The organism is Serratia sp. P2ACOL2 (genome assembly GCF_003691565.1).
Taxonomy (GTDB): Bacteria; Pseudomonadota; Gammaproteobacteria; order Enterobacterales; family Enterobacteriaceae; genus Serratia; species Serratia liquefaciens.
This window is the reverse complement of record NZ_CP033162.1, coordinates 4302061-4359731: the sequence shown is the minus strand read 5'-3', so window position 1 is coordinate 4359731 and position 57671 is coordinate 4302061. Positions and strand designations below refer to the sequence as shown.

General features: G+C 54.4%; 53 protein-coding genes and 1 tRNA gene (2 of these 54 only partly in view). 30 read left to right on the top strand and 24 right to left on the bottom strand.

All coding sequences use genetic code 11. From position 1 onward, the window contains the following. On the top strand, positions 1 to 35 hold the final stretch of the coding sequence (creD, locus tag EBA31_RS21055) for a cell envelope integrity protein CreD (protein WP_122080129.1). The gene continues 1330 nt to the left of window position 1, outside the view; only the last 35 of its 1365 coding nucleotides appear in the window; its start codon lies beyond the left edge, outside the window; the stop codon is at positions 33 to 35. Between the two features lie 36 nt (positions 36 to 71). On the opposite strand, the gene fldB is transcribed toward creD, so the two are convergent. Continuing rightward, on the bottom strand, positions 72 to 590 hold the full coding sequence (gene fldB / locus EBA31_RS21050) for a flavodoxin FldB (protein WP_020828471.1): 519 nt from the start codon (positions 588 to 590) through the stop codon (positions 72 to 74). 107 nt (positions 591 to 697) lie between these two features. Here fldB and xerD point away from each other — a divergent pair, with 107 nt between their 5' ends. From xerD to EBA31_RS21020, 6 genes are all read left to right on the top strand, one after another. Then, complete coding sequence (gene xerD, locus EBA31_RS21045) at positions 698 to 1597, top strand: site-specific tyrosine recombinase XerD (RefSeq protein ID WP_020828470.1); 900 nt, start codon at positions 698 to 700, stop codon at positions 1595 to 1597. Between the two features lie 27 nt (positions 1598 to 1624). After that, complete coding sequence (dsbC, locus tag EBA31_RS21040; protein WP_115058103.1) at positions 1625 to 2341, top strand: bifunctional protein-disulfide isomerase/oxidoreductase DsbC; 717 nt, start codon at positions 1625 to 1627, stop codon at positions 2339 to 2341. Between the two features lie 6 nt (positions 2342 to 2347). Next, positions 2348 to 4081 (top strand): single-stranded-DNA-specific exonuclease RecJ, encoded by a 1734-nt coding sequence (gene recJ, locus EBA31_RS21035; RefSeq protein WP_115058104.1) that lies wholly within the window; start codon positions 2348 to 2350, stop codon positions 4079 to 4081. A gap of 166 nt (positions 4082 to 4247) precedes the next feature. Beyond that, positions 4248 to 5346 (top strand): peptide chain release factor 2 gene (gene prfB, locus EBA31_RS21030; protein ID WP_104410945.1). Its coding sequence is split into 2 segments (ribosomal slippage): positions 4248 to 4322 and positions 4324 to 5346, totalling 1098 coding nucleotides; the frame shifts between segments, so codons are not numbered across the junction. Between the two features lie 9 nt (positions 5347 to 5355). Beyond that, positions 5356 to 6873, top strand: a complete 1518-nt coding sequence (gene lysS / locus EBA31_RS21025) for a lysine--tRNA ligase (RefSeq protein WP_122080128.1) — start codon at positions 5356 to 5358, stop codon at positions 6871 to 6873. A gap of 169 nt (positions 6874 to 7042) precedes the next feature. Next, positions 7043 to 7116 (top strand) — tRNA-Gly (locus tag EBA31_RS21020). A 25-nt stretch (positions 7117 to 7141) separates the two neighbouring features. Here the strand turns inward: EBA31_RS21020 and EBA31_RS21015 are convergent. The 5 genes from EBA31_RS21015 to EBA31_RS20995 form a co-directional block, all read right to left on the bottom strand. After that, entirely contained in the window at positions 7142 to 7621 is a 480-nt protein-coding gene (locus EBA31_RS21015) for a hypothetical protein (protein ID WP_122080127.1), read from the bottom strand. A gap of 189 nt (positions 7622 to 7810) precedes the next feature. Continuing rightward, positions 7811 to 8440 (bottom strand): LuxR C-terminal-related transcriptional regulator, encoded by a 630-nt coding sequence (locus EBA31_RS21010; RefSeq protein WP_122080126.1) that lies wholly within the window; start codon positions 8438 to 8440, stop codon positions 7811 to 7813. Between the two features lie 489 nt (positions 8441 to 8929). After that, positions 8930 to 9868 carry a 2-hydroxyacid dehydrogenase gene (locus tag EBA31_RS21005; protein ID WP_122080125.1) on the bottom strand — a complete coding sequence of 313 codons (939 nt, stop codon included), beginning with the start codon at positions 9866 to 9868 and terminating at the stop codon, positions 8930 to 8932. 9 nt (positions 9869 to 9877) lie between these two features. Beyond that, on the bottom strand, positions 9878 to 11191 hold the full coding sequence (locus EBA31_RS21000; protein ID WP_122080124.1) for an MFS transporter: 1314 nt from the start codon (positions 11189 to 11191) through the stop codon (positions 9878 to 9880). Between the two features lie 476 nt (positions 11192 to 11667). Next, positions 11668 to 15915 (bottom strand): transporter substrate-binding domain-containing protein, encoded by a 4248-nt coding sequence (locus tag EBA31_RS20995; RefSeq protein ID WP_162302912.1) that lies wholly within the window; start codon positions 15913 to 15915, stop codon positions 11668 to 11670. Positions 15916 to 16719: 804 nt separating this feature from the next. Here EBA31_RS20995 and EBA31_RS20990 point away from each other — a divergent pair. The 3 genes from EBA31_RS20990 to EBA31_RS20980 all read left to right on the top strand — a co-directional run bounded on the left by EBA31_RS20990 (position 16720) and on the right by EBA31_RS20980 (position 18261). After that, a complete protein-coding gene (locus EBA31_RS20990; protein WP_122080122.1) occupies positions 16720 to 17310 on the top strand; it encodes a response regulator in 591 nt (196 codons plus the stop codon). Positions 17311 to 17391: 81 nt separating this feature from the next. Continuing rightward, positions 17392 to 17751: an Hpt domain-containing protein gene (locus tag EBA31_RS20985; RefSeq protein ID WP_162302911.1), complete on the top strand. Its 360-nt coding sequence runs from the start codon at positions 17392 to 17394 to the stop codon at positions 17749 to 17751. Between the two features lie 204 nt (positions 17752 to 17955). Then, positions 17956 to 18261 (top strand): type II toxin-antitoxin system RelB/DinJ family antitoxin, encoded by a 306-nt coding sequence (locus tag EBA31_RS20980; RefSeq protein ID WP_122080120.1) that lies wholly within the window; start codon positions 17956 to 17958, stop codon positions 18259 to 18261. A 109-nt stretch (positions 18262 to 18370) separates the two neighbouring features. Here EBA31_RS20980 and EBA31_RS27215 read toward each other — a convergent pair whose 3' ends face one another. The 5 genes from EBA31_RS27215 to EBA31_RS20960 form a co-directional block, all read right to left on the bottom strand. Then, positions 18371 to 18499, bottom strand: coding sequence for a hypothetical protein (locus EBA31_RS27215; protein WP_255417479.1), 129 nt, complete (start codon positions 18497 to 18499; stop codon positions 18371 to 18373). Positions 18500 to 19459: 960 nt separating this feature from the next. Next, positions 19460 to 19765 carry a chaperone modulator CbpM gene (cbpM, locus tag EBA31_RS20975; protein WP_020828439.1) on the bottom strand — a complete coding sequence of 102 codons (306 nt, stop codon included), beginning with the start codon at positions 19763 to 19765 and terminating at the stop codon, positions 19460 to 19462. Then, the gene (gene cbpA / locus EBA31_RS20970; RefSeq protein ID WP_020828438.1) at positions 19758 to 20690 is read right to left on the bottom strand and encodes a curved DNA-binding protein; all 933 of its coding nucleotides are present in this window, start codon (positions 20688 to 20690) and stop codon (positions 19758 to 19760) included. The genes cbpM and cbpA overlap by 8 nt, the downstream gene beginning before the upstream one ends. 155 nt (positions 20691 to 20845) lie before the next feature. Further along, positions 20846 to 21415 (bottom strand): HdeD family acid-resistance protein, encoded by a 570-nt coding sequence (locus tag EBA31_RS20965; protein WP_122080119.1) that lies wholly within the window; start codon positions 21413 to 21415, stop codon positions 20846 to 20848. 116 nt (positions 21416 to 21531) lie between these two features. Continuing rightward, positions 21532 to 22404, bottom strand: coding sequence for a LysR substrate-binding domain-containing protein (locus EBA31_RS20960; protein ID WP_162302910.1), 873 nt, complete (start codon positions 22402 to 22404; stop codon positions 21532 to 21534). Positions 22405 to 22672: 268 nt separating this feature from the next. On the opposite strand from EBA31_RS20960, the gene EBA31_RS20955 reads away from it, so the two are divergent. Both EBA31_RS20955 and EBA31_RS20950 read left to right on the top strand, forming a co-directional pair. Next, a complete protein-coding gene (locus EBA31_RS20955; RefSeq protein ID WP_122080117.1) occupies positions 22673 to 23350 on the top strand; it encodes a hydrolase in 678 nt (225 codons plus the stop codon). 254 nt (positions 23351 to 23604) lie between these two features. Continuing rightward, positions 23605 to 25371, top strand: a complete 1767-nt coding sequence (locus tag EBA31_RS20950; RefSeq protein WP_122080116.1) for an ABC transporter ATP-binding protein/permease — start codon at positions 23605 to 23607, stop codon at positions 25369 to 25371. 42 nt (positions 25372 to 25413) lie between these two features. Here EBA31_RS20950 and EBA31_RS20945 read toward each other — a convergent pair whose 3' ends face one another. Next, positions 25414 to 25803, bottom strand: a complete 390-nt coding sequence (locus EBA31_RS20945) for a tautomerase family protein (RefSeq protein WP_048760754.1) — start codon at positions 25801 to 25803, stop codon at positions 25414 to 25416. Between the two features lie 148 nt (positions 25804 to 25951). On the opposite strand from EBA31_RS20945, the gene EBA31_RS20940 reads away from it, so the two are divergent. Then, a complete protein-coding gene (locus EBA31_RS20940) occupies positions 25952 to 26896 on the top strand; it encodes a LysR family transcriptional regulator (RefSeq protein ID WP_122080115.1) in 945 nt (314 codons plus the stop codon). 36 nt (positions 26897 to 26932) lie between these two features. On the opposite strand, the gene lldD is transcribed toward EBA31_RS20940, so the two are convergent. The 3 genes from lldD to EBA31_RS20925 form a co-directional block, all read right to left on the bottom strand. Beyond that, entirely contained in the window at positions 26933 to 28075 is a 1143-nt protein-coding gene (gene lldD, locus EBA31_RS20935; protein WP_020828431.1) for an FMN-dependent L-lactate dehydrogenase LldD, read from the bottom strand. 33 nt (positions 28076 to 28108) lie between these two features. Next, the gene (locus EBA31_RS20930; protein WP_122080114.1) at positions 28109 to 29692 is read right to left on the bottom strand and encodes an L-lactate permease; all 1584 of its coding nucleotides are present in this window, start codon (positions 29690 to 29692) and stop codon (positions 28109 to 28111) included. A gap of 336 nt (positions 29693 to 30028) precedes the next feature. Continuing rightward, the gene (locus tag EBA31_RS20925; protein ID WP_122080113.1) at positions 30029 to 30949 is read right to left on the bottom strand and encodes a LysR family transcriptional regulator; all 921 of its coding nucleotides are present in this window, start codon (positions 30947 to 30949) and stop codon (positions 30029 to 30031) included. A gap of 153 nt (positions 30950 to 31102) precedes the next feature. Here EBA31_RS20925 and EBA31_RS20920 point away from each other — a divergent pair, with 153 nt between their 5' ends. The 3 genes from EBA31_RS20920 to EBA31_RS26970 all read left to right on the top strand — a co-directional run bounded on the left by EBA31_RS20920 (position 31103) and on the right by EBA31_RS26970 (position 33445). After that, positions 31103 to 32755: a multidrug ABC transporter permease/ATP-binding protein gene (locus EBA31_RS20920; protein WP_122080112.1), complete on the top strand. Its 1653-nt coding sequence runs from the start codon at positions 31103 to 31105 to the stop codon at positions 32753 to 32755. Positions 32756 to 33140: 385 nt separating this feature from the next. After that, complete coding sequence (locus tag EBA31_RS20915) at positions 33141 to 33260, top strand: YmiA family putative membrane protein (RefSeq protein ID WP_369982347.1); 120 nt, start codon at positions 33141 to 33143, stop codon at positions 33258 to 33260. 11 nt (positions 33261 to 33271) lie between these two features. Then, positions 33272 to 33445 (top strand): hypothetical protein, encoded by a 174-nt coding sequence (locus EBA31_RS26970; RefSeq protein WP_187961860.1) that lies wholly within the window; start codon positions 33272 to 33274, stop codon positions 33443 to 33445. Here the strand turns inward: EBA31_RS26970 and EBA31_RS20910 are convergent. Further along, entirely contained in the window at positions 33435 to 34655 is a 1221-nt protein-coding gene (locus EBA31_RS20910) for an MFS transporter (protein WP_122080110.1), read from the bottom strand. The genes EBA31_RS26970 and EBA31_RS20910 overlap by 11 nt on opposite strands. Before the next feature lie 514 nt (positions 34656 to 35169). Here EBA31_RS20910 and agaR point away from each other — a divergent pair. The 6 genes from agaR to agaF are packed head-to-tail and all read left to right on the top strand — an operon-like array spanning position 35170 to position 39850. Then, positions 35170 to 35943 (top strand): transcriptional repressor AgaR, encoded by a 774-nt coding sequence (agaR, locus tag EBA31_RS20905; protein ID WP_012146552.1) that lies wholly within the window; start codon positions 35170 to 35172, stop codon positions 35941 to 35943. 23 nt (positions 35944 to 35966) lie between these two features. Continuing rightward, positions 35967 to 37250 carry a D-tagatose-bisphosphate aldolase, class II, non-catalytic subunit gene (locus EBA31_RS20900; RefSeq protein WP_122080109.1) on the top strand — a complete coding sequence of 428 codons (1284 nt, stop codon included), beginning with the start codon at positions 35967 to 35969 and terminating at the stop codon, positions 37248 to 37250. A 1-nt stretch (position 37251) separates the two neighbouring features. Then, positions 37252 to 37728, top strand: coding sequence for a PTS N-acetylgalactosamine transporter subunit IIB (gene agaV, locus EBA31_RS20895; protein ID WP_116691835.1), 477 nt, complete (start codon positions 37252 to 37254; stop codon positions 37726 to 37728). 14 nt (positions 37729 to 37742) lie between these two features. Next, complete coding sequence (gene agaW / locus EBA31_RS20890) at positions 37743 to 38522, top strand: PTS N-acetylgalactosamine transporter subunit IIC (protein ID WP_020828422.1); 780 nt, start codon at positions 37743 to 37745, stop codon at positions 38520 to 38522. After that, a complete protein-coding gene (locus EBA31_RS20885) occupies positions 38512 to 39405 on the top strand; it encodes a PTS system mannose/fructose/sorbose family transporter subunit IID (RefSeq protein ID WP_046372743.1) in 894 nt (297 codons plus the stop codon). The genes agaW and EBA31_RS20885 overlap by 11 nt, the downstream gene beginning before the upstream one ends. Before the next feature lie 10 nt (positions 39406 to 39415). Then, entirely contained in the window at positions 39416 to 39850 is a 435-nt protein-coding gene (agaF, locus tag EBA31_RS20880; RefSeq protein WP_020828420.1) for a PTS galactosamine/N-acetylgalactosamine transporter subunit IIA, read from the top strand. 39 nt (positions 39851 to 39889) lie between these two features. On the opposite strand, the gene EBA31_RS20875 is transcribed toward agaF, so the two are convergent. Then, positions 39890 to 41626 (bottom strand): ABC transporter ATP-binding protein/permease, encoded by a 1737-nt coding sequence (locus EBA31_RS20875; protein WP_122080108.1) that lies wholly within the window; start codon positions 41624 to 41626, stop codon positions 39890 to 39892. A gap of 191 nt (positions 41627 to 41817) precedes the next feature. Between EBA31_RS20875 and EBA31_RS20870 the strand changes: the two genes are divergently transcribed. Then, positions 41818 to 42525, top strand: coding sequence for a tetratricopeptide repeat protein (locus EBA31_RS20870; protein WP_122080107.1), 708 nt, complete (start codon positions 41818 to 41820; stop codon positions 42523 to 42525). Positions 42526 to 42574: 49 nt separating this feature from the next. On the opposite strand, the gene EBA31_RS20865 is transcribed toward EBA31_RS20870, so the two are convergent. After that, positions 42575 to 43225 (bottom strand): DsbA family protein, encoded by a 651-nt coding sequence (locus tag EBA31_RS20865; protein WP_116691837.1) that lies wholly within the window; start codon positions 43223 to 43225, stop codon positions 42575 to 42577. A 77-nt stretch (positions 43226 to 43302) separates the two neighbouring features. After that, the gene (locus EBA31_RS20860; protein ID WP_122080106.1) at positions 43303 to 44187 is read right to left on the bottom strand and encodes an MBL fold metallo-hydrolase; all 885 of its coding nucleotides are present in this window, start codon (positions 44185 to 44187) and stop codon (positions 43303 to 43305) included. Positions 44188 to 44295: 108 nt separating this feature from the next. Here EBA31_RS20860 and EBA31_RS20855 point away from each other — a divergent pair, with 108 nt between their 5' ends. Next, a complete protein-coding gene (locus EBA31_RS20855) occupies positions 44296 to 45204 on the top strand; it encodes a LysR family transcriptional regulator (protein ID WP_020828415.1) in 909 nt (302 codons plus the stop codon). Positions 45205 to 45521: 317 nt separating this feature from the next. Next, on the top strand, positions 45522 to 46676 hold the full coding sequence (locus EBA31_RS20850; RefSeq protein ID WP_122080105.1) for an MFS transporter: 1155 nt from the start codon (positions 45522 to 45524) through the stop codon (positions 46674 to 46676). On the opposite strand, the gene EBA31_RS20845 is transcribed toward EBA31_RS20850, so the two are convergent. Then, positions 46666 to 47589 (bottom strand): LysR family transcriptional regulator, encoded by a 924-nt coding sequence (locus tag EBA31_RS20845; protein ID WP_046372747.1) that lies wholly within the window; start codon positions 47587 to 47589, stop codon positions 46666 to 46668. The two genes, EBA31_RS20850 and EBA31_RS20845, sit on opposite strands and share 11 nt — an antisense overlap. Positions 47590 to 47715: 126 nt before the next feature. Between EBA31_RS20845 and lysA the strand changes: the two genes are divergently transcribed. After that, positions 47716 to 48978, top strand: coding sequence for a diaminopimelate decarboxylase (gene lysA, locus EBA31_RS20840; RefSeq protein ID WP_122080104.1), 1263 nt, complete (start codon positions 47716 to 47718; stop codon positions 48976 to 48978). A gap of 30 nt (positions 48979 to 49008) precedes the next feature. Here the strand turns inward: lysA and EBA31_RS20835 are convergent, their stop codons facing one another. From EBA31_RS20835 to EBA31_RS20825, 3 genes are all read right to left on the bottom strand, one after another. Next, the gene (locus EBA31_RS20835; RefSeq protein ID WP_020828411.1) at positions 49009 to 49311 is read right to left on the bottom strand and encodes a helix-turn-helix domain-containing protein; all 303 of its coding nucleotides are present in this window, start codon (positions 49309 to 49311) and stop codon (positions 49009 to 49011) included. Between the two features lie 5 nt (positions 49312 to 49316). Then, on the bottom strand, positions 49317 to 49661 hold the full coding sequence (locus tag EBA31_RS20830) for a type II toxin-antitoxin system RelE/ParE family toxin (RefSeq protein WP_122080103.1): 345 nt from the start codon (positions 49659 to 49661) through the stop codon (positions 49317 to 49319). A gap of 139 nt (positions 49662 to 49800) precedes the next feature. Further along, the gene (locus EBA31_RS20825; RefSeq protein ID WP_116691841.1) at positions 49801 to 50811 is read right to left on the bottom strand and encodes a LacI family DNA-binding transcriptional regulator; all 1011 of its coding nucleotides are present in this window, start codon (positions 50809 to 50811) and stop codon (positions 49801 to 49803) included. A 151-nt stretch (positions 50812 to 50962) separates the two neighbouring features. Between EBA31_RS20825 and EBA31_RS20820 the strand changes: the two genes are divergently transcribed. Next, complete coding sequence (locus EBA31_RS20820) at positions 50963 to 51418, top strand: GNAT family N-acetyltransferase (protein ID WP_122080102.1); 456 nt, start codon at positions 50963 to 50965, stop codon at positions 51416 to 51418. Here EBA31_RS20820 and galR read toward each other — a convergent pair. After that, positions 51415 to 52434: an HTH-type transcriptional regulator GalR gene (galR, locus tag EBA31_RS20815; RefSeq protein ID WP_020828407.1), complete on the bottom strand. Its 1020-nt coding sequence runs from the start codon at positions 52432 to 52434 to the stop codon at positions 51415 to 51417. The two genes, EBA31_RS20820 and galR, sit on opposite strands and share 4 nt — an antisense overlap. A gap of 219 nt (positions 52435 to 52653) precedes the next feature. Between galR and EBA31_RS20810 the strand changes: the two genes are divergently transcribed. The 3 genes from EBA31_RS20810 to lplT form a co-directional block, all read left to right on the top strand. Further along, entirely contained in the window at positions 52654 to 54912 is a 2259-nt protein-coding gene (locus tag EBA31_RS20810; RefSeq protein WP_122080101.1) for a molybdopterin guanine dinucleotide-containing S/N-oxide reductase, read from the top strand. 567 nt (positions 54913 to 55479) lie between these two features. Continuing rightward, positions 55480 to 57633 (top strand): bifunctional acyl-ACP--phospholipid O-acyltransferase/long-chain-fatty-acid--ACP ligase, encoded by a 2154-nt coding sequence (aas, locus tag EBA31_RS20805; protein ID WP_122080100.1) that lies wholly within the window; start codon positions 55480 to 55482, stop codon positions 57631 to 57633. Next, on the top strand, positions 57633 to 57671 hold the beginning of the coding sequence (gene lplT, locus EBA31_RS20800) for a lysophospholipid transporter LplT (RefSeq protein ID WP_122080099.1). Its footprint extends 1158 nt past the window's final position; only the first 39 of its 1197 coding nucleotides appear in the window; it begins with the start codon at positions 57633 to 57635; its stop codon lies beyond the right edge, outside the window. Before aas ends, lplT begins: the two co-directional genes overlap by 1 nt.

Sequence of the window (57671 nt, the reverse complement as noted above, 5' to 3'; positions counted from 1 at the left end):
GAGAAGAGGAAAACCGCTTCCGGTTGTGGAAATAGGCAAGCAATTGGGCGCGGCAACCGCGCCCAAAGGCATTACAGCAGGGGTTCCATTTCCAATAGGATCTGTTCGCACCACTGCTGCATGCGGTCTTCACTCATGTCGTATTGGTTCACATCATCCAGCGCCAGGCCGACAAAGTGTTTGCCGTCGGCGCTCAGTGGTTTAGGGCTGGTGAACTCGAAGCCGTCGATGGGCCAGAAGCCGATAAACTGTACGCCGAGCGGGGCGATATGATCGTGCAGCATGCCGAGTGCATCGAGGAACCATTCGCCGTAACCGAGTTGATCGCCCATGCCATACATGGCAACGATTTTCCCTTTCAAATCCAGCGTGGTCAACTGCGGCCAAATTGCTTCCCAGTCTTCCTGCAGCTCACCGAAGTCCCAGGTGGGGATGCCGAGGATCAGGATGGAGTACTCTTCCATCAGCTTGGGAGAGACGTCTTTCAGGTTGTGCAGGTCGACCAGGTCTTCACCCAGAATCTCACGGATTTTTTCTGCCGCCATCTCGGTGTAGCAGGTGCTGGAGCCGTAAAACAGACCAATCTTCATGTGTAAACCGTTTATATTGCCGTAGGTAGAATTGCGTCGAGTATACCCGATTTGTACCGGTTTAAGGCATAATGCCTGTGGCATAAACGTAACAAAGAGAGGACCGCGTGCAACAGCAAGATCATGCGTTGATTGAGCAATTCCTGGATGCGCTGTGGCTCGAACGCAATCTGGCAGAGAATACGCTGGCCTCTTACCGGCTGGATCTGCAGGCGCTGGTCGCCTGGCTGAACCAACAAAACATTTCGCTGGTAAAGGCGCAGGCGCTGGATCTGCAGGCGTTTCTCGCCGAACGGGTGGAGGGCGGCTACAAAGCTACCAGCTCCGCGCGTTTGCTGAGCGCGATGCGCCGCCTGTTCCAATATTTGTACCGTGAAAATATGCGCACCGACGATCCCACCGCGCTGCTTGCCTCACCTAAGCTGCCGCAGCGGTTGCCGAAAGATCTCAGCGAAGCGCAGGTCGATGCGTTGCTGCAGGCTCCCTGTGTCGATCAGCCCCTGGAACTGCGTGATAAGGCGATGCTGGAAGTGTTGTACGCCACCGGGTTGCGGGTCTCCGAACTGGTCGGGTTGACCATCAGCGACGTCAGTCTGCGCCAGGGCGTGGTGCGGGTGATAGGCAAAGGCAACAAGGAACGGCTGGTGCCGCTGGGTGAAGAGGCGGTGTACTGGATCGAAAATTATCTGGAACACGGCCGCCCGTGGATGGTCAACGGCCAGGCGCTGGACGTGTTGTTCCCCAGCAATCGTTGCCAGCAAATGACCCGACAGACGTTCTGGCATCGTATCAAACACTATGCGATCCTAGCGGGTATAGACAGCGAGAGGCTGTCGCCGCACGTGTTGCGCCACGCTTTTGCCACCCATTTGCTGAACCATGGGGCGGATCTTCGTGTCGTACAGATGTTGCTGGGACATAGCGATCTCTCGACCACGCAAATTTATACGCATGTAGCGACCGAAAGGCTTAAACAGCTACATCAACAGCACCACCCGCGTGCCTGACACGCCGGGTTCAAAAGGATTGGAAGAATGAAGAAAGGTTTAATGCTGCTCTCTCTGCTGGTGGCTTCTGTAACCGGCGCGGCCCATGCCGACGATGCGGCAATTCAAAAAGCGCTTGGCAGCCTGGGCATTCAGCAGGCGGACGTGCAGCCTTCACCGGTGAGCGGCCTGAAAACCGTGCTGACCGATAACGGCGTTCTGTACGTGAGCGAAGACGGCAAACACATTCTGCAAGGCCCGCTGTACGACGTCAGTGGCAAAGAGCCGGTCAACGTCACCAATCAACTGCTGACCGGCAAATTGGAAGCGCTGAAAGATCAGATGATCGTTTATAAAGCGCCGAAGCAAAAGCACGTGATCACCGTGTTTACCGATATCACCTGCGGCTATTGCCACAAGCTGCACGAGCAGATGAAAGAGTATAACGATCTGGGCATTACCGTCCGCTATCTGGCGTTCCCGCGTCAGGGGTTGAATTCCCAGGCCGAAAAAGACATGCAGTCCATCTGGTGTACCGCTGATAAAGCCAAAGCTTTCGACCAGGCAATGAAAGGCGACGCAGTGTCCCCGGCAACCTGTAAAACCGACATCAGCAAACACTACGCGCTCGGTGTGCAGTTCGGCATTCAGGGTACCCCGGCGATCATTTTGGAAAACGGCATGATGATCCCGGGTTATCAGGGACCGAAAGAGATGGCCGCCATGCTGGACGCACATCAGACCGCAACTAAAACCGGTGGTTAATCGCCGGTGAGCATCAAAACACAACTTCGCCGTCGTGAAACGGCGGACGGCAGCCATCTGCCTGCCAGCCTGCATCCGCTACTGCGCCGTTTATACGCGCTGCGCGGTGTGAAGGCGGAGCAGGAGCTGGAGCGCAGCGTCAAAGGCATGCTGCCCTGGCAGCAACTGGACGGTATTGATACCGCCGTGGGGATCCTGCAACAGGCATTGGCCGATCATCGTCGCATCATGGTAGTGGGGGATTTCGACGCCGATGGCGCCACCAGTACCGCCCTGACGGTGCTGGCGCTGCGCAGTATGGGTGGCAGTGCCGTCGACTATCTGGTGCCCAATCGCTTTGAGGACGGCTACGGCCTGAGCCCCGAAGTGGTGGAGCAAGCGGCGACGCGCGGTGCCGAGCTGATCCTGACCGTGGATAACGGCATCTCTTCTCACGCGGGCGTCGATGTGGCGCACGCTAAAGGCATACAGGTGCTGGTGACCGACCACCACCTGCCGGGAGAAACCCTGCCAGCAGCGGAGGCGATCGTCAACCCGAACCTGCGCGGCTGCGAGTTTCCGTCCAAATCCCTGGCCGGCGTCGGGGTGGCTTTCTACCTGATGCTGGCGCTGCGTGCCCGGCTGCGGGACAGCGGCTGGTTTGAACAACGGGCGCTGGCGATGCCAAATCTTGCCGAACTGTTGGATCTGGTGGCGCTAGGTACGGTTGCCGACGTGGTGCCGCTCGACGCCAACAACCGCATTTTGGTGTATCAGGGCCTGAACCGTATTCGCGCCGGCAAGTGCAGACCGGGCATTCGTGCGCTGCTGGAAGTGGCTAACCGCGACGCGCGTCAGCTGGCGGCCAACGATCTTGGTTTTGCATTGGGCCCGCGCCTCAATGCTGCCGGGCGACTGGACGATATGTCGATTGGCGTGGCGCTGCTGCTGAGCGACGATATTGCGCAGGCACGTATGCTGGCTAACGATCTGGATGCGCTTAACCTGACGCGGCGCGAGATTGAGCAAGGCATGCAGGTTGAAGCCTTGCAGCTGTGCGACCAACTGGAACGCAGCAGCACCGCCTTGCCGTACGGGCTGGCAATGTACCATCCGGAATGGCATCAGGGCGTGGTGGGGATTTTGGCTTCACGCATCAAGGAACGTTTCCATCGCCCGGTGATCGCGTTCGCGCCGGCGGGCGAGGGCATTTTGAAAGGCTCCGGCCGTTCGATAGCCGGTCTGCACATGCGCGATGCGCTGGAACGGCTGGATACGCTCAATCCTGGGCTAATGATGAAGTTCGGTGGCCACGCCATGGCGGCCGGACTGTCGTTGGAAGAGGCCAAATTCGACGAGTTCCGCCAGCGCTTTGGCGATCTGGTCGGAGAATGGCTCGATCCGGCGATGCTGGAAGGGGTTATCTGGTCTGACGGTGAGCTGGCCTTGCAAGAGCTTTCGCTGGAAACCGCCGAGCTGTTGCGTGAGGGCGGCCCCTGGGGGCAGGCTTTCCCCGAGCCGACCTTTGACGGCAAGTTTCGCATTTTGCAACAGCGGCTGGTGGGTGAAAAACACCTGAAGCTGATGGTCGAGCCGCTCGGTGGCGGACCGCTGCTTGACGGTATCGCCTTCAACGTGGATACCACGCTGTGGCCAGACAGCAGCGTGCGTGAGGTCGAACTGGCTTACAAACTCGACGTCAATGAGTTTCGCGGCAACCGCAACGTGCAGCTGTTGATTCAGCATCTCTGGCCGCGTTGATTCGCACTTCCCTTTAGCCGGGGTTAGCCTGCCTTGCCCCGGCCACATTTCTTGCCCACAAAAACTGAGCAACTCGCTATAAACTGACGCCTGGATCCGATAGAATTACCGGTTCTAATGGCATTTCGCCATCGACGACATCTAACGAAAAAGAACGCTAAAAACCATGTTTGAAATTAATCCGGTAAAAAACCGTATTCAGGACCTGTCCGAGCGGACTGCCGTTCTTAGGGGGTATCTTTGACTATGATGCCAAGAAAGAACGCCTAGAAGAAGTCAACGCGGAGCTGGAACAGCCTGACGTCTGGAACGAACCCGAGCGCGCACAGGCGCTGGGTAAAGAGCGCGCGGCGCTCGAAGCCATCGTTGAAACCATCGACCAACTGGAGCAAGGTGGCGAAGATGTCACCGGCCTGCTGGAATTAGCGGTGGAAGCCGACGATGAAGAAACCTTTAACGAAGCCGTCATTGAGCTTGATCAACTGTCTGCCAAGCTGGAGCAACTAGAATTTCGTCGTATGTTCTCTGGTGAATACGACAGTGCTGATTGCTACCTGGACATCCAGGCAGGCTCCGGCGGTACCGAAGCGCAAGACTGGGCCAGCATGTTGCTGCGCATGTACCTGCGTTGGGCCGAAGCCAAAGGCTTTAAAACGGAAGTGATTGAAGAGTCCGACGGCGACGTCGCGGGGCTGAAATCCGCCACCATCAAGATTATCGGCGACTATGCGTTTGGCTGGTTGCGTACTGAAACCGGCGTACATCGCCTGGTGCGCAAGAGCCCGTTCGACTCCGGTGGCCGTCGTCATACCTCCTTCAGTTCGGTGTTTATCTACCCGGAAGTGGAAGACGACATTGATATTGAAATCAATCCGGCGGATCTGCGTATCGACGTATATCGCGCTTCCGGTGCGGGTGGTCAGCACGTAAACAAAACTGAGTCGGCGGTGCGTATTACCCACTTACCGACCAACATCGTAGTGCAGTGCCAGAACGACCGTTCTCAGCATAAGAACAAGGATCAAGCGTTCAAACAGCTGCGTGCCAAGCTGTATGAGTTTGAGATGCAAAAGAAAAATGCTGATAAACAGATGATGGAAGACAACAAGTCGGATATCGGTTGGGGCAGCCAAATCCGTTCATACGTGCTGGATGATTCCCGCATCAAGGATTTGCGCACTAACGTTGAAACGCGCAACACGCAGGCCGTATTAGATGGCGACCTGGATAAATTCATTGAGGCAAGTTTGAAAGCCGGGTTATAAGGAACAGAAATGTCTGAGCAACAACCACAAGGCGCCGATCAGGCGTTGGATCTCAATAACGAGTTGCAGTCACGCCGTGAGAAACTGGCTGCGCTGCGCGAGAACGGCATTGCGTTCCCGAATGATTTTCGTCGTGACAACACGTCAGACAAGCTGCATGCAGCGTACGGCGAAAAAGACAACGAAGAGCTGGAAGCGCTGGGCGTAGAAGTCACAGTAGCCGGCCGCATGATGACACGCCGTATCATGGGTAAAGCGTCATTTGTCACGCTGCAGGACGTTGGCGGTCGTATCCAGCTGTACGTTGCGCGCGACGATCTGGTGGAAGGCGTTTACAACGAACAATTCAAGAAGTGGGACCTGGGCGATATCGTTGGCGCACGCGGCAAGCTGTTCAAGACCAAGACCGGCGAGCTGTCCATCCACTGTACCGAACTGCGTCTGCTGACCAAGGCCCTGCGCCCGCTGCCGGACAAGTTCCATGGTCTGGCGGATCAGGAAACCCGTTACCGTCAGCGTTATCTGGATCTGATCGCCAACGACGAATCGCGCAAGACCTTCCAGGTACGTTCTCAGATCATGGCGGCAATGCGTAACTTCATGGTGGAACGCGGCTTCATGGAAGTCGAAACCCCTATGATGCAGGTGATCCCTGGCGGTGCTTCCGCACGTCCGTTTGTGACACACCACAATGCGCTGGACATCGATATGTATCTGCGTATCGCGCCAGAGCTGTACCTGAAGCGTCTGGTCGTCGGCGGTTTCGAGCGTGTGTTCGAGATCAACCGTAACTTCCGTAACGAAGGCGTTTCTCCGCGTCATAACCCAGAGTTCACCATGATGGAACTCTACATGGCTTACGCGGATTACAAAGATCTGATCGAACTGACCGAATCCCTGTTCCGTACCCTGACCCAGAAAGTGCTGGGTAACACTCAGGTACAGTACGGTGATGAAGTGTTCGACTTCGGTAAGCCGTTTGAAAAGCTGACCATGACCGAAGCGATCAAAAAATACCGTCCGGAAACCGATCTGGCCGATCTGGCTGACATGGGCAAAGCGGTGGCTATCGCCGAATCCATTGGCATCAAGGTTGAGAAGAGCTGGGGCCTGGGTCGCGTAGTGACCGAGATCTTCGAAGAAGTGGCGGAAAGCCATCTGATTCAACCGACCTTCATTACTGAATACCCGGCGGAAGTATCCCCGCTGGCACGTCGTAATGATAACAACCCGGAAATCACCGACCGCTTCGAGTTCTTTATCGGCGGCCGTGAAATCGGTAACGGCTTCTCCGAGCTGAATGACGCAGAAGACCAGGCGCAGCGCTTCGCTGACCAGGCTAATGCGAAAGACGCCGGCGATGATGAAGCCATGTTCTACGACGAAGACTACGTCACTGCGCTGGAGCACGGTTTACCGCCAACTGCAGGACTGGGTATCGGTATCGACCGTATGGTTATGCTGTTCACCAACAGTCACACTATCCGTGACGTGATCCTGTTCCCGGCCATGCGCCCGCAGAAATAACGTTTCACAGAGTAAATATCAACCGGTGCAGGTAACTGCGCCGGTTTTTTTTGCCCGTTGGGTAGGATAAGAAGCCCATGGCTGCTAACTGCTTAAAACATCAGCAGTTACATGCTATCTCCGCTTGCCCGGCAGGGATAACCGGTTATAATGACTGCCGCACACCGACGCGGGTGTAGTTCAATGGTAGAACGGCAGCTTCCCAAGCTGCATACGAGGGTTCGATTCCCTTCACCCGCTCCAAGCACACTTCTGCAGACATCTCCATTTACTCCAAATTCGAACCCGCTAGTTTTTTGCGTGACAGTATTCTTTTCCGGATAAATTTTTTCACTTCCTGCTGGATGATTTGAAAATTGAATTTGGCCAAAGTGTTTTCGGCCGGTAAGCCAGAATCACTTTTTTGCAAATCTGCCAGATTCATCCTTGGGGTTTTGCTCTCTTGCGTAAGTGATTTTATGCGTAGCTTAGACACCGATCTGACTCCGGTATCCCCCCGGCTGATTTTGACCTCGGCTTGCGGCGTCAGGGCTGAATTGTCGGTTAACTGCCCTTGATGCTTTCCGCTGGCCGGTTGATTTATATCCCCGATCTGATGGCTATTAGGCGACAGGTTATCATCTTGCGTAGAGTGCAAAATCGCAGGAATATTGGAAACGTTAATGATTCTCAAAAGTGATGGCAGTAGCGCCAGCAGCAATAGTAGCATGCTGAGTAAACCAAGCAGGGTTGCACGGTTTAGTCTCACTTTGCGGTTTCCTTCCGTTGTGCAGTCGCTGAGTTGTCGATTACCCGTAATTTATTGTTGACCGGACAATCGAAAACACCGATAAGGCATGCTGTAAATCGAATAGAGAAAATGTATTTATCCCCATGTTTAGCCTGCCTTTGGAGAAATAGATGCTTGAAAGTAATGATGGATCTCCCTGTGAGAAGGTTACATCAGAATATGTTTACCAACGTCCTTCAAACCACCACACAACAACCAAAAATGCAGTTCAGCATTACGTTTGAAATTCAGTTTTCGCATCGCGTTACGTTTATGTTGGCTGATGGTCTTTTCACTGAGATTCAATTTTCGTGAAATAGAAATGTTGGGTAGGCCCAAGGAAAGATAATGAATGACTTCGTACTCTCTGGTAGAGAACTTGGCGAGTCTGGAGGCGTTATTAAAACTGCAGCGATTTCTTTTATTTTGAATTATTTTAGAGAAAATAACACGTTCAATAGCTTCAAATAGAGCCTCTACACTTTTGTTACGCGAGATATAAGTGAATTTCATCCGGCTGGCGCTGTTGGCTACCGGCGTTGAACCTCGTTCCTCCTCAATCAAGAAAACCAATGGACAACAAGCCTTCGCTTGCGAATACAGATAATGAGGCAAGGTGCTTTCGCTTGGATTCGCTGCCAGAAAGATGATGTCGGCGGTCCTGTATTCGAAGGTATTTTCGGTAAATCGCACATTCACATTTTTTGAGTGGAAGTAGATCTCCAGTGCTTGCTGGAGGCCATCTATAAAAAATCGATTTTTGTCTGATAATAATACGGTTATTGATTCTTTGAGCATAAGTGGGTCCTTCCCTTAAAATCGTATTTAGATGCCATATTCACGCTGGCCTATCATCGCCCAAAGCGATTGAAGACGGATATGGGTGATAAGCCTGATCCATGCTTTTATTGGATTATTATATCGTGAATTATTTTAGAAATGGATGTAATTTCTTATTGGGCCAATAAAACGGAATTTTATACTTCTCACATCATGTTTGTTGGTGCTCGCGCTCGGAAAATGACTTATTGTATTACAAAGACGGATTTTTATTGTGTTAATTTAAAATTAAAAAATCGTTAGTTATTTTTTTGTAATCACAAAGGTAATTATTATTTCTTATGGTAATATTTAAGCGTTTTAAGTAAGGCCATGTAACTTTGTGCTATCAATGGTATGCATGTATTTAGTTCAGTTTGTGCAATCCGGAAAGGTTTTAATGCTGAGTGACAAGGGAACAATTTCTTTCATACATTAGAATTGAATCCGTGTTACTTCCCGGAAAAATTAAGGTTTATCTGCAGGAGTAAGCAAAGGCTTGCCGGCAAAGTAGGCACTAATGTTCTCGTAAACCAGATCCGACATTGCCTTGCGGGTGCTCTGCGTGGCACTGCCCATGTGAGGAGTGATCACCACATTATCGCGTTGCAGCAGCGCTGCAGGCACGTTCGGCTCATCGCAAAACACGTCCAGCCCCGCACCGGCAATCAACTTATGTTCAATGGCGTGCACCAAAGCAACCTCATCCACGACCGAGCCTCGAGCGATATTGATTAAAATACCTGTGGGGCCCAGAGCCTGTAATACTTCGGCATTGACCAGGGCGCGGCTGCTTTCTCCGCCAGGGGCGCACACCACCAGGAAATCACAGTGCGCTGCCAGTGCTTGCGGCGTTGCGCAGTACTCACCCTCAAAGCCCGCGTGCCGAGTACGGCTGTGATAACACACTGACATATTAAACGCCGAAGCGCGCCGGGCGATAGCCCGGCCAATACGACCCAGACCGAGAATGCCGAGCCGGCTGCCGCTGACCTTGCGTGTCCAGCGGAAGCTCTGGTCGGCCCAGTCACCGCGTTCGATAAAGCGCTGTGCGCCGACAATCTGGCGGGCGCAGGCCAGTATCAGCCCAAATGCCAAATCGGCAACGTCGTCGGTGAGCACGCCCGGCGTATTGCTGATCTGAATGTTACGTTTGTGGGCCGCGTGGGCATCCACTCGCTCATACCCTACGCCAAAAACGGCAATCAGCTGCAGGTTGGGAAAGCATGCCATGGCAGCGTCGCTCAAAGATGTTTCACCGTTGATTAATAAAACGCGAACCTGAGGTAACAGTTCAACCTGTTGCTCCGGGGTAAGTTGGGCGTAATTGACTAAGGTGAAATGCTGTTGCAGGCGCTGAGTCAATTGCATGGGCACTGGTGCCATCTGCAAAATAACGTTTGTCATACTTGCTCCTTAATGTTCTGGCATGTCCTGATGTACCGGCAGTTTGGCGATGTGCTTCCGGCGCCCAACTTGCAAACCGATAATTCCCCCTAATACCAACGCAATAGCTACCATAATTAAGGCGGCATCATAGCTGTTGGTCATATCTTTAATTCGGCCAATAACCGGTGGTAACGCCAGCCCAACGAAATTGGCCACGGCATTGATCAACGCAATGGCGGCCGCTGCCGCTACGCCGGACACCGTTTCCGTTGTTACTGCCCAGAAGATAGGGATGATCGCCCAGTTCAGCGCAATGGTGAACACCAGCAGAACATAGGCTAACGCCAGGTTGGTGCTGAATATGGCCATTAGTAGCAGCAGTCCGGAAAAGATTAGCGGTAGCCCCAGGGGCAATGCGCGGGCGCGGTGGGTGTCGGAATAGTGACCATTAAAATACATAAACAGGCAGGCGAACAAAAAGGGGACGGCGGAAAGTAGGGTAATGATGAAGTTGCTTTGCTCGCTGACCACGCCTTTGATAATCAATGGCAGAAACAGGCCAATGCCGATGGTACCGAAGGCTTGCAATAACCACATTAGGCTCAGCAGCCATACTTTGCGGTTTTTGAACGCGGCCTGCCAATGGTGCTCTTGCTGGGTAGGTGTCTGCCTGGCTTCTTGCGTGAGTATGCCTGTCAACCAGGCGCGCTGCTGGGGTTGCAGCCATTTGGCGTCTTCCGGTTTGTTATCCAGGTAGAAGTAAACCGCGATGCCCAACAACACTGCCGGGGCACCTTCCAGCAGGAATAACCAGCGCCAACCGGCGATACTCAGCACATCATTCATCTGTAAAATAGCGCCGGAGATCGGTAAACCAATGAGCGAAGCCAGCGCTGCGCCGATATAAAACATCGACATGGCGCGGGCACGATCGCTACGAGGATACCAGCAGGAAAGGTAATAGATGATCCCGGGCGTAAAACCGGCCTCCGCCACCCCAAGCAGAAAGCGCATAATGTAGAGTTGCAGAGGCGTTTGCACCAGGCTCATTCCCATGGCAATGATGCCCCAGGTGACCATTATGCGGGCGATCCAGATTTTCGCCCCTACGTGAGTAAGAATAATATTGCTGGGAATTTCAAAGAGAATGTAGGAGACGAAGAATATGCCGGCCGCAATGCCATACATTTCTGCAGTTAATGCCAAGTCGGCATTCATTTGTAATGCGGCCACGGAAATATTTGCACGATCTATATATGCAATTAAATACAGCAGCATGATGAATGGAATTAGTCTTAAATTTATTTTCTTTACAGTTGAGTGATGTAGGTTATTATCCATTTTACCTGGCCTGTATAAAAATTAATGAGGGCGATTTTTTGAATTAATTTTGTGGTTTCTTTGTAACTGTGTTTTTTTGGCTTATTTTCTATGATCTGATTTATCACAGTTGCATCACTGGTGCTATGATTATTTTCTTAAACAAGATTGTCGAGCTTTTAAGTTATTCTTGTTGTTTGTTTTTTTATTTAACTGGTTGAGTTTATCTTGTTGATTGCTGAAGTGATCTGGTAGGTGTTTTAATAAGTGAGTTATTTAATAATTGGTTGGGTGGAATATAACGTTTAGTGTTATTTTAAATATTAATTAATCTACACTGCAAATGATTGTGCTATCATTGTTGCTTGGTTGTCAATATATCTGTCAATTAAATATCTCAATCAATCAATCAATCAATCAATCAATCAATCAATCAATCAATTAAGTATTGATGGAGACTTCCTCCCAAAATAGCATCGGCAAGCTATTTTTTGCAGTTATAGCATGTGCAACTGCAGGATCAACTGCGCAATAGCCTGTTTAAAATCCTGCAGATCGCCGGTGAGATTGATTTTTCCCTGATTTAACCGTGTCTCCAATCTTGTCGCCTGCGTGGCCATGATATGGCAATTAAGCGCCCCCAGATCCAATGCCAAATGGCGTACGATCAGAGCTTGCTGCGTGGAAGATCGGCTGGCGGCCAACTGATGCAGCCCATGTTCCAGATTGCCCAGCATCATACTTATGACCACTTTGGCTTTTTCTTCTGAACCATAACGCTTATTCAAGGAGGCCATGTCGACATTAAACAAATGATTTGGGTTGGTTGCGCCAAGGGCTGTTGCGGTCACCATTATTGGCGTGATAAATCGAGTGAGAATTTCCTTCAGTCCTTTAATATCAATGGGTTTTGTCAGGTAAGCGTCCATGCCGGCGGCAATGCACTGATCTTCTTGTTCTTCCAGTACGCCTGCCGTAAGTGCGACAATTTTCAGTCTTGCACTCTTCGTCGCCGCCTCTTTTTGGCGGACCAGGCGGCTTAATTCCAGACCGTCTATATAGGGCATATGGCAGTCGACAATCGCCAGGCCATAACGGTTAGTTTCTATCGCCTGCAAAGCCTGTCGGCCATCCTCGACGAGGTCGAAGCAATAGCCCAGCATTTGCAACTGGTGTTTGATCAGTTCTCGGCTGATAGGGTGGTCTTCGGCGACCAATATCAGGCTTCCGTTCGCCAGGGCATGTTCGCGGTTCTGGATGATATCTGGCACATTTTCTACCGTTGGCTTGTTGGCGTTGACGGCCTGTTTTTTTTGCTCGACGAGCAGAGTGGCGCAGATTTTTTTAACCTTCTCCCACGATAATGGCGTGACGTCGAGGATATGCGGATCGATCGAATTGTCCGGCTGTGATTTTTCAGTCAAAACGATCATGTTGTCCCTGGTGGTGGAAGGTATCGCAAGCGTTGTCAGCGTGGTTTCCTCTATAAACAGTAAATCGCAGCCGGTCATGATAAGCGACGGCGTCTGTGGACCTGACAGGCAGGTGACGGTAACGCCTAATGCCAACAGCATTTCCCGCAGGTTCTGGCTGATAACGACGTCATCACACCAAAGGGTCGCTCGGATACCTGACAGTTCCGGCAACGCCGCTGACGGTGTATAGACGTCGAAATGAACATCGAAACTGAGGGTGCTCCCTTCGCCCGGCTCACTGTGCATAGTGAGCGTCCCGTTCATCTGTTGTGCCAGGCCTTTGGAGATAGCCAACCCCAAGCCGGTTCCGCCAAAACGGCGGGTGGTGGAAGCCTCTGCCTGCTGAAAAGGCTGGAACAGTTGTTGCTGCATATCCGCAGGGATACCGATCCCGGTATCAATAACACTGAAACGCAAAAACTGCCGACCCTTCTGCTCGCCGAGCAGAACCAACCGCAGCGTAATGTCACCCGCATGGGTAAATTTCAGTGAGTTACTGAGAAAATTCATTAAAATTTGGCGTAGCCTGACTGGGTCGAACAACAGTTTTTGGGCAACCCTGCTATCCAGATACAGATGCAGTGACAGACTCTTTTTCAACGCTTGCAGGTTCAGGGTTTGCATCATTTCTGACAGGAATACCCGGATATCCATCGCCAGGTTTTCCAGCGAGACCTGGCCCGCTTCCAGCTTGGAGAAATCAAGAATATCGTCAATCACCTGGGTCAAATGCTGCGCAGAGCTTTGTACCGTAACCAGCATTCTGTTTTGTTCATCGTCCAGTCGGGTTCTTTCCAGTAGCTCCAGCCAGCCAAGAATGCCGTGTACCGGGGTGCGTATCTCATGGCTCATGGTCGCCAGGAAAGTCGCTTTTGCTCGGGCAGCGGCCTCCGCCTTGGTTTTTGCCTCGAGCAGCATGTGTTCCTGGCGGCGGGATTGAGTAATATCTTCAAAGTAGCCGCCCCATAACACATCCCCGTTTTTCTCACGTTTGCCCTTGCCTGAATTGACACGGATCCAGCATTGATTGTTTTTGACCTGCATGCGGAATTCGTTCTGGAAGGGGGCGAGCGTGCCTTGCATGCGAACCAAATTCTCTTGCAGCATGGATCGATCTTCGGCATTTACCTGCTGCTGGAAGCTTTCATGGTCTGCCATCATGGTTTCGGCAGATAAGCCAAAGGTGGCCTCTGCAGCACCCGCCACGTAGGTAAAATGTATATCGCCATTGACCGAAAGGCAGACTTGAAACACGGTAACCGGCAGCGATTCGGTCACGTCGGTCAGCAGGGCTTCGGATATCAAAGCTCGTTCTTCAGAACGGCGGATATCCGTGACGTCGACCAAAACGGTAACGCTGCCGCCAGGCCCCCCGTCAACGCTGAAGAAGGGTTTTAGCCAGAACAACCCCTCTCGCATTTCTCCTTTGGCATTGGCATAGCGCAGTGGACGGTGGATGCCTTCCTCGGCTGACAAAGCCGCGCGGTTTTCCGGTTCGCGCTCCAGCGATACGATGGCATCGATGTAGCCGCATTCTTCTGGCGTTTTGCCCAACATATGCGCGGACGCATGACCGGTCAGTTTCTCAAAGGCGCTGTTGACCGCGATATAACGATCGCGGTGGTCCTTGCCCAATACAGGGAAAGGGATGGTTTCCAACAGAGCATGCTGGAAACTGAGCTGGTCGGCTAAGGTTATCTGGGCGCGGATCCTGCGGCTGGTCTCCTTGCGCAAACGCCAATAGGCGATGATAAGCAGTGCCATGATGAAGCCGACGGCCAATATGGCGGGCAGAATTTTCCTGATGATAACCATAAGATCGAGGTCTTCATGGAAGGTGATCGGGAACCAGGCGCTGCGGATCTGCTCTTTGCGATCGGTGCTGATATTTGCCAGAGCCTGGTTGATCAGCGGGATGACATAAGCGTACTTTTTGGTGACCGCTACTGCCAGTTCGGCATAGTAACCGGTCGGAGCCGCGACCTTTAATATATTGGGATATTGCTCGGTAATAATGCGATCGGTGACCACCAAATTGCCGATGTAAGCATCTACCTGGCGGTCGGCTAACAGCTGCAAACCTTGTTCGGCTGTATCGGTATGAATCAGCGTCAGCTCCGGGTTTTTACGCAGTAGCGTTGGGATGGGCTCTGCGTCCTCGGATATTGCTACCCGCGCCTTGCCAAGGCTCTCGATACCTTCGATATTGCTGGTTTCTTTACGCGTAGCGATCATCAGTGGAAAGCGCGCGTAAGGTTGGCTGAACGCTAAAAACTGCATGCGCTCTGCGGTTGGCGGCAAACCGGGGACCAGATCGATCTCACCCTCTTTGATCATTTTCATCAATTCATTCAGCGAACGAACCCTGACACGTTCAGATTTAAGCTGCAGCTGGCGGCGTATCAGATCGAAATAGTCCTCGACCAGGCCGCTGGGTTCGCCATGCTGATTGCGGAAAGAGAACGGCGGATAGGATTCCAGGTTGCTGACTTGCAGATGTGGCAGTTGGTTCAGCAAGGTAATCTGGTCGGGAGAAAGATTGATACGTTCAGTTTTTGGCAACCGGGCAGGGAAAGGAGCGACCCATTTTTCAAATAACGCCTGTTGTTCACGCCAGCCAATATCGGTAATGGCCACATCGAATGCGTTGGCCAGTAGCGAGTTTTCCCGTGGAAAGGCGAATCTTAACGTTTGCAGCGGTAAATAGGCATTGCCCACGGTTCTGAAAGCTTCGCTTTTGTTAAGGGCAATATGGTAGCGGATAGTGTAGCGATTGCCGATGAATGCATCGGTTTCGCCTTGCTCGACGCTGAGCAGAGCCGCGGTCTGGTTGGCGAATTCATGCAGCCTGATGGCAGGATAAACGTCCGGGATCAGCTCAGCTTCGGGTGAGCCGGTGACTACGGCGACCGATGCCTTGGCGAGGTCTGAATGATCCAGAATGTGCCGATTGTCGCGGGCGCTGACAATAATCAGATCGTTCTCGCCGTAAGGCTGGCTGTAGCGCAGATATTTGGCGCCTGAGAACGTAGGGGACATGTTCATCACCACATCGATTTCACCGTGCCTCAGTGCCTGCATCATATCGAGACGATTTTGATACTCTTTAACCTTTAGCGTTAATTTCAATCGACTGGTGACTTCGTTGAGTACGTCAGGGGCAAAACCGGTTAATTTGTTTTTAACCCTATCTTCCAGTGGAGGTAATCCGCCTTCATAGGTGCCGACCCTCAGTTCCGGGTGGGACCTGATCCACTCTTTTTCTTCCATGGTCAATTCTGCGGCGTGAAGTGCCGGCATGATCAGTGTAAACAGGGTTAATGCGAACCAGAATATAAGGCCGACTAAATTATTTTTAAGCGTTATAAAGAACATATCGGCTTATACCTTGTTTAAAAACGACGCATTGATTCTCAATGGCTTTATGTAGAATGCATGGATTTTAATTTCCAGGCTAACGAGGTGTAAATTAGCACTAATTGATAATCATAAAGTCTGGAAATAGTTAAACGGCAGAGGCCGTTGAACCTTAATAAAGTGCAGTTTCTATAGGGATATTGTCAAATGGAGGTGTAGACATTATGGGTGTAAGGCGTTGAGATAGGATATAGATAGATTATAGTGGAGCTTTCCTTTAACCCATCGGAACATACTTTCAATTTTTGTAAGGTAATCCTGATTTTTTTGTAATCATTGACGTTATTTTGTGTAATATTTCCCTTACACAAGCTTTGTGTCTGGAGTCCAGGTTTTCTCCAACGGTCTGGGCGCGAAATTCTCAATAATGATATGATCTGTTAAACAACAAAATAATGAACGGAGCTGGCAATCAACATCCGCATAACATTAATAAAAACAAAGGGTAAGTGAATTATCTCTATGGTGGTGACCGAGAGGGTATAGTATGATTCATTGTTACTGCTAATGGTTTTTTGGTGCTTAATATAAAATAATCTTAGCCATTCATGCCATCTTGAATCGCGTATCGTTGAGCCAGGTTTCAATTGTCCACTGTCATCTTAGTGGGCTTTCCAGGGCAGCAGTAAATTGACGAAAATAATGAGGTAGTGACCGATGAAGAGTGTTTTGGTTGTTGACGACCATCCTGTCACACGTTTTGCCATTAAAGTTTTGTTGGAAAAAGAAGGCCTCAGGGTAATTAGTGAAACGGGTGATGGTTTTGAGGCGCTATCATTAATTGAAAAACACAAGCCGGATCTGGTTATCGTTGATATCGACATTCACTCTATCAGCGGCATTGAACTGGTTCAGCGTTTGCGCAAACGCCAGTTCAGTGGGGCTATTCTGGTGCTTTCGGGGAAAGACGAACCTTACTATATTAAAAACTGTGTGGGCGCTGGGGCGGATGGTTTTATCAGCAAGGCGAATAACCTATGCGATCTGCATAGTGCTGTGGCGGCAATTAGCGCCGGCTATGGCTATTTCCCTTTAAAACAAGCAAGGCAACAGATTTTGCAGCCCGGTGAAGATAAACAAAAGAATGCAATTGCTTCGCTTTCGGCAAAGGAGTTACAGGTATTACGTTATTTGGCAAAAGGCATGCGATTGGTCGATATTGGTTTGCAGATGAACATAAGTGATAAAACGGTAGGGACCTATAAAAGAAGAGTCATGGCCAAGCTGGACCTAAATAGTATGATGTAAACTTATGAGTTTTGCATAAAAAATAATTTGGACTAATGATTTGAGCGAAAAATGCACAAAGCCAACGCGGGGGAAAGTGTAATGGATGATGACAAGTTGTCGTTATCTGCACATGTGGATATCAACCGGCTTTTTCAGGTTGCTGGCAACGACATTTCTTTTATTAAAACGTTACTTTATAAAGCTAATGAAGAAAATATAAAGGAAATTTCCCTGGCCCAAACCTTGGCAAAGCAGGGTGATCGGGTTGGGGTTGCCAAAACGGTCCATCGATTAAAAGGCTCTGCGCAAACCATTTGTGCGAAAGAGATCGCAGCAGCCTGCCTGGCATTCGAGAATCGACGGTTGGAGGATATGCACCCTGATAAAATCTATAGTGGTTTGAAAATAATAGAGTTAATGATATTTTCTCTGAATGATTGTTTAATCCATCTGCGCTAGTTTAAGCACGGTGATGAGGTAATAATAGAGCATTTAAATGCTCACTCCCGGTTATGTCATCTTTACCTTACGAGAGTTGCGGGCATTACTCTCACAATAACCGTCAATAGCGTTAAGGTGCCGAGCTGAATTCTCATTTTTATCCACTATCTCCAGCGCAATAATGCCCTGACAGGATGAGAAAAATGTCACCAGGAGGGTTTTATGACACGCGATAGCATTGTTCAGGCGCGAATTGACACCAACTTAAAGCAACGCGCAGAAGCGGTCTTCAAAGAGATGGGCATGACCGTTTCTGAAGGTATTCGAATGTTCCTTAATCGTATAGTCAAGGAAGGGGCGATGCCGGAAGAACTGCTCAATGGCAGTAGCACTAACCGTGAACAACTTTGCTACCAGGCCTATAATGATATTCTGTCCCAGCTGGAATATCCTGAAATTCAGCGTAACTATTCTCAATATAAATCAGAAAAGCTAGGGGATATGCTGAATGTCGAGAAGCACCGTTAAGTTAATCATTTCTCTATAATGAAATAGAATGTTTTCTCACTCGCTCAGCGGTTTCGACCGCTGAGACATATCGCCGACTTTATACAGGAAACCTTCTTGCTGGCTACTTTTAGGAAACGGCAATCAAAACACCCAGAATGGCGAACAGCACAAACCAAAACCACTTAGAGGTTTTTTCAGGCTTCCATTCTTCGCCATACTCAACCCGATAATCCTGCTTACGCTGCTTGTCACCCATTTCATTCCCTGAACATCAAGATCCATAAATATCCGGCTTGCATTTTAAGATAAATCTTAACGACGTTGAATTTAAAATGTATTTTTAGGTAAAAATCCTAACGATAAGTGTGGGGGAGTCGTAAAAGAACCGTTACGCAGAGCGGTAAATGAGATTGTTGCTGCGGTTTTTCTGAGGGGTATTGCGATGAGGAATTTACTGATTAATACGCTCAGGGTTGCCATAAATGATAAAAGCCCTGACCGTTGCAGCCAGGGCTTTTAAAGTACTATTGACTTCTGATTTAACATTAATGAACTTACTATTATTTACTGCTAAAGTTCTACACTAAATGTACAGGTTAATCACAGATAATATTGGGTTAACTCAAACCTCCCCTATATTTACCAGTTCACAATTACCGCCTACCAAAATAATCAAAGGTATGGCATCTCAACTCGTACATCTCCCCTCGCGATATCTATTCTTTGATGCATAGCCTCACTTCTATTGCGATCTGTTTTCACTGTCTTACTCATTGATCGCAAACAAAAAACAGTTCTAACATGGCCTTACATCATCGCGTTTTGGTACACACCCTGCGATTGTCGGTACTTACAACGTGGCCTTAAAGCTTCATCGAGCAAGACTGTAACTTTTCTCAGCATCGATGACCCATACTAAAAAACTTCGTGGCCTTTATCGCAAAATAACTTAATAACAACTTACTAAACACTTTTACTATTAACAGCTGCTATCATTACGCTGCTGTTGATTACCAATCTACGGATTTATAAAAGAGTGTCAATACTGTTTTTAATGACATGTCTTTATTAACAGTACTTATTAAAAAACATGAACGCTTATTTTAAGTAGTTAAAGCCTATTTTTATCGCCCTCCATTCGCTCAGCGGATTTATTGCAACGAAATTGTTTTTCTGAGCGAAGGTGGGCGCGATGCAATGGGCTGTTTTCGCCCTGTCAGGGCCTGGTAACGAATCGCGCCAGCCGTTGGTGCAACTGGCTGTTCTCTTTACGTAACTGCTCAATCTCTTCGAGCAACGTCAGGGTGACGGCAATACCTGGCCAGTCCAGCGCAAGTTCATGGTGCAATTGCTGAGCTCGATGAAAAGTGATCAAGGCGCGATCGTCAAAGATCCACTCTTCCGTTGCCGGGTTGCGCGGCTCTATCACCCCCAGCCCGACAATCTCCGTTAGCTCTTCTTCTGTCACACCGGTATGCAGACAAAACTCGGTAATGGTGAAGGTTACTTTTAGGTTAGCCATTTTGCTTACTCCACTCTTTGCGCGGATCAAAGCTCGTCTGAGTTTCCGCCAGCTGTTGCCACAGTGCAGCACTCTTTTCGTCCGGCTTCGGCGGCATCACAACCTTGATCACGGCATACAAATCGCCGGTTTCTTTTTTACTGACCAAGCCTTTCCCTTTAACGCGCAGACGTTGTCCGGTTTGGCTACCGGCAGGGATGGTCAACAAAATACTGTCTTTGAGAGTAGGGACTGGCACCTTGGCACCGAGCGCAGCTTCCCAAGGGGCAATCGGCAACACAATTTCCAGGTCGTGGCCTACGACGTCGAACATGGGGTGTGGCGCAATGCGGATGATAAGGTAGAGATCGCCATTCGCACCGCCGTCTATCCCCGGGCCGCCCTGGCCCTTCAGGCGAATGCGTTCGCCGTCGCCTACGCCGGCAGGGATCTTCACATTAAGGGTTTTGGGGATTTCCTGCTCCACCATGCCAAAGGCGTTATAGACCGGCAGGCTATAGCGGATGGTGCGGGCTTGCTCGGCCAGCGTTTCTTCCAGGAAGACGGCCACTTCCATTTCAATATCTTGCCCGCGCATGGCTCGGCTTTGGCGCTGACGCTGGCCGCGCGCATGTTCGCCGAACATGGAGGAAAAGATGTCGGAAAAGTCTTCGGCATTATTTGCATTCGCATGAGCATGCTGGGTTTGGCGGCCGAAGTTAGGGTCATTACGATGTTGACGCAGTTGATCATATTCAGCACGGCGCTCGTCGTCTTTCAGCACCTCGTAGGCTTCGGCCACTTCTTTAAACTGTGCCTCGGCATTTTTTTCTGTGCTGACATCAGGATGATACTTTCGCGCCAACCGACGATAGGCGGTTTTTATCGCCTTGATGTCATCTGATGGTTTGACCCCTAAAATGGTATAATAGTCCTTGAATTCCATAGCGTTATCATCTCATTTCAATCTTTCGTCAGGGGGGAGTAGTTGAACCTGCTTTGCGTGAAACCTTACTAATATTAGGGCACTTGGCCGCCGATGTATCGGGGTAATTGTCGGCTGTGCGGTAGAAAAGCGGAGCCGAGTGGCCCCGCCTGAAATCACGAGCGCTTCAGTTGGCGAGCAACCTGGAACAGGCCAAAAGAGCTGAACAGCATTTCGATGCCGACAATGGTGGTGACCAGTACGACGGAAGTCATAGGATCGGCGCTGAACAGCATCCAGGCAATGATCAGATCCAAAATACCAATCACGTACTGCAGCCAACTGCCGCTGACATCACGTAATTTGTAGCCAGCAATCAGTCGTATGATGCCGCCCAGAGCGAAGAGTACGGCAAGATAGACCGCCATGGCGAAAATGCCTACCGCCGGGGTGGTGATAAACACGTAGCCGATAATAAGGTAAGCGACCCCTAGCAGAATACCGCCGATCATCGGCCAGGTATTTTGTACTCGGTTAGCTATCATACCGAAAATCAGACCGAATCCGCTCAACAGCAAGAAAATGCCCATGACCATACTCAGCGCGGCGCCAGAGGCGAAGGGGCTGAAAAGGCAAAAAATACCGCCTAACAGCAGCAATATAGAGATGATTAACAGCGGGGTACGTTGTTTCTTTAAACTTTGTTCATCGATAATCAGTGAATGGCGTGGACCCATATTTAACATGACGTATCTCCTTAAACTGTTTGGATATCCTATCTCGTATTGTCTTTTTAATTATAATACCTGTCGCCAAGTGCGGGAGGATAATTGTGCGTAATCGTTGTTTTTAATCGAATAAGTCAGCCATCCTGTGCGAAATCTTCGACAACGAAGTCGATCAATGCCCTGACGGCGGGCAGCAGGCCCTGGCGCGAAGGATAAATAGCGACAATTTTGCGCGGCTCCAACTGCCAGTCATTCAGCACGGTTGTCAGGGTGCCATCGTGAATTTCCTGACGTGCCAGCTTTAGCGGCAAACAACCCGTAGCCCTGCCGCAAAGAATCGCCTCTTTGAGTAATCTGATGTCGTCACACACCAGGCAGGACTCATTGCTTATCTTGACTTCCCGGCCTTCTTTGTTGAACGTCCATGCGGATTGAAAATGGGAAGATAGCCAGCCAACGGTAGGGAGTTGATGCAGATCTGACGGTTTTTGCACCTGGTTGGGGTGGATCCTGCCGGCAGGGTTCAGCATAAAAGAAGAGGAAATGGAGGCAATTTTCCGCATAATCAGATTGCTGTTTTTGGATTCTTTGCCCATCAGTTGAAATGAGATGTCGTACCCCTCTGCAATAATATCCACGTCACGATTGAATATTTTTACCTGAAGTACCACCTCGGGGTAAGCCTGCATAAATTTCGCCAGGGTTTTTGACAGACCGAGATCCATAAGAATCGTGGGGCAGGTAATCCTGATTTTACCCGTGGGTTGGTCACTTTTGTTATTGATCAGGTTTTCCGCTTTTTCTGCCGCAGCGATCATTTGCACGCAATATTGGTAATATTCCTTACCGATTTCCGTGATCATTATATTTCGGGTTGAGCGTTGTATCAGTCTGACATTAAGGCGTTGTTCAAGTGCGGATATTTTTCTGGACAGTGTGGACTTGGGGATACCAAATTTCTTACTTGCAGCAAGAAAGCCTCCGCATTCAATAACCTTGGCAAACATAAACATTTCATTGAAATCTATCATAAAGACCATTTTCCCATTGATGAAACACTCATTTCCAATAATTGGCCTGTTTGCCGATTTGATTCATTGCTAGGTTAAATATGAGGCTTCCATTCATAAGTGCATGCTATATCGATGAAAAGCCTTGGACAATCGGAACTGTCATATTCCAGTCGCCTAAATTTAATGACTCGCTTTAGCCTGCTGAGTTCAGGAAAAGCAGCTCTTTGACCGCTAACGTTTCAGGATGAACAAGTGAGGATCTATGAGTGCCCCAGCAAACTTTAATAACCAGCGTCCGGTAATCAACCCGGCCGATGCCGTAATGCTGCTGATCGACCACCAAAGCGGCTTATTTCAAACCATCGGCGATATGCCGATGCCCGACCTGCGCCGCCATGCGACCGCTCTGGCCAAAATTGCCACGCTGGCCAACATGCCGGTGATTACCACGGCTTCGGTGCCACAGGGGCCAAATGGGCCACTGATCCCGGAAATCCATGCGAACGCACCGCATGCGCAATACGTGGCACGCACCGGCCAGATTAATGCCTGGGATAATGCCGACTTCGTGCAGGCGGTGAAGGCCACTGGGAAAAAACAGCTGATTATTGCTGGCACCATTACCAGCGTCTGTATGGCTTTCCCGGCTATTAGCGCAATTGCCGACGGTTATCAGGTGTTCGTCGTGGTCGATGCGTCCGGTACCTACTCAAAAATGGCTCAGGAAATTACCCTGGCGCGGGTAGTTCAGGCCGGTGCTGTCCCTATGGATACCGGGGCTGTGGCGTCAGAGATTCAACAAACCTGGAATCGTGAGGATGCGGCACAGTGGGCCGAGATCTACACCTTGATCTTCCCGTCATATCAATTGCTTATCGACAGTTATAACAAGGCGCAAGACGTCATCACGCATCACGAAACCTTAGACTCGGAGAAATAAACCGCTGTGCGCCTCCATGGTCAGCCTAATGCCATGGGGGCCATTGCGTCGATACTTCGGGCTGGGCATTAGGCTCGCGCATGTATGCAGCAGGGATGTAAACATCATGTCATTCCTCACCACCGAGGTGTGCCATTCAGGTGATCAGGGTTCAAAAGAGCCGCATCGGAGAATTGCCGAAGGTTTTTCGTGGCATACGTGCCAGAATATAAAAAACCATGCCGCACTGCTGACCGAGACAATAGATACCTGATATGGACCGTTCCCGCTTATTGAAGTTTCTGCTGCCCTACCTGTGGCCCAAAGAGAACCCCCGGCTGCGTTATTACCTGGTGATTGCCTTTGTTTTTATGGTGGTCTCCAAGGTCAGTATCACGCTGGTGCCGCTGGCTTATAAAGCCATGGTCGATGCCTTGAGCGGTGAAACCGCCAAAATGCTGGCCATTCCCATCGGCTTGATCCTGGCTTATGGCGTGGCGCGTGTTGGGGGGGCGTTATTTGAAGAATTACGCAACGTGATGTTCGTGCACGTTAGCCAGAATGCGACCCGGCTACTGGGGCTACGCGTCTTCAGACAACTGCACGCGTTGAGCCTGCGTTTTCACCTGGAGCGGCAGACCGGCGGGCTGTCGCTGTCGATCGAACGCGGCACTCAGGCGGTGGCGACGGTGCTTTCGCGGCTGCTGTTTTCCATTTTCCCTATCCTGTTCGAAATCACCTTGGTTTCGGTGATCATGTGGCATCTGTTAAACGGCTGGTTTGCGCTGGCGATTGTGGTGACGGTTGGCTGCTATATTCTGTTCACCGTGATGGCCGTCAGTTGGCGAACTCGCTTCAGACGTGAGCTCAACCGAGCCAACGCCGATACCAACAGCAAATCACTCGACAGCCTGCTGAATTACGAGACGGTTAAATACTTCGGTAACGAGGACTTTGAGGCCGATCGGTTCAACATGTCACGTCGCCTGTATGAATACGCCGCCATCAAAAACCAGTTCAGTTTTACCGCCATCAACCTCGGACAAACCGCCATTATTTCCATCGGACTGATCGTGATGATGGCGATGGCGGCGCAGGGCATTGTGCAGGGGCGGATGACGGTCGGCGACTTTGTATTGGTGAATGCCTATCTGCTGCAGCTCTATCAGCCGCTGAATTTCTTCGGATTCATTTATGCTGAAGTCAGACAGGCGCTGATCGACATGGAGAACATGTTCGATCTGCTGCAGGAAGAGCAGGAAATTGTCGACAGGCCGGATGCGTCGGCGCTGCAATTGCGTGCAGGGGAGGTGCGTTTTGACTCGGTCAGCTTTGGCTATGATGAGCGTCGGCCGATCCTGAAAAACGTCAGTTTCACCATCCCGGCCGGCAACACGGTGGCGATCGTCGGTGCTTCGGGGGCCGGTAAATCCACGCTATCCCGATTGTTGTTTCGTTTTTATGACGTCAGCGGCGGCGCTGTCTCGATTGACGGCCAGGATATCCGCAGCCTGAAGCAGGCTAGCCTGCGTGCGGCAATCGGCATCGTGCCGCAGGACACCGTGTTGTTCAACGATACGTTGGGCTACAACATTGGTTACGGTAAAACCGGTTCGAGTCAGGAAGAGATCGAGCGCGCGGCTAGGTTGGCGCATATTCACGAGTTTATCGTCAGCCTGCCTGACGGGTATGAAACTCGGGTGGGCGAACGCGGGCTCAAGCTGTCGGGTGGGGAAAAGCAGCGGGTGGCGATTGCGCGCACCATCCTGAAAAATCCGGCGATCCTGGTGTTCGACGAGGCGACCAGTGCGCTGGATACCCAGACCGAACGCGAAATCCAGGCGCATCTGCGTGAAGTGAGCCGCGACCATACCACGTTGGTGATTGCGCACCGGCTGTCGACGGTGGTGGATGCCGACGAAATCATCGTGCTGGAGGCCGGTGAGATTGTTGAGCGTGGGCGGCATGACGCCTTGCTGGCTGCCAACGGCCGCTATGCTGCAATGTGGCAAAACCAATATAGCGAAGAACAGCAGCCCTGAAAGTGCGTCCCCCAGTCGATGCTCAGTCTGGGGGACGGCGCGCTACAAATCGCCGGTCAGGTATTGTGCCACGCCGTTGCCGAAGCTCCAGTCTCCCTTGCTGTTGGTGGTGATGGATACCATCAAATCACTGCCTTCAATCCCACAACTTTCTTTCAGCTCACGGCTAAGTTCGGCATAAAACTTCTGTTTTTGTTCTTCGGGGCGCGGGCTGGTAATCACCCGAACCACCACCAGATCGCGGGTACGGGTCAGGTTAAGGCCGGTATCTTCAATCACCATATGCTTAGCCTTGTTTTCATGAACAATCTGGTAGCGATCTCGTACGGGAACCTCAAAGGCGCTGAGGACGGCTCGGTGGGCGGCGTCGAGCAGCGTTTGCAGTTGGGCGTCGCTGCGACCTTCGATGACGTCAAAGATGAGTAATGGCATTTTAATAATCCTGTCAGTAGGTTAATAGTTATTGATGCGCGCAGGGCAGCGTTTTGACATCGCCTTTGAGGATCCATCTTAGCCAAGCGCTGGCGCGGGAAGAAGCGCTATACTTGAACTCATTGTTTATATAAATGAACAGTCGACGATGAAAAATCCAAAAATAGAAACCCTGTGGACCCATTTACACTGGCTCACCGTATTGGCTGAGCAGGGGAGTTTTACCCGTGCGGCAGAGCGGCTGGACGTCAGCAAAGCGGCCATGAGCCAAAAAATCAAAGAGATTGAAATGCTGGCAGGGGTGCCGTTGGTGCAGCGCACCACTCGCAGCGTCAGGCTGACCGATGCCGGGCTGAGGCTGGTCGAGGAACTGCGCCAGCCTTTCGCACAAATCAAACAGAGCTTTTCCGGCATTTGCGATTCTGCCGGGCCGCTGCGCGGTTCGGTGCGGGTCACGGCGCCGGTGGCGTTTGCCCGCCAGCAACTGGTGCCGCGTATTACCGGTTTTCTACGCGAAAATCCTGAGGTGCGGGTGCAGCTTGAGGTTTCGGATCGGCTGGTGTCGTTGGCCACCGAGGGTTTTGATTTGGCAATCCGCCACAGCGACAGCTTGCCCGACACCCACGTCGCCTGGCGGTTGTGCTCAACCGAAACGGTGGCCGTGGCGTCGGCCGACTACCTGAAACGGCACGGCATGCCGACGTCACCGACGGAGCTGCAACGGCACCAGTGCCTTTACTATCCCCGCGGTACCGAAGCGCCGGAGTGGAGCTTCGCCGCGAAACAGGGGCTGCCGGGCCAAGCTGAAAAGAGCCGCGTGCCGGTCAGCGGTCCTTTTGCCACCAACAACAGTGAATCGATACGTGATGCGGCGGCAGAAGGGCTGGGTATTGCCTTGCTGCCGGACTTCAGTGCGCAGCAGGCATTGGCGGACGGCCGGTTGATTGAGGTACTGCCGGCCTGGCGCCCTATAGGTGCTTTTGCCGACAGTCTTTATGTAGTGCGCCCCTATGCGCCGCAGGTATCGCGAGTAGTGACGGAGTTCAGCCGTTATTTGCGCAGCGCCTTTGCCGAAGGGTTTTTCATCCGCTGAGTGCCTGGCGGCTTCAGGAGCTGCCAGGAGAAGGTGCTAGCCGCGTCCGTGGACCAGAGAGCCTGCGCCAATCTCAGCAATGGTTTTTGCTCCGGTGAGCGTCATGGCGACGCGCATCTCTTTATCCAACAGCTCCAGCAGGTTAGCGACACCGGCCTGCCCGGCGGCGGCCAGTGCGTAAACGAAGGCGCGCCCCAGCAGTACGCTGTCGGCCCCCAGAGCGATCATTCGTACTACGTCCAACCCGCTGCGGATGCCGGAGTCGGCCAGCAGCGTAATGTCGCCTTTTACCGCATCGGCGATCGCCGGCATGGCGCGTGCGGTTGAGAGTACACCGTCCAACTGACGGCCGCCGTGGTTGGATACGATGATGCCGTCGGCGCCGAATCGCACTGCATCTTTGGCGTCCTCGGGATCCAGAATCCCTTTAATGATCATCGGCCCCTCCCAGAATTCACGGATCCACTCCAGATCTTTCCATGAGATGGAAGGATCGAAGTTGGCCCCCAGCCAGCCGATATAGTCTTCGAGACTGGTCGGTTTACCGCGATAGGCTGACACATTGCCCAGATCGTGAGGTTTGCCGAGCAGGCCAACGTCCCAGGCCCACTGCGGGTGAGTAACGGCCTGCAGCACGCGGCGCAGGGAGGCGTTAGGGCCGCTCATACCGGAATGGGCGTCGCGATAGCGCGCGCCGGGGACCGGCATATCAACGGTGAACACCAGCGTTTTCACCCCGGCCGCTTTGGCACGCTCGAGTGCATTGCGCATAAAGCCACGGTCTTTCAGCACGTACAGTTGGAACCACATGGGCCGATCGATGGCCGGCGCGACTTCCTCTATCGGGCATACCGAAACCGTAGACAGCGTAAAGGGAATGCCTTTCTGCGCAGCAGCCCGGGCCGCTTGTACCTCGCCACGACGTGCATACATGCCGGTTAACCCGACCGGGCCCAGTATTACCGGCATCGCCAGCTTTTCGCCGAACAGGTGGGTTTCCAGACTGAGGTCCGACATATTGCGCAGCACGCGCTGTCGCAGGGCGATATCGGCCAGATCTTCGGTATTACGCTTGAGCGTATGCTCCGCGTAGGCCCCGCCGTCAATATAGTGGAACAGAAAGGGCGGAAGCTTGGCTTGTGCGGCGGCCCGATAGTCGGTTGAGGCGGAGATGATCATGTTTTTTACCTTCTTTCGATAACGTACTTTGGATCAGAGAGCCAGGATCTGGGCCATGACGGCGGCGATCCCTCCGTACGCCAGCATCGGCAGCACGGTCTTTCTGATGATTTTTCCTTCGGCGTTGCCGATCCCGAGGATCGAACAGACGGCGATAATATTGTTCAGGCACACCATATTGCCCATGGCGCCCCCGACGGATTGCAGCGCCAGCGTCAGATTGACGTTGAGTCCGCTGCTCAGGGCGATCGACTGTTGAATGCCGCCGAACGTCAGGTTGGAAACGGTATTAGAGCCAGAGAAGAACGACCCCAGCGCACCCAGGAAAGAAGAGAACAGCAGCCAGCTTTCCCCCGTCAGTGCCGCAAGCGCTTTGCCAATGAGGATCACCGGCGCGTCGTTTTCTCCCTGCATCATCAGGTTGACCATCACCAGGGCCCCCAACAGGGCGATAAAGGGCTTGGCTATCCGTTGACCGGTTTCGCTAAACATCTGTTTGACCTGGTGACGGTTCAGCCGAAACAGCGGAATACACAGCACCACCACCAGCAGAAAAGGGATCAGCGCGGGCACGTACAGCGTTTTGTAGCTGGCAGCGGCCTGCGTGCCGAGCACCTGTTGCAGCTCGATAATCAGGGCGTCGCTGACGCGCAGCTCACCCAACCAGCCGAGGCTCCCTTGCCACAGCGGTGCCGTACTGTTGAGCAGCGCTTTGATGCCTAATTGGTGGATGCGGGTCACTATCAGGATAGCAATCAGCAGCAGGGTCGGCGTCATGGCTTTGAGCACCTGGATAAAGGGCACCGGCTGGCCGGGTTCCTGGTTTTTATCAACCCGTACCAGGCCGATGCCGGCGCGGGCCAGCAACACCGACACCGCCAGGCCAATGGCGCCGCCGACCAGCGCCGGAAACTCATAATTCACCTGCGCCAGCAGCAGATAGGGAAGGGTACAGCTCAGGACGCTAAGCAAAATAAAAGGCAGATTGCGGCGAATGTCCCGCCAGGAAACGATAAAACGCAACGCCAGCAGCGGGATCGCAAACCCGGCGACAAAGTGGATCAGCGCGGTCTGGCGGCCAATCTCCAGCAGACTGGCGTCCGACAGGCCCAGATTGGCAAAGCCAAACCAGGTAGGGGTGCCCACGGCGCCGAAGGAAACGGGTACCGAGTTCATCACCAGCGTCAGCAGGGCGACCCGCAGTGGGTTAAAGCCCAACCCCACCAGAATCGGGGCCGCGATAGCCGCCGGCGTGCCGAAGCCGCTGGCACCTTCTATCATGAACGCGAATGCCCAACCAATGATCATCAACTGGGCCACGGGATTGGGGCTGATATTCTCCAACCAGCGGCGTACCACGTTTTCCGCCCCGCTGATCTGCATCAGTTTGTTCAGCAAAATCGCACCGGCGATGATGGTGATAGGGGTTAAAACCGCCACCAATGCAGTGACGATATTGGCATGCAACAGCAGGGGGGCGCTGTCGAACCACAGTAGCTGCACGGTATACACGACGGCAGCCGTCAGCGGCAGAGCGAGGTAAGAGGGAACGCCATTCCTTTTGGTCATCATCCAAATCAGCAGGACGATGGGCGCAACGCTGAAAAAAAGGGACATAAGATCCTCTTCGGTTATTATTTTTATTTTCACGGAGATGTAGCTAAATAGTTAATTGCCGCAACATTTTTATTCTAATCACAACATTGGTGGCGGTGCTATACGGCAATTTTTTAACATCGAAGTGCTTAGGCGTGATGATTACGAAATGAGACTATTGGTATATGAAAGGTGAGGTTGTATTTATCTAAAAATCAATGAGTTGAATTTTCACTTGAGATGTGGGTGGGGCTGGTTCACATTAATTAGGCGTTAATTGACCATAGATTATCCCCAAAAATGACGTAATCCCCCGTCGGCATCTTACTGCTGGTGGGAATAATATTGTGATCGACCTCAAAAATAATGGCTGATATTTTGATAGCCCGCGATGATATGTTCGATCAACAACCGGGTCTTTAAGGGTAAATTGCGGGTATACGGGTAAACCGCGTAAACGCCTAATATCTTGCCACAGTGCCCGGACAAGACTTCTACCAGTGTTCCTGCCTGCAAATCCTCAAATACCATGCAGCGTGGCACCATGGCAATGCCATAACCGCCGATCGCCGCCTTGCGGATGGCCCGCGCGTTATTGGCCGACAAATTGCCTTTAACCTGTAGCTCATAAATTTCGCCGCCGCCCGGTGGCTTCATCAGCCAGTTGTCGGTACCACTTTCCTGATAGGTGTAGGTCAGGCAATTATGCTTGAGCAGATCGTCGGCCGAATGGGGTTCGGCATGCTGTTGCAGATAACCGGGCGAGCAGACTATTACCCATCGGGAGTCAAGAATGTGGCGTGCGATAAGGCTTGAGTCCGGCAGGGTGCCGGTGCGGATCGCCAAATCTATCCCTTCGTTGACCAGATCGGCAAAGCGATTTTCCAGCCGCATCTCTACCTTCAGGTTCGGGTGCCGCGCACAAAATTCGGCCACGCTCTCACTGAGCAGCAGCTCGCCAGAAATCGTCGGTACCGACATGCGGATGACGCCAGTCAACTCGTCGCTGTTTTCACTGACGACATTCAAAGCATCTTGAATTTTGGCGCTGATCTCTTTGGCCTGGCGATACAGACTGCGGCCATTTTCCGTCAGCGTCAGGCTGCGCGTGGTGCGGTAAAGCAGGCGCGCGCCGAGGGATTTCTCCAGACGTCCGATACGCTTGCTGACCACCGAGCTGGTGATGCCGGCCGTTTCTGCGGCTTTGCTGAAAGAACCGCAATCAACAATTAAGGCGAACAGGATCAGATCGTTGGCATATTCATGTGTAGGCAGCATCAGTCTTGGTTTTCCTTGTCCCAGATCTCCAGCCAGTGTAAATCCTCTCGGGCAGGAATCAATCGTCGACGACAATATGAGAATTGTTATTGATATCACTTTTTGGCCGCTTACAATGCCTGCCATCTCAATATTTCAGGGTAAGGGTTCTTCATGGAGTTGCTACGGGTGGTTTACCGCCAATATCGCTGGCCGTTTGTGGCGGTAATGGCGTTGACCATGGCCAGCGCGGCATTGGGTATCGGCATCATTGCCTTTATCAACCTGCGGCTGATGACGGCGGCGGGCGATCCGCTGGCGGTATTGCCGGAGTTTCTCGGGTTGCTGGCATTGCTGATGGCTGTGACGCTGGGTTCGCAGTTGGCGCTGACCGCCTTGGGCCACCACTTCGTGTTTCGGCTCCGCGGTCAACTGGTGAAGCGGATCATGGATACCCATATTGAGCGGATCGAGCAGCTTGGCAGTGCGGCATTGCTGGCGAGCCTGGCCAGCGATATTCGCAACATTACCCTGGCTTTTGTGCGTTTGCCTGAACTGGTTCAGGGGGTGATATTGACGTTGGGGTCGGCAGCTTATTTGGGCTGGCTGTCGCCGCAGATGCTGGCGGTGACGGCCATTTGGGTCGCGGTGACGGTGTTTGGCAGCGGCTGTCTGGTATCGCGGGTCTATCGTCACCTGACCAACGTGCGTGAATCTGAAGAGCGACTCTATCAGCACTATCAGTCGGCCATTGACGGCCGCAAAGAGCTGGCGTTGAACCGCGATCGCGCCAAAGCGCTTTACCGCCAGGCCTACCAGCCGGATGCCGAAGAGTATCGCCATCATATTATTCGTGCCGATACCTTCCACCTCAGCGCGGTGAACTGGTCGAATATCATGATGCTGGGCGCGATAGGCCTGGTGTTCTATATGGCCAACAGCCTGGGCTGGGCCGATACCGCCGTGGCGGCGACCTATTCACTGACGCTGCTGTTCCTGCGCACGCCGTTGCTGCAGGCGGTGGGGGCATTCCCTACGCTGATTAGCGCAGAAGTGGCTTTCAACAAGGTCAAATCCTTACGGCTCGCCGACTATCAAGAGGAATTTCCGGCGGGAACGACCAAGGCCTGGCAAACATTGGAGCTGCGTGAGGTGATGTTCCATTATGGCGCGACGGAAGAAAAGGCCGGATTCGCCGTGGGCCCGCTGAATTTGACGCTGCGCCGCGGCGAATTGGTGTTCCTGATTGGCGGCAATGGCAGCGGAAAATCGACGCTGGCCATGCTGCTGACCGGGCTGTATCAGCCGGTCAGCGGGCAGATACTGCTGGACGGCATTGCGCAGAATCCGGCGGACATGCATGACTATCGCCAGTTGTTTTCCGCCATTTTCACCGACTTTCACCCGTTCCAGCTTTTGCAGGGGCCTGAGGGCGGGCAGCCGGATGCTGAACTGGTGGAAAGCTGGCTTCATCGCCTGAACATGAAAAACAAGCTGGAGTTTGACGGTCTTCGGGTGACCAACCCTCAGTTATCCCAGGGGCAACGCAAGCGTCTGGCGCTGTTGCTGGCGGTGGCCGAAGAGCGGGATATTCTGCTATTGGACGAATGGGCGGCGGATCAGGATCCGCAATTCAGACGCATCTTTTATCGTGAGCTGCTGCCGCAGCTGCGCGCGCTGGGTAAAACGGTGTTTGCCATTAGCCATGACGATCACTATTTCGAGCATGCGGACCGTCTGTTGCAAATGCGCGATGGGCACCTTAGCGAATTGACCGGCAGCGATCGTGAACTTGCCAGTAAAGACTCGGTTTCCCATCTTGACTGATTGATATCACTCGGGCGGCGGTCGCTGCCCGGACCATCCTTTCCCTTCAACTCCCTTTCAATAACCCATTTAACCCTGTGTTAATCATGGTCTTGGTCGATCGTGCGATTAATTTGGTTTTTTAATAGTTTTTTATTTCAATAAAGCTCGCATTACCCATTGTTTTGTCCTTGTCATCAGTATCATAAAAAACGGCCAGAGGTTCTGTGCGGGACTCATTCTTGTGTGTCGAGAACCGCGCCCCTCGGGCGTTCTCCCTTCATTTACGTGGATCCCTCTAAGTGGGTAGCATGTATTTTTATAATTACCATAGGAACAAACTACTTTATTGATCGTTTAAATAGATCAATAATCGATTATCAATTAGTTTAATCTATTGGATGGAGTGACTGTGATAGGCAAGGATGACGCGGATATTAAACGTAAAACTTGGTTGTGCGTATTTATCGGCTGCGGGGTGTTTTGGTTGGCCGTCGCCGCCGTGATTTATTGGCTGTTTATTTAGGAAGTAGGGTGATGGAAAAAAAACGCGTAAAGCGCACAGGGGGCGACCGGGATGAAAGTCCGGCCAAAATTCCCCCGTCATGGCAGTTGACGAGCGAGCAACGGGATTTTATCAACGACCTCTGGCAGGACGACGCCGGGGAATCCGGGCCGGAACACCCCACTCCACCTGAGGTTAACGAATAACCTGATTGCGCCCGGCCAACATGCCAAACAGCATTTGCAACAGTGTCAGGCACAGCAGAACCATCAGTGGCAATCGCCAACCCTGAGTCAGATCGTGTAACAAACCGAACAGCGTGGGTCCCAGCGCCGCCAACAGATAGCCGACCGATTGCGCCATGCCCGACAGCTGCGTGGCCTGATGATGATGGCTGCTGCGCAGGCCAAAGAAGGACAGCGCCAGCACCAAAGAACTCCCCGCCCCCAGTCCGGCAAAAATCAACCACACCAAAGAGTAACCCGGCAGCAGCAGCAGACCGGCGACGCCGATAAAAATCAGCAGAGAACTGCATAGCGCGATGGCGCGCTGATCGCGGGCGCGCGGCAGAATAAACACCATGACAAAGTTGGCGACGATCGCCACCACCTGATAGATAAACAGCTCAAAACCGGCCTGTTGCGGCGACGTGCCGTGGCTGGCGGCGAAGGTGCTGAACCAACCGATAATGGTGTAGAAGGTGATGGATTGCAGGCCCATAAACAGCGCCACCTGCCAACCAAGAGCACTGCCCCAGGGGGAACGTGACGGGGCGGGTTGAGCTGGTGTTGCGTTACCGGCCGTCGGGGCTGAAGAGCGACGCAGTTGCGGCAGCCAGACAATCAGCGCCAACAGCGCCGGCAGGCTCCAGCACAGCAGGGAAAAACGCCAGCCTCGATCGTGCAATGTCGCCAGCGGTACCGCCAGGCCGGAGGCTGTGGCTGCCACCAGCGACATCACCGCTGCATAGGCAGCAATCATGGCGGCGGCGCGCCCTGGAAAGTCACGCTTTACCAGCGTGGGCAACACCACGTTGGCAAACGCGATGGCGGCGCCGATCAAAATACTGCCCAACCACAACATGCCGGTTTGCGGCATTGAACGCAGCACAATACCAATTACCAGCAGCAGCAACGCCATGCCAAGCGTACGCTCAATGCCGATGCGCTTCGCCAGACCGGGCGTGACCGGCGACAGCACGGCAAACAGGATCAGCGGCAGTGAATTAAGCAGGCCGGCCGAAGTGGCGGAAAGCATCAACTGCTGCTGGATCTGTTCCAGCAGCGGCCCCACGCTGGTCAGCGCGGCACGCAAGTTGGCAGCGACCAGCATAATGCCGGCAACCAGTAACAAGGGGTGACGTAAACGGCTGCGTTTTGTCGCAGCAGGCGTTGGGGTTACAGCGGGTTGTGGCATCAGTTCCTCACACCAGGGCATGCAGTCAATCAATTCTGCACGGCATGATGCGTTGATTGACGTTAACGCTTACGTAGCGGCAGGGAACCGCTATCTGCGCGCAAGTGTAGGGAAGAACCCGTGGCCTGACAAGGGGCCGATTCAGCAGTGCGCAAGCCTTTCCCCTGCCGCAAGCGGCACGCAGAATACGCATAATTACGATTATGTGATCCCGATCACCCAGCGAACTAAAAGTCGGCCAACCTGGCCGTTGCGCGGACGCTTTCGTTCTGCGCATTGCGGCAGGCTTCTCACCCCGGCTACCGCGCTCGCCCTGACATTTCATTTTGCCTTTCGCTGCGGCCATTAATTTTCACTTCATTTCGATTCGAAAGGTTTTTAGCCACTTTTTCTGCTAAAACAGCGCTGTAACCGCGATCACAATTTCATTGCTTTCGCTTTGCTGTAATGCCTGCGCAGTAGAGCGAAAGCCATCTTCTCCCCGGCCTGGCCGGAAACCTGAGGACCGCAGCTCATGCCAGTGAATACCGCAAAGCGCCGTGAACACATTATCGATCTGTTATGCGAACACGGCAGCGTTCGTGTGGAGCAGCTCAGCAAACAGTTTGCAGTATCCACGGTGACGATCCGCAACGATCTGCGCTTTCTGGAACGAAAAGGGTGTGCGCTACGGGCCTATGGCGGCGCAATGCTCAATCAGCAATTTGCCTTCGATCGTCCACTGCATGACAAAGGACGGTTGAACCGCGATGTGAAGTCGCAGATCGCAAGCGTAGCGGCAAGCTATGTGCGTGATGGCGATGCGCTGATCCTCGATTCCGGTTCCACCACCACCCAGATAGTGCCGTTCCTGAAAGGACGACGCGATCTGGTGGTGATGACCAATGCGCTGAACATTGCCTATGAGCTTTCCGGTAATGATGGGGTGGAGGTGATGGTGTTGGGCGGCAGCGTGCGCCGTAATTCTTACTCGCTCTACGGTCCGGCTGCCGAGCAGCAATTGCGCCAGTACCGCTTCGACAAACTGTTTTTGGGCGTCGACGGTTTCGATCTGGTTGCCGGTATCACCACGCCTCACCCTGGAGAGGCACACCTCAACCGCGTGATGTGCGAGGTGGCGCGCGAGATTATCGCCGTGGCGGATGCCAGCAAGTTTGGTCGCAAGAGCTTTTGCATGATTCGCGAAGCCGGACAAATTCATCGGCTGATTACCGACAGCCTTCTTCCGGACGATTACGAGCGGGCGTTAACCGAGTTGGGCGTGGAGGTAGTCATCGCCGATCGGTAGTACGGCGCCTGCATGGGGGATTCATGCAGCAGTTGTTACAGCTTGTTGAGCAGCACAAGGCCGGTAAACCGGTCGGGATCTTTTCCGTTTGTTCCGCTCACCCCTGGGTGCTGAAAGCGGCCCTGCGGCAGGCCAAAACGCGCGGTACGCCGGTACTGGTCGAGGCCACCTCGAATCAGGTCAATCAGTTTGGCGGCTACACCGGCCAGACGGCGGAACAGTTCCGCGACGCCCTGTGGCGATTGGCGGACGAGGAAGGGTTGGCACGCGATCGTTTGTGGCTGGGAGGCGATCATCTCGGCCCCAATGCCTGGCAGGATCGGCCGGCAGAAGAAGCAATGCAGTTGGCGGAAACGCTGATCGACGATTATGTTCGCGCCGGTTTTCGCAAAATCCACCTCGATTGTTCCATGTCCTGCGCTGGCGATCCTTTCCCTCTAAATGATGAAACCGTCGCTGCCCGTGCGGCACGTTTGTGCGCCATTGCTGAACGCGCCTGGCAGCAAAGCGGCGGTGAGCCGCCGGTGTATGTGATCGGGACCGAAGTGCCGGTGCCGGGCGGCGCACAGGAGGCTTTGGAAGGTATGCAGGTCACCACGCCACGGGCGGTGCAGCAAACGCTTGAAATCCATCGCCTGGCCTGGCAACAGGCGGAGCTGGTCGATGCCTGGACGCGAACCATTGCGCTGGTGGTGCAGCCGGGCGTTGAGTTTGATCATCACAGCGTGGAGCACTATCAACCGCAACGGGCTCATGAGCTGAGCCGCTTTATCGAACGGCAGCCGGGCATGGTGTACGAGGCGCACTCGACGGATTACCAACCGCCGCAGGCCTATCGACAGCTGGTGGGCGATCATTTTGCCATCCTGAAAGTCGGCCCGGCACTGACTTTCGCACTGCGCGAAGCGCTGTTCGCACTGGATCACATTGAACGTGAATGGCTTGGCGAGCACCAATCGGCGCAGCTGTGCGCCACGCTGGAGCAGGTCATGCGCGAACAGCCACAGCAGTGGAGCCGTTACTACCATGGCAACCCTCATCAGCAGTATCTCGACCGCCACTACAGCCTGAGTGACCGGGTACGTTATTACTGGCCGCAACCACAGGTGCAGCAGGCGGTAGATAGCCTGATCGACAACTTGCGCCGCCATCCGGTGCCGTTAGCGCTGTTGAGCCAGTATCTGCCAGACCAGGCGCGCGCGCTGAATGCCGGTGAACTGAGCAACGACCCGCAGGATTGGGTAATGCATAAGGTGACGCAGGTGCTCGACGACTACCATGCCGCCTGTTATCCGGAGGTGCGTTGAAATGCCGAATATCTTGATGACTCGTATCGATAACCGACTGGTGCACGGCCAGGTCGGCGTCACCTGGACCAACACCTTGGGCGCCAATCTGGTGGTGGTGGCCAACGATGAAGCGGCAGCCGATCCTGTGCAGCAGAACCTGATGGATATGGTGGTGGCGGAAGGGGTGCAGACGCGCTACTTCACGCTGCAGAAAACCATCGACGTGATCCACAAGGCGGCGGATCGCCAGAAAATCTTTTTGGTGTGCAAAACGCCGCAGGATGTTTTGCGGCTGGTGCAGGGCGGGGTGCCGATCCGCTTCGTGAACGTCGGCAACATGCATTTTGCCGAGGGGAAGCGGCAGGTGCATAAAACGGTCTCGCTGGATGAGCGCGACGTCGCCGCTTTTCGCGAACTGGCGGCGCTTGGCGTTGAATGCGAGGTACGCCGGGTGCCGGATGAAGCGGGTGAGGCGGTCGGCAAGCTGCTGTTCTGAGTTCGGGGGAAATCATGTTAACTGATGCGTTATTGATTGCACTGTTGGCCGGGCTGGCGGGGGTCGATCTGTTTGACGGCCTGACCCACTTTCATCGCCCGGTGGTGCTGGGGCCGCTGGTCGGCCTGATTTTGGGGGATGTGTACACAGGTCTGCTGGTGGGCGGTACGCTGGAATTGGTATGGATGGGCATGGTGCCGCTGGCGGGCGCCCAGCCGCCAAACGTGGTGATTGGCGGGGTGATCGGCACGGCGTTTGCCATCCTGACCAAGGCCGATCCCAAGGTGGCGATCGGCGTGGCCGTGCCGTTTTCTATCGCGGTGCAGGGCTGTATTACGCTGCTGTTTACCCTGTTTTCACCGATGATGCACCGCTGCGATCGGATGGTGAAAGAGCTGAACTGGCGCGGTATCGAACGGGTGAATTATCTCGGCATAAGCATCCTGTTCGCGTTCTATTTTGTCGTGGCTTTTTTGCCGATTTATTTCGGTGCCGATGCGGCCAGCGCCATGGTGCAAAAAGCACCGACCTGGCTGCTGGACGGCCTGGCGGTGGCGGGTGGCATGATGCCGGCGATCGGTTTCTCGCTGTTGATGAAAGTGATGATGAAAAAAACCTACGTGGCTTATTTCATCCTCGGCTTTATTTCCGTCACCTTCCTGAAACTGCCGATCCTGGCGGTGGCGCTGGGGGCACTGGCGATCGCACTGATCGATTTCTTTAACAGCCAACGATCCGGGGCGGACACGCCCAAACCGTCCGTACAACAGGAGGATGCTGAAGATGGCATTTAATGATTCCGACGATCTGCTGGCGCAAAAAGCGGAACAGCGTATGGCGCAGGCCCTGGCGACCAGTCAGGTAGACCAGGACGATTATGTCGACAGCGAGCCGGCAGAGGCGCTGACCCGTGGCGATATCAACCGCATGGCATGGCGTTCCTTACTGCTGCAGGCGTCGTTCAACTACGAACGTATGCAGGCCGGTGGCTGGCTTTATCAGTTAATTCCAGGATTACGCAAGATCCATCGCAATCCGCAGGATCTGGCCAATTCGATGAAGATGCACATGGAGTTTATCAACGTGCACCCGTTCGACGTCACCTTCCTGTCCGGGCTGGTGCTGGCGATGGAACAGAACAAGGAGAAGATTTCTACCATTCGTGCGGTAAAAGTGGCGCTGATGGGGCCGCTGGGCGGCATTGGCGATGCGCTGTTCTGGCTGACGCTGCTGCCGATCTGCGCCGGGATCGGCGCCTCGTTGGCGCTGGAAGGCAGCCTGTTCGGGCCGATCGTCTTCCTGCTGCTGTTTAACGTTTTTCACTTCGGCTTGCGGTTCGGGCTGGCGCATTATGGCTATCAGGCCGGCACCAGCGCCTTGGCGCTGCTGAAAACCCATACCCGACGAATATCACACGCCGCCTCGATTGTCGGCATGACGGTGATCGGCGCGCTGGTGGCTTCCTATGTCCATCTTTCCACCCCGTTGGTGATGCATGCCGGCAAGGCCAGTGTGGCGTTGCAGACCGACGTGCTGGACAAACTGATGCCCAATCTGTTGCCGCTGTGCTTTACGCTGCTGATTTTCTTCCTGATGAAACGAGGGTTCTCGCCGGTGAAGCTGATTGGCGTGACGGTGGTGATTGGCGTCGTGGGCAAATTTATCGGTTTATTGTGAGGAAAGGGCGATGCCAGGCATTGTGATTACCGGCCACGGCAGCTTTGCCAGTGGCCTGCTGCAGGCAGTAGAACAGGTGGTGGGGCCGCAGCAAAATTGCGTCGCGGTCAATTTCCCGGAGCAGATGAGCACCGCTCAGTTAAGGGGCGCCCTTAATGCGGCGCTAACCGAAGTGGCGCAGGCGGACGGCGTGGTATTTCTCACCGATATGCTCGGCGGATCGCCGTTCCGCTGCGCCAGCGAACTGGCGGACGAGCGCGGTGATTGCGAAGTGCTGACCGGGGTAAATATGCAGCTGGCAGCGGAAATGATGCTGGAACGCGATGGGCTAAGCCTGGATGAGTTTCGCGAAGTGGCGTTGGCGTGCGGCAAACGTGGGCTGACCAGCCTGTGGCACGAAAGGCGTCGGGTGAAATGCGAGGACGTTCAGGCCGATGGCATCTGAGTAAAGCCGGGCGCAACCGTACAGGCTGCGCCCGAGCACTTAGCCGGCAACCGGCAATGGGCTGAGTGCCATGCGTGCCGGTTGGCTTTCTTCCGCGCGGCTAAAGCGCCAGCAGCTCTGATGATACTTCGCCACGCTGTTGCGGTGCGCCACGCTAACCAGCGTCACATCCGGCAATTCATCCACCAACAGGCAGTACATCAGTTGCTCGGTTTCGTCGTCCAGCGCGCTGGTGGCTTCGTCGAGGAACAAAATGTCCGGGCGGGTCAGAATCGCACGGGTGAAGGCTAATCTCTGCTGTTCACCTGGAGACAGGCGTTGGCTCCAGTTGGCGCTGGTATCCAGCCAGCGCTGAAGGTGTTTAAGGCGGCAGTTATCCAGGGCTTTCAGCAGCTGTTCATCGCTGTACTCGGCGGCAAGATGCGGATAGCTCAGCGCCTCTCGCAGCGTACCGATCGGAATATAACTGCGTTGCGGCAGGAATAACGTACTGCTGGCGGCGTCGAGCCCAATCGCACCGGAACCATACGGCCAGATACCGGCAATGGCGCGCAACAGGGTTGATTTACCGCAGCCGGAGGGGCCAACGATCAGCACCCGATCGCCACGTTTGAGCGTCATTGAGGTCGGCTCCATTAACCGTTGACCGTCCGGCAATTGCAGGCTGAGGCGGTCAAGGACCATCGGCTGTTCATTCTCCGGCTGCAATTGTATGCCGCGCTGTTGATGGTGTACCTGATCCACGGCGGCGTTAAAACCGGCCAGACGGTTAACGCAGGCTTTCCAGGTGGCCAGATCGGTAAAGGCATCGATAAACCAGGACAGAGCGCCCTGTACTTGCCCAAAAGCGGAGGCTATCTGCATCATTCCGCCCATTTGGATGGCGCCGGAAAAATAGCGTGGGGCTGCCACCAGTAGCGGAAAGACAATGGCGAATTGGCTGTAGAAATTGGAGGCAATATTGAGCCGCCGGGTGATGCGCATGATCGACCACCAGTTGGCACGGATGGCTTCAAAGCGCCCGCCCAACTGCTGTGCTTCATGCGGCTCGCCGTGATACAGCGCGATGGCATCATTATTTTCGCGGATGCGGATCAGCCCAAAACGAAAGTTCGCTTCATAGCGCTCCTGATTAAAACCCAGTTGTACCAAGGGTTTGCCGACCCACCAAATCAGCAGTGATCCCAGTCCGGCGTACAGCAGAGCGAACCACACCATATAGCCGGGTAGGGTAATAGCGTGCTGGCTGATGACAAAGGTAATAGGGCCACTGACATGCCACAGGATGGTGATAAAAGAAAACAGCGTCACCAGGCTGGACAGTAACCCCAACGAAAGCGACAGCGTGTATTGGGTCAGCACGTTGAGATCCTCGGCGATACGCTGGTCCGGGTTATCGACGATTTGCTGCTGTTCGGTATGGTAATACGCCTGATGCGCCAGCCATTTACCCATGAATTTTTCGGTCATCCAGCGCCGCCAGTGCATCTGCAGGCCCTGTGTCAGGTAAATTTTAAACACCGCCAATACGATGAAAATCAGCGCCAGATAGGTAAAGCGCCACAGCTGCGCCTTGAATACCGGGTAATTTTTATTTTGCAGCGCGTCGTAAAACACCTGGTTCCACTGGTTGATCAGCACGCTGATGTACACCAACCCCAGTGACAAGGCGATGATGGCGATCAGCATCGCCCAGGCCCGCAGTTTCTCCTCCGAGACCCAGAAGGGTTTAATCAGTTGCCAGACGGCGTGTTTGGGTGTGGGGATAGCGTTCATGGACCCTCGCAGGTTTAATCTTTTTTTCAGCATGGGCCGGGGACAGGTAACAAACAAACGTTGACTGTAAGCAGTTTTAACGCCGCTAACCGTTTGAAATATCGCGGCTGAATCGTCAGGGGTGATGCGGTGGCGGTTGGCGGTTATACTGGCGCCGAAATTTGGCTCGTTTACTGCGGAAAGGATAAGTGATGAAGGCGTGGGTTCCCCTGCTGTTGGCCTATGGTGCGCTTGCCTGCGACCAGGCGATGGCGCAGATTGACGAGCCGGATATTGATGCCGATTGTCACAAGGTCGCAAGCTATGCCGAGTTGGGCAAAAACGCTTATCAGCGTGGCGATTACCCACGCGCCGCAGATATTTTCCGCGATCAGGCCGCCTGGAGTGAGTTCTGCGGTTTGGATAGCCAGGCAACGGCCACTGCTTATAACAACGTAGCGCTGGCGCTGATACACGCCGGCAAGCTGCTTAAGGCGCGTGCCTATTTAGAATTGGCACCGCAGGACAGCAAGTCCCAACATAATCTCAAGCTGTTGCAGGAGCGGCTGGCGAAACGAACGCCGTCGATCGGGCCGGGCGGAGTGTATTGGCAATATGCCGGGCGTGGCGTCTGGAGCGAGGTTGAGGTCAAGCCGCAAGATGGCCGCTGGCTGATCGTTTACTCTGGCTATTACATGCCGCAGATGGGCTTGTATTACGGGCCGAATATGGGGGAGTTCACTCAGACGTTGCCGATAGAGCACGGCAAAGCAGTATACCGTCAGCGGGAACCGGAAGATGTGATGGCGTGCGATGTGGCGATGCAGTTCGGTAGCGATGGTCTGGACATGCACACCGAGGGGGATTGCGGGTTCGGTTTTAACGTGCGTGCGGAAGGACACTTTGTACGGGTTGAATAATCAGCTCCGGGCATCCAATACTTTGAACACCCGGCAGCCGTAACAGGTATTAGGCCCAGGTAGCGGCGCCGCTCAATAACTCTTTCCAGGCCTCAACGTTGCCCAGATAGTTGCCCGCCGGGATCTGGCGCAGCTGGCCTTCGCTGTCTTGCAGAGCGAAAGTTGGGAACCCCTGGCCCTGAACCTTGGCAAGCAATGCGCGGCTTTGCGCGATGTGCTGCGCGGTTGGCGCACCGGCGTTAAACCGCATTTCGGCGATAAACGGAGCAGAGGGCAAGCCCAGCTCTTTTGCCAGCGCTTCCAGCACCGGCGTGTCGGCGATACGGCGACCTTCCTGGTAATGCGCTTCCTGAATGCGGTGCAGCATATCCAGCCCGCGTCCCGCCAGCGCTTGCGCTGCCAGTATGGCGGTAATCGGCGGCTCCGAGTCCATCACTGCCGTGGTATCACGCAACAATCCATTGAAATAAGCTTCGCCAAAGGGTTGGCCGGTTAACTCCGCAATGCGCTTGTCATGCGGGATCACATAATTGCGCCATTCATCCGTGATTTGGCGGCGGTTGTTGCCGGTCATCATACCGCCGGCGTGCAGGGCGATGGTTAGCCCTGGAATGGTTTTGGCCGCTTTCACCAGCGGGGCTGCGCCATAGCACCAGCCACACAGCGGATCGAAAATGTAGTGCAGAGTCGTACCGGTCATGTCTTTTCCTCGTTATACCCGCCGCCTTTGCGGCGGCCGGGTAGCAGTAACGCCTTGGCCTGGGTGTTTCGGCGTGCTTATTGCGGCCACTTCATTTCGCCTTTCAGCACTTTGGCGCTCAGTTCCAGGCTGGATTCGTCTTTCAGATCCGGGTAATGCTTTTTCATTGCCGCCACCAGTGCTGCAGAATCTTTGGCTTTTGGCAGTTCAGCTTCCAGCGTGGTCAGGTAGTTCTGGGTAAAGGTGACGGACTTCAGCGTCAGGTCTGCGCCCGGCAGGAAATGGCCAGGGACCACGACTTCCGGTTTCAACGCTTTGATGCCTTCCAGCGTTTGCTGCCAGTGCGCACGGGATTCAACGGTTTGGTTATCGGCAATCCACGGATGGATATTGTCGCCGGCTACCGGCACACCGCCCACGACCGTTTTCAGCGCTGGGATCCACACGTAGGTGCGTTCCGGCGTCGGGCCGGTCAGGCCTTTCACTTCCACTTTCTGGCCGTCTACGGTGAAGCTGTCACCCTGCAACGCCTGAGGCACCACCACCGCTTTCGGCGCGTTGTCCTTCAAGATTGGGCCCCAGTACGCCACTTTGCCGTCTTTGGTGGCATTGATTTCTTCGATGGTACCCGGTGACGCGATGATTTTAGCCTCAGGGAACGCGGCTTTAATGACGTCCAGACCAAAATAGAAATCAGGATCTGAATGGCTGATGTATACGGTGGTCAGCTTCTTGCCGGTCGCCTTGATCTTTTTCACCAGGGCTTCCGCGTCGTTACGCTGGAACTGGGCGTCGATCAGTGCGACTTCGTGTTTGCCGCTGATGATTTCGGAAGACACCGGGAACACGCTTTTCTCACCTGGGTTATACACTTCCATCGTCAGGGTGTTGGCGGCGGTAGCGAAGGTGCTTACTGTGGCGATGCCGGCAAAGGCCAGGGTCAACAATGATTTCTTAAACATGGGTAGAGGTCCTTGGGATGCGATTAATGTTGTATAGATGTTAGGTTGCATAAAGCGATAGAAAAACCGGATAATGAGCAACTATTCATTGCGTAAATCGGACGAATCATGGATCGCATTACCGCTGCTGAGGTTTTTATCACCATCGTCGACCGTGGCAGCATGATTGCCGCCGCGGAAACGTTGGAAATGTCGCGGGCGATGGTGACGCGTTATCTGGCACAAATGGAGCAATGGGCCGGCGCGCGTTTACTGCATCGCACTACTCGTAAGCTTAGTCTGACTGACGCCGGTGAGCGCACGCTGGAACGCTGTCGACAGATGCTGGCGCTGGCGGGCGAAATCGATTTGGTCGAAGGGGAGCAGAGTGATGAACTGCGTGGCCTGTTACGCATTACCTGTTCACAATCGCTGGGCCAGACGGCGCTGGTGGGCGCGGTGGCGCAATACCTGAAACGCCATCCTCAGGTTGCAGTGGATCTGCAAATGAACAATCGCACGGTGAATCTGGTGGAGGAGCGTATCGATCTGGCGTTACGCATCACTAACGAATTGGATCCCAATCTCATCGCCCGGCCATTATCCTCCTGTGCTTCCGTGGTCTGCGCTTCCCCGGCCTATCTGGCGGCACACGGCACGCCGCGTCATCCGCAGGATTTGGCGCTACATAACTGCCTGACTTATTCCTACTTCGGTAAGAGCCTGTGGCATTTTGACCTTCAGGGTGTGAAATCGGCGGTCGCGGTCAGCGGCAACCTGAGCGCCAACGAATCGGTGGTGTTGATGGCGGGCACGGTACAAGGCGCGGGTATTTCCATGCAGCCTTACTATTCTGCAGCCCCTTTACTGGCCAGTGGCGAACTGATTGAGCTGATGCCGGATTATCGGCCCCAGTCGATGGGGATTTACGGTATCTATACCTCACGCCGCCAAATGCCGGCGACATTACGCACCATGTTGGACTTTTTGGTGGAGTGGTTTGCCCACGATCCGGATTGGCAGGCGACGCTGCGCTGATAGCGTTAACACACGGGTAACATTTTTACACATTTTTCATCATCAGCGCATTCAACCAGTTAGCGAGCCAGGCATGGCTTTTTGTGCGCAGCGGCCGTTTTGCCACTGGTTTTTACGCGGGATTGCGTGCTATTTCTGTAACGTGAAAAGCGTGAATAAGACTTAATAATTATAGGGTTAAGCAGTTAAGCCCGCTCTTTGAACACCCTCTCTGACCCTTTTTCGCGGGCAGCCTGCCGGGCTGCCCGTCAATTTTATGTGTTTTTACCGGCCCCGAGTGCCTGACACCGGGGCTTTGTTGACTGGGAGCTTTCCGCATGCCTGTTTCTCTGCTCGCACTGGCATTAAGTGCATTCGCTATTGGCACCACCGAGTTTGTGATCATGGGGTTGCTGCCTGAAGTGGCGGGAGATCTGCAGGTCTCCATTCCTTCTGCCGGCTGGCTGATCAGCGGCTATGCTCTTGGCGTGGCTATCGGTGCACCCATCATGGCCTTGCTGACCGCGAAGCTGCCGCGTAAAAAAACGCTGTTGCTGCTGATGGTGATTTTCATCTTCGGCAATATTATGTGCGCCCTGGGGTACAGCTATGACTTCCTGATGCTGGCGCGCATTATCACCGCTTTGTGCCACGGTGCCTTCTTCGGTATTGGCGCGGTGGTTGCGGCCAATCTGGTGCCGCCAAACCGCCGGGCTTCAGCCGTGGCATTGATGTTCACCGGCCTGACGCTGGCAAACGTGCTCGGCGTGCCGCTGGGTACCGCTCTGGGTCAGGCGCTGGGTTGGCGTTCGACGTTCTGGGCGGTGGCGGTCATTGGCGTGCTCTCTTTGTTGGCGCTGTACAGCAAGCTGCCCAGCGTGCAGGACGAGGCCCCGACGGATCTGAAAAAAGAGCTGGCGGCGTTGCGCGGCGGCGGTATTTGGCTGTCATTGCTGATGACCGTGGCCTTTGCCGCATCGATGTTCGCGCTGTTTACTTATATTGCCCCGTTACTGACCGAGGTGACGGGTGTTTCTTCCCATGGCGTCAGTTGGACGCTGTTGCTGATGGGGGTTGGTCTGACGCTGGGCAACATCCTGGGTGGGCGTTTGGCGGACTGGCGCTTGCCGTTGACGCTGACCTGTACGTTCCTGGTGATCGCCTGCTTTGCGGCATTGTTCAGTTGGACCAGCCATTCGATGGTACCGGCTGAAATTACCCTGTTCCTGTGGGCCGCTGCGGCGTTCGCCGCCGTACCGGCGCTGCAAATCAACGTGGTGACCTACGGTAAAAAGGCTCCCAATCTGGTGTCCACGCTGAACATCGCCGCGTTCAACGTCGGTAATGCGATTGGTGCCTGGGTCGGCGGTGTCGTGATAGCGCAGGGGTTGGGCTTGACCAGCGTACCGCTGGCCGCTGCGGGGATCGCGTTGCTGGGTCTGGTACTGTGTCTGGTGACGTTCAGCCGCGCCAAGCGCCCGGCTAGCGCGTAATCACGGCGGCCAGACGGGCGGGCAGCGTTTGTGCCTGTTGCTGCAAATGTTGAGTAAAGGCCGTGACCAGCGCCGACGACGGGCGGTGCAGCGGCCGGATCAGGCTAACGGTAAAGGGCACGTCAACGCTGAATGGCCGTATATGCACACCGTTGTTGGCGTAGTCCAACGCCGTTAGCGGATTGACTATCGATACCCCCACGCCGGCTTTGACCATGGCGCAGACCGACGCTGCGCTGTGGGTTTCCATCACCAGCCGGCGGTTAACCCCTTCCTCACTGAACAGCGAATCCAGCAGTTGGCGATAGCTGTCGGTGTTCGACAGACTAATAAAGTTTTGTCCGGCAAAATCCTGCGGCGTCAGCCGCTTTTTCGCCAGCAGCGGATGCCCGGCCGGCAAGACACACACTTCGTTCAGCGTCATCAAGGTCATTCGCTCGGTGCCCGCCGGAGTCAGGGTATTTTCCGTCAGGCCCAAATCGTGGCGCTGCGCCGATAACCACTCTTCCAGCAACGGTGATTCCTGCGGTATCACGCTGAAGCTGACCTCCGGATAGCGATCGATAAAGGGTTTGCACACCGCCGGCAGCAGCGATTGTGAAAATACCGGCAGGCAGGCAATCGAAAGCTGCGCCTGCTGAAATTGTCGGATACCGGCGGCGGCATTGACGATGCGATCCAGACCGTAATAGGAACGTTGCACCTCTTCCAACAGCCTCAGGCCCTGTACCGTGGGGGATAATCGCCCGCGCACCCGTTCGAACAACTGCAGTTGGATCAGTTTCTCGAAGCGCGCCAACTCGCGGCTGACGGTGGGCTGCGAGGTTTGCAGCAGCGCGGCGGCTTCGGTCAGATTGCCGGTCGTCATCACCGCATAGAAGATTTCAATCTGGCGCAGGGTTATCGCGTGCATCGGCTGATTCCATCATGAGCAAAGCCATATCATAAATGAATAGACTCTGGCTAAATAGATATTTTCCACCCGAGAAAGAGTGCGGCAATATTGACGGCATACCATTTTCGAACCGGGAACATCACTATGCCACGCGCTTTGCACGACACTTCTACCGCTCTTAACGCCGCTAACCTATTGGCGCTGCCTCAGCGCTTTGGTTGCCCTGTGTGGGCCTATGACGCAGCGATTATCAGCGAGCGCATCAGCCAATTGCGGCATTTTGACGTGATCCGTTTTGCCCAGAAGGCCTGCTCGAATATTCATATTTTGCGCCTGATGCGTGAGCAGGGCGTCAAGGTGGACTCGGTGTCGTTAGGCGAGATTGAGCGTGCGTTGCAGGCCGGTTTTCAGCCGGGTGGCGAACCAAGCGAAATCGTGTTTACCGCCGATGTGCTCGATCACGCGACTCTGGCTCGCGTCAGCGAATTGAAAATCCCGGTCAACGTCGGTTCGATCGACATGCTGGAACAGCTGGGGCAGATCTCTGCCGGGCATCCGGTGTGGCTGCGCATCAATCCAGGTTTCGGTCACGGCCATAGCCAGAAAACCAACACCGGCGGTGAGAACAGCAAGCACGGTATTTGGTATGCCGACTTACCGCAGGCGGTGGAAAAAATTCAGCAATACGGTCTGAAGCTGATTGGCGTGCATATGCATATAGGGTCGGGGGTGGACTACCAGCATCTGGAGCGCGTGTGTGACGCCATGGTGCAACAGGTGATCGACCTCGGCCAGGACATCAGTGCGATTTCTGCCGGAGGCGGGCTGTCGATCCCCTATCAGTACGGCGAAGAGGCGATCGATACCGAACACTATTTTGGCCTGTGGAACAGCGCCCGCGAGCGTATTGCCGCACATTTGGGTCATCCGGTGAAGCTGGAGATCGAACCGGGTCGTTTCCTGATGGCGGAAGCCGGTGTGCTGGTCGCCGAGGTGCGCGCAGTGAAAGACATGGGCAGCCGGCACTTTGTGCTGGTGGATGCCGGTTTTAATGATTTGATGCGTCCGGCAATGTACGGCAGCTATCACCACATATCCCTGCTGCCGGCCGACGGTCGCGATACCGCACACCAGCCACTGCGTGAAACCGTGATTGCCGGACCGCTGTGTGAATCCGGAGACGTCTTTACTCAGCAGGCCGGTGGCGGTATTGAAACCCGCGAGCTGCCGCCGGTGCAGGTTGGCGATTATCTGGTGTTCCATGACACCGGTGCTTATGGCGCGTCTATGTCTTCAAACTACAATAGCCGCCCGCTGCTGCCGGAAGTGCTGTTTGAGAACGGTGAACCGCGCCTGATCCGTCGTCGCCAGACCATCGAAGAGCTGATTGCGCTGGAAATGATCTGATGCTTTTGGGCGCAGTTTGCTGCGCCCATTTTACAGCGTCATCCGTCGATGCTGGCCGTTCGGGAGCTGAACTTCCAGCGACAGCGTTCCCCCCATGGCTTCGATATAGCGTTTGAGTGAAGAGAGTTTAATTTCGCTGCCGCGTTTTTCCAGGTTGGCGACCGAAGGTTGGCTGATACCAAGCCGCTTGGCCAGTTCCACCTGAGACACCGCCAGTTCTTCCCGAAGCATTGCCAGCCGCAGTTCAAAAATTTCTTTGTCCGCTTTCTGTTGCGCAGCTTCAACTACGGTGGGATCGAGTCTGTCGATCAGATCTGATAAGGGTTTGGCCATTTACGTTACCTCTGGGTTGCCAAGTAATGTGAAAACTCTCTGATGGCGATCGGCAACATTTGTTGATAGAAGCGTTTATTACCGGTTTTATCGCCACCGCAAAGCAGGACCGCTTGTCGTTGCGGATCAAAGGCGAAGAAAATCCGAAACGGCCGACCGCGATGCTGAATACGTAACTCTTTCAGATGCTGTATTTGGTTTTTGTGATTCAGCGTGTCGGCATGAGGACGCGCCAACAAGGGGCCGAATTCCTGCAGTTTGAATATTCCTACCAGCACGCTTTTTTGTTGATCGCTGTTTAATGATAAAAACCAGCTGTCGAATCGTTCGACGGTCACGATCTGCCACATGTCAAACTCCAAATATAGTCTTTGAGCTATATAGTGTAAAGGTTATTGTCTTGACAATATGCGGATTGGTGGCAGGGAAGGGAAATTGGCGTTGAAGAAATACGGCGCTGTACGCAATCTGCGACAGCGCCCGGAGGAATCAATCGGCGTAAGGCCCGGGAAGCACCGATTCACGCAGCCGCAGTTCGCCGGTGAACGGGGTGAGTGGCTGTGTGTCTTCCCCATTGATCAGGCGAAAAGCCTGGCTGATGGCGGCTTCGATCATCACGTCGATCGGCAGATACACGGTAGATAGTGCAGGTTGCAAATAGGCGGCGCTGGGCTCGTCGTCAAAGCCGAACAGTGAGACATCCTGCGGCAGGCGTTTGCCCGCATCGAGCAGCGCCTTCATCGCGCCGACCGCCATGTCGTCGTTGCAGGCGAACAGCGCGCTGAAATCGATATGCTCGGCCAGCAAACGCCGGGTGCCCTGATATCCGCTTTGCACGCTGCTGTCACCGTAGGCCACGCGGGCTTCGTTGAAGGCAATATGGTGCTGCTCTAACGCTTGTTGATAACCTGCCAGCCGCGCCTGTGCTGTTGGCGTGGCGATGGGGCCGGTAATGCAGGCGATCTCGCGATGCCCCTGCCTAATCAGATAATCCACCGCATGGAAGGCCGCCTTTTGCTGTTCGAAGAACACGCAGCGTGCGCGCGCCTGTGGCAGATCCCGATTGATCACCATGATCGGCACCGGCAGGCTGTCCAGCAGCTTCATCAGCGCAGTTTCTGACATGAAACGCGTATACAGGATGATGGCATCACAGCGGCGATCCGCCAGCAGCTGTACCGCCTGCAGTTCATCTTCCGGCGTGTCGTGGCCGTCGGTCACAATCAGATGTTTGCCGCTGGCCTCGATCAGCTTGGCTGCGCGACGAAGCAGGCGTCCGAAGTAGGGGCCGTCGAAATTGGACACTACCAGGCCAATGCTGTTGGAGCTTTTGTTTGCCAGCGATTGGGCGAGGAAGTTCGGGCGGTAACCCAAATCGTCCATGGCCTTGAACACCGCATCGCGGGTGCTCTTTTTCACCTGGCCGGTGCCATTTAACACGCGTGAAACCGTGGCTTTGGATACCCCCGCGCGAATGGAAACATCCAACATGGTGATCATCAGTGGCTTACCCCTTTCAACATCCGCTGTGGTAAATATCGCTCAGTCTAGCATAGGCTTACCCCTTGGCTGCGTGGGATTTTTCCGCCGGGATTGTGTTGTGGCGCAACGTCCGTAGACTGATGCCAGACAATGGGAAAAGAGAGAAGAGATGACTGAGATTAAGCTTCTGGCGGATTATCCACAGCATCGCGGTCAGGTGATTGATTGGCTGTGGCAGGCGTTTGGCAGCGAAAGCAGCCGGGCATTTTTCGCCAGCGTGGTGGATAGCGGGCTGTGCGGAGCCGATTTGCCCATTACTTTTATCGCCCTGCAGGACGATAAAGTGGTTGGCACCGTCGGCTTATGGCGCTGCGACTTGATCAGCCGGCAGGATCTGACGCCCTGGCTGGCGGCGCTGTATGTCGACGAAAGCCAGCGCGGCAGCGGTCTGGGGCTGCGGTTGCAGCAGCATGTGCAAGACTACGCCCGACGCACCGGCTTCAGTGAGCTTTATCTCTACAGTGACTTTAGCGGCTATTATGAGCGCCATGGCTGGCGCTACATCGGCGATGCGCTGGATTACCCCGATCGCCCGGTGCGGCTGTATCACCGGGAGTTGATCTAGTTCTGCTCGTAAACGTTATTGATGCTGGCCACCGAATGGCGGCGCACCAGCGTCGGGCTGAACATGTTGGTGATCTCCGGCAGCGGCTGATTGTTGGCCAGTGCCAGCGCCAGTTCGGCCGCCTGGGTCGCCATGGCCACCACCGGATAGCGAATAGTGGTCAGACGCGGCCGCAGGTAGCGTGAAATCAGCACGTCATCGAAACCAATCAGCGACATCTGCCCCGGCACATCCACGCTGTTGTCGCTCAGTACCGAAAGGGCACCGGCGGCCATTGAGTCGTTGTAGCAGGTGACCGCGGTGAAGTTTTTACCGCGCCCGAGCAGCTCGGTCATCGCCTGTTCGCCGCCAATCTCGTCTGGCTCGCCGTAGGCAATCAGTTTTTCATCTACCGCAATGCCGTGCTCCTGCAATGCATCGAGATAGCCCTGCAGACGGTCCGCCGCATCGGAAATTTGGTGGGTGGAGCAGATGATGGCAATACGCTGGTGCCCCTGTTGGATCAGGTGGCGGGTCGCCAGCCAGGCACCGTAGCGATCGTCGAGCGCCACGCAGCGCGATTCAAAGCCCGGCAGCGTGCGGTTAATCAGCACCATGCCCGGGATCTGCTGCATCCACCCGCTTAACTCACGGTCGGTCAGCTTTTTGGCATGTACCACCAGCGCGGCACAACGGTGGCGTACCAGCTGTTCAATCGCCTGACGCTCTTTTTCTGCCTCGTGGTAACCGTTGCCAATCAGCAGGAAATTGTGGGTGGCGTAGGCCACCTGTTCCACGGCCTTGACCATGGCACCAAAGAAGGGATCGGACACGTCGGAAACGATCAGCCCGAGCGTTTCGGTCGATTGCTGCGCCAGCGCGCGGGCATTGGCGTTTGGGTGATACTGCAGTTGTTCCATCGCGGCCAGCACGGCGGTGCGTGAGCCTTCGCTAGCCTTGGGAGAATTGTTTATTACGCGGGATACCGTGGCCACGGAAACACCCGCCAGCCTGGCAACATCCTTTATGGTAGCCATATCTGTCATACATCCTGGGTAATCGCTTACATCCCTCAGTCTTGCGGAAAAAGCCCGGGGCTGCAAGCGCTGGCGATCGTAACTTGTGGCGGCTGTTGCAGATATGGGCAATTTACCCCGAGCTTAGACCTGTGCCGCTCAGTGATAGAGCCATTTGTGCTTTGGCGCTGCGCATCGGCTAATGCTATTTTTGGGCATCCATTCTTGGCTGAGAACACCATGTCGATTAAACGCTATCCGCAACTCGCTCACTGGGGCGCCTATACCGCCGTGGTTGAAGACGGCAGGCTTATCCGTTGTGAGCCGTTTGCCGACGATCCGGATCCTTCCCCAATGCTCGACTCCATCGCGCCGATGGCCTATTCCGACAAGCGCATCCGCAAGCCGTCCGTGCGCCGTTCCTGGCTGCAAAAGCGTGAAGGCAGCGACCGTACGCTACGTGGCCGCGAGGATTTTGTCGAAGTGGATTGGGATCTGGCGCTCGACCTGGTGGCGGAGGAGAACCGGCGCGTGCGCGATCGCTACGGCCCCTCCGGCTTGTTTACCGGTTCCTATGGCTGGTCATCTGCCGGGCGCCTGCACCACGCTCGTTCGCTGGTGCGCCGTTTTTATTTTGCTGGCGGCGGCGGTGTCGATCAGTTGGGCAACTACAGCTGGGGAGCGGCCCAGTTTTTCCTGCCGTATGTGATCGGTACTTTCACCCCATTGACCGGTCGTGTCACCAGCTGGCCCAGCGTGGTTGAGCACTGCGAGCTGTTTGTGGCCTTCGGCGGCCTGGCGTTGAAAAATGCCCAGGTTTCTTCCGGCGGTGCGGCGGAGCACTCGCTCAAACCCTGGCTGCAAAAGCTGGTGAAAAAAGGCACTCCGGTGATCAACATCAGCCCGATGCGGGATGACTGCCCGGAATTTGTTAATGCCGAATGGATCCCAATTCGCCCGAATACCGACGTGGCGCTGATGCTGGCACTGGCGTATGAAATCCAGCGCCGTGGCGCTCAGGATGAAGCTTTCCTCTATAGCCACTGCACCGGCTATAGCCAGTTGGCGGATTATCTACGCGGCACCGACGACGGCGTGGCAAAAACGCCCGAATGGGCCAGTGCCATCACCGGCATTCCGGCGGCGCGTATCGGTTTGCTGGCGCAGCAACTGATCGGCGTTCGCAGTTTTATCACCTGCTCCTATTCGGTTCAGCGCGCCCATCGCGGTGAACAACCCTACTGGATGATGATTGCCCTGTCGGCGATGCTCGGCCAGGTGGGGCTGCCGGGGGGCGGTTTCTCCTTTGGTCACGGCTCGATGAACGGGGTCGGCAACCCGCGGGTGGATACGCCGGGGCCCATGATGCCGGTCGGCGCCAACCCTTGTGGGCTGGCCATCCCAGTGGCGCGTATCTGCGACATGCTGTTGCAACCCGGCGGCTCCTATCAGTTCCGTGGCGAGACGCACCAGTATCCGGATATTCATCTGGTGCACTGGGCCGGCGGCAACCCGTTCCATCATCATCAGCAGCTAAACCGGCTGGTGGAAGGCTGGCAGAAACCGGATACGGTGATTGTGCAGGATATCTGGTGGACGCCGGCGGCCAAGATGGCGGACATCGTGTTGCCGGTTACCACCTCGCTGGAACGTAACGATATCGGCGGTTCATCGCGCGATCGCTACGTATTGGCGATGCATCAGGCCATTGCGCCACAGCATCAGGCACGTAACGACTTTGATATTTTTGCCGATCTGGCGGAGCGGCTCGGTTACCGCGAGCAGTTCACCGAAAACCGCGACGAGCGGGCCTGGATCGAATCTATCTATCAACAATGCGGCCAGGCGCAGGCGGGGACCGGCGTAGAATGGCCCGAGTTTGAGGATTTCTGGCACAAAGGCTACGTCGAGCTGCCGGCACCGGCGAAAGAATTCGTGTTCTTCGACGATTTTCGTGCCGATCCGCAGGCCAATCCGCTGCAAACGCCGAGCGGCAAGATTGAGTTGTTCAGCGAGAAAATCGCCGGTTATCGCTATGCCGATTTTGCCCCACATCCGCAGTGGCAGCCGCCAGTCGAGTGGCTGGGGGCACCGGAAGCCAAAGAGTGGCCATTGCACCTGATATCCATCCAACCGAGCGATCGCCTGCACAGCCAGATGGATCCGGCGCCGCTGGCGCAGGGCAATAAAACGGCCGGGCGCGAAACGCTGTATATGCACCCGGAAGATGCAGCCAGGCGCGGCATTGCCGAGGGGGCGGAGGTACAGGTCAGCAACGCACGTGGCAATTGCCTGGCAGGCGTTGCGATCACCGACGGTGTCACCCAGGGCGTAGTGCTGATGGCAACCGGCGCCTGGTTTGACCCAGGTTTTGGTGCCGAGCGCCTGCAGGTGGAACAGTCCGGCAACCCGAACGTGTTAACGCTGGATATCGGTACCTCACCATTGACTCAAGGGCCGAACGCCATGAGCTGCCTGGTAGAAGTGAGCGTACGATAAACATCCAGCCCCACGGCAAGGCGAGCTCGCTGTGGCTTGAAAGGCCGTGGGGATACACCGCTGGTTACACTTTGCGCCCTAATGTTTCGATTGGCCGCTGGCTGGTTTTCGGCTCAACGGGGTAAATTAAACGTCCCAGAGGTATTGATTGGTGAGTTTCAGCAACTTGTTTGTTGAGCCCATATTAATTTGCACCAACCTACGCAGATGCGTAGGTTTTTTTTTGCCCGATCCCCCTCCGTCCCGCCTGCGTAAAATCTGATTTTGTATTTTTATTCCGCAGGACTATTTACATTTCATTGAGTTATTTCAGTACATCGCGGGAAATTTACAGCTGGTTGCATTTAGAGCAAAACTCTTGCGATTGATCGGTAGTTTCTTAATCGGCACCTCTCTAGAGTAGGTGATCCCAGAGGTATTGATTGGTGAGAAATCAGCATACTCTGTATGTTGAAGCCATTTTCAATTGCACCAACCTACGCGGATGCGTAGGTTTTTTTTTGCCTGCCATATAGTATTCTTTTCCCTACAACCATTTACGCTCATCTTGGGCAAAGGGAGAAGGGCATGATCTTTTCAATGCTGCGGGTGCTGTTCCGCCTGCTGTACCGGCTACGCGTTGAGGGCGACGCCCGACATTTCGATCAGAAAAAGCTGCTGATTACGCCCAATCACATCTCCTTCCTCGACGGTATTCTGTTGGCGCTGTTTTTGCCGATCAAACCGGTGTTTGCCGTCTACGCCAGCATTGGCGATCGCTGGTTTATGCGCTGGTTGCGGCCTTATATCGATTTCGTTTCGCTCGATCCCACCAAGCCGATGGCCATCAAACAGTTGGTGCGCTTGGTCGAGCAAGGGCGACCCATCGTGGTGTTCCCCGAAGGGCGCATTACCGTGACCGGCTCACTGATGAAAATTTATGATGGTGCCGCGTTTATTGCCGCCAAATCGGGGGCGACCGTGGTGCCGATACGGCTTGATGGCGCCGAATTCAGCCCTTTTGGGCGTATGGCCGGGGTCTTCAAGATCCGTTGGTTCCCGCAGATCAGCATCCGTATTTTACCGCCGACGTCATTGCCGATGCCGGTCGCGCCACGCGCCCGAGAACGTCGCATGCTGGCCGGCGATCGCTTGCACCAGATCATGATGAAGGCGCGTATGGACACGCGCGAGCCACAGACCCTGTTCCGCGCTTTGCTGGCGGCGCAGCATCGCTATGGTCGGAGCAAGCCGTGCATTGAAGATATCAACTTCAAGGAAGACAGCTACCAGACACTGATCAAAAAAGCGCTGGGCGTCAGCCGTATCCTGCAGCGCTTTACCGCCGAGGGCGAACATGTCGGCATGCTATTGCCGAATGCCACCATTACCGCCGCGGCGATTTTTGGCGCCTCGCTGCGCAACCGTATCCCGGCGATGCTCAACTACACCGCGGGTTCCAACGGCCTGAAAAGCGCCATGCTCGCCGCCAGTCTTAAAACCATCGTCACCTCGCGCCAGTTCCTGGAAAAAGGCAAGCTGACACATTTGCCGCAGCAGGTGCCGGAGGCCAACTGGGTGTATCTGGAGGATCTGAAAGATACCGTGACCCTGGCGGACAAGCTGTGGATCCTGCGTCATCTGTTCCAACCCGCGCGCGCCATGCTGCCGCAGCAGCCTGACGATGCGGCACTGATCTTGTTCACCTCGGGGTCGGAGGGCAATCCGAAGGGCGTGGTGCACTCCCACGCCAGCCTGCTGGCCAACGTTGAGCAGATCCGTACCATTGCCGACTTCACTCCGCGCGACCGTTTTATGTCGTCGCTGCCGCTGTTTCACTCGTTTGGTTTGACGGTCGGGCTGCTGACCCCGTTGATGACCGGCAGCCGCATCTTCCTCTACCCCAGTCCGCTGCATTACCGCGTGGTGCCGGAGCTGGTGTATGACCGTAACTGCACCGTACTGTTCGGCACGGCCACTTTCCTCAATAACTATGCGCGTTTTGCCCATCCGTATGACTTTGCCCGGTTGCGCTATGTGGTAGCCGGTGCGGAAAAGCTGGCGGACAGCACCAAACAGATTTATCAGGACAAATACGGTATTCGCATCCTGGAAGGCTATGGCGTGACCGAGTGTGCGCCGGTGGTGTCAATCAACGTGCCGCTGGCGGCCAAGGTGGGTACCGTCGGGCGCATCATGCCGAATATGGAAGCGCGTTTAATGAAGGTGCCGGGTATTGAGAACGGTGGACGCCTGCAACTGCGTGGGCCGAATATCATGAAAGGCTATCTGCGGGTGGAGCATCCGGGCGAGCTGGAGCCGCCAGCGGCAGAGGATGAACAGGGCAACCTGCAGCCGGGCTGGTACGATACCGGCGATATCGTCACGCTGGACGAACAGGGCTACTGTGTGATCCGCGGTCGAGTGAAACGCTTTGCCAAACTGGCGGGCGAAATGGTCTCGCTGGAAAGCGTGGAGCTGCTGGCACAGCGTGTATCGCCGGAAGGGCTGCACGCCGCCACGGTGAAAAGTGACAGCAGTAAGGGCGAGGCACTGGTGCTGTTCACAACCGATGCAAGCGTAACCCGCGAAGCCTTGCTGCGGGCAGCGCGTGAATTGGGCAGCCCTGAACTGGCGGTACCGCGTGATATTCGCCTGTTGAAAACGCTGCCGGTGCTGGGCAGTGGCAAACCGGATTTTGTGACCCTGCGTAAAATGGCTGAACAGCCGGAGACTGTCTGATGAACCCGTCGTCGAACACTGATTCACCCTTGCTTTCG

Bases quoted from the DNA above. Each gene is read 5' to 3' on its own strand.
- EBA31_RS20985 (WP_162302911.1), top strand. From the start codon at position 17,392: ATGGATGATGACAAGTTGTCGTTATCTGCACATGTGGATATCAACCGG.
- lysS (WP_122080128.1), top strand. From the start codon at position 5,356: ATGTCTGAGCAACAACCACAAGGCGCCGATCAGGCGTTGGATCTCAAT.
- EBA31_RS20875 (WP_122080108.1), bottom strand. From the start codon at position 41,626: ATGAACGCTATCCCCACACCCAAACACGCCGTCTGGCAACTGATTAAA.
- cbpM (WP_020828439.1), bottom strand. From the start codon at position 19,765: ATGGCTAACCTAAAAGTAACCTTCACCATTACCGAGTTTTGTCTGCAT.
- EBA31_RS20930 (WP_122080114.1), bottom strand. From the start codon at position 29,692: ATGTCCCTTTTTTTCAGCGTTGCGCCCATCGTCCTGCTGATTTGGATG.
- EBA31_RS20820 (WP_122080102.1), top strand. From the start codon at position 50,963: ATGACTGAGATTAAGCTTCTGGCGGATTATCCACAGCATCGCGGTCAG.
- EBA31_RS20995 (WP_162302912.1), bottom strand. From the start codon at position 15,915: ATGGAAGAAAAAGAGTGGATCAGGTCCCACCCGGAACTGAGGGTCGGC.
- EBA31_RS21000 (WP_122080124.1), bottom strand. From the start codon at position 11,191: ATGGATAATAACCTACATCACTCAACTGTAAAGAAAATAAATTTAAGA.
- EBA31_RS20960 (WP_162302910.1), bottom strand. From the start codon at position 22,404: ATGTTTGCCAAGGTTATTGAATGCGGAGGCTTTCTTGCTGCAAGTAAG.
- EBA31_RS20925 (WP_122080113.1), bottom strand. From the start codon at position 30,949: ATGCTGCCTACACATGAATATGCCAACGATCTGATCCTGTTCGCCTTA.
- EBA31_RS20950 (WP_122080116.1), top strand. From the start codon at position 23,605: ATGGACCGTTCCCGCTTATTGAAGTTTCTGCTGCCCTACCTGTGGCCC.
- EBA31_RS26970 (WP_187961860.1), top strand. From the start codon at position 33,272: ATGGAAAAAAAACGCGTAAAGCGCACAGGGGGCGACCGGGATGAAAGT.
- EBA31_RS20865 (WP_116691837.1), bottom strand. From the start codon at position 43,225: ATGACCGGTACGACTCTGCACTACATTTTCGATCCGCTGTGTGGCTGG.
- EBA31_RS20940 (WP_122080115.1), top strand. From the start codon at position 25,952: ATGAAAAATCCAAAAATAGAAACCCTGTGGACCCATTTACACTGGCTC.
- agaR (WP_012146552.1), top strand. From the start codon at position 35,170: ATGCCAGTGAATACCGCAAAGCGCCGTGAACACATTATCGATCTGTTA.
- EBA31_RS21005 (WP_122080125.1), bottom strand. From the start codon at position 9,868: ATGACAAACGTTATTTTGCAGATGGCACCAGTGCCCATGCAATTGACT.
- EBA31_RS20835 (WP_020828411.1), bottom strand. From the start codon at position 49,311: ATGGCCAAACCCTTATCAGATCTGATCGACAGACTCGATCCCACCGTA.
- EBA31_RS20850 (WP_122080105.1), top strand. From the start codon at position 45,522: ATGCCTGTTTCTCTGCTCGCACTGGCATTAAGTGCATTCGCTATTGGC.
- EBA31_RS20870 (WP_122080107.1), top strand. From the start codon at position 41,818: ATGAAGGCGTGGGTTCCCCTGCTGTTGGCCTATGGTGCGCTTGCCTGC.
- EBA31_RS20855 (WP_020828415.1), top strand. From the start codon at position 44,296: ATGGATCGCATTACCGCTGCTGAGGTTTTTATCACCATCGTCGACCGT.
- EBA31_RS20885 (WP_046372743.1), top strand. From the start codon at position 38,512: ATGGCATTTAATGATTCCGACGATCTGCTGGCGCAAAAAGCGGAACAG.
- EBA31_RS20845 (WP_046372747.1), bottom strand. From the start codon at position 47,589: ATGCACGCGATAACCCTGCGCCAGATTGAAATCTTCTATGCGGTGATG.
- fldB (WP_020828471.1), bottom strand. From the start codon at position 590: ATGAAGATTGGTCTGTTTTACGGCTCCAGCACCTGCTACACCGAGATG.
- EBA31_RS20990 (WP_122080122.1), top strand. From the start codon at position 16,720: ATGAAGAGTGTTTTGGTTGTTGACGACCATCCTGTCACACGTTTTGCC.
- EBA31_RS20900 (WP_122080109.1), top strand. From the start codon at position 35,967: ATGCAGCAGTTGTTACAGCTTGTTGAGCAGCACAAGGCCGGTAAACCG.
- EBA31_RS27215 (WP_255417479.1), bottom strand. From the start codon at position 18,499: ATGGGTGACAAGCAGCGTAAGCAGGATTATCGGGTTGAGTATGGCGAA.
- EBA31_RS21010 (WP_122080126.1), bottom strand. From the start codon at position 8,440: ATGCTCAAAGAATCAATAACCGTATTATTATCAGACAAAAATCGATTT.
- EBA31_RS20825 (WP_116691841.1), bottom strand. From the start codon at position 50,811: ATGATCACCATGTTGGATGTTTCCATTCGCGCGGGGGTATCCAAAGCC.
- EBA31_RS20910 (WP_122080110.1), bottom strand. From the start codon at position 34,655: ATGCCACAACCCGCTGTAACCCCAACGCCTGCTGCGACAAAACGCAGC.
- EBA31_RS20980 (WP_122080120.1), top strand. From the start codon at position 17,956: ATGACACGCGATAGCATTGTTCAGGCGCGAATTGACACCAACTTAAAG.
- aas (WP_122080100.1), top strand. From the start codon at position 55,480: ATGATCTTTTCAATGCTGCGGGTGCTGTTCCGCCTGCTGTACCGGCTA.
- lysA (WP_122080104.1), top strand. From the start codon at position 47,716: ATGCCACGCGCTTTGCACGACACTTCTACCGCTCTTAACGCCGCTAAC.
- EBA31_RS20810 (WP_122080101.1), top strand. From the start codon at position 52,654: ATGTCGATTAAACGCTATCCGCAACTCGCTCACTGGGGCGCCTATACC.
- lldD (WP_020828431.1), bottom strand. From the start codon at position 28,075: ATGATCATCTCCGCCTCAACCGACTATCGGGCCGCCGCACAAGCCAAG.
- EBA31_RS20945 (WP_048760754.1), bottom strand. From the start codon at position 25,803: ATGCCATTACTCATCTTTGACGTCATCGAAGGTCGCAGCGACGCCCAA.
- EBA31_RS20920 (WP_122080112.1), top strand. From the start codon at position 31,103: ATGGAGTTGCTACGGGTGGTTTACCGCCAATATCGCTGGCCGTTTGTG.
- EBA31_RS20830 (WP_122080103.1), bottom strand. From the start codon at position 49,661: ATGTGGCAGATCGTGACCGTCGAACGATTCGACAGCTGGTTTTTATCA.
- galR (WP_020828407.1), bottom strand. From the start codon at position 52,434: ATGGCTACCATAAAGGATGTTGCCAGGCTGGCGGGTGTTTCCGTGGCC.
- cbpA (WP_020828438.1), bottom strand. From the start codon at position 20,690: ATGGAATTCAAGGACTATTATACCATTTTAGGGGTCAAACCATCAGAT.
- agaF (WP_020828420.1), top strand. From the start codon at position 39,416: ATGCCAGGCATTGTGATTACCGGCCACGGCAGCTTTGCCAGTGGCCTG.
- agaV (WP_116691835.1), top strand. From the start codon at position 37,252: ATGCCGAATATCTTGATGACTCGTATCGATAACCGACTGGTGCACGGC.
- EBA31_RS20965 (WP_122080119.1), bottom strand. From the start codon at position 21,415: ATGTTAAATATGGGTCCACGCCATTCACTGATTATCGATGAACAAAGT.
- dsbC (WP_115058103.1), top strand. From the start codon at position 1,625: ATGAAGAAAGGTTTAATGCTGCTCTCTCTGCTGGTGGCTTCTGTAACC.
- EBA31_RS20955 (WP_122080117.1), top strand. From the start codon at position 22,673: ATGAGTGCCCCAGCAAACTTTAATAACCAGCGTCCGGTAATCAACCCG.
- agaW (WP_020828422.1), top strand. From the start codon at position 37,743: ATGTTAACTGATGCGTTATTGATTGCACTGTTGGCCGGGCTGGCGGGG.
- EBA31_RS20860 (WP_122080106.1), bottom strand. From the start codon at position 44,187: ATGTTTAAGAAATCATTGTTGACCCTGGCCTTTGCCGGCATCGCCACA.